The organism is Psychrobacillus psychrodurans (assembly GCF_050209195.1).
GTDB classification, from domain to species: domain Bacteria; phylum Bacillota; class Bacilli; order Bacillales_A; family Planococcaceae; genus Psychrobacillus; species Psychrobacillus psychrodurans.
The window spans coordinates 2,765,765-2,823,435 of the sequence record NZ_CP189791.1 but is presented as its reverse complement, the minus strand read 5'-3'; the positions used below and the strand labels follow the sequence as shown (position 1 = coordinate 2,823,435).

55 protein-coding genes and 1 riboswitch (1 of these 56 cut by a window edge) are annotated in these 57,671 nt (G+C 36.0%); of the genes, 47 read left to right on the top strand and 8 right to left on the bottom strand.

Features of this window, described 5'->3' with window-relative positions; genetic code table 11:
- Window positions 1-14: 14 nt before the first annotated feature.
- From ACQCPR_RS13830 to ACQCPR_RS13790, 9 genes are all read left to right on the top strand, one after another.
- On the top strand, window positions 15-395 hold the full coding sequence (locus ACQCPR_RS13830) for a gamma-type small acid-soluble spore protein (RefSeq protein ID WP_090566928.1): 381 nt from the start codon (window positions 15-17) through the stop codon (window positions 393-395).
- A 223-nt stretch (window positions 396-618) separates the two neighbouring features.
- Complete coding sequence (gene sstT, locus ACQCPR_RS13825) at window positions 619-1,851, top strand: serine/threonine transporter SstT (RefSeq protein WP_427137280.1); 1,233 nt, start codon at window positions 619-621, stop codon at window positions 1,849-1,851.
- A 402-nt stretch (window positions 1,852-2,253) separates the two neighbouring features.
- Complete coding sequence (locus ACQCPR_RS13820) at window positions 2,254-3,048, top strand: ABC transporter ATP-binding protein (protein ID WP_427137279.1); 795 nt, start codon at window positions 2,254-2,256, stop codon at window positions 3,046-3,048.
- Window positions 3,049-3,130: 82 nt separating this feature from the next.
- A complete protein-coding gene (locus ACQCPR_RS13815; protein ID WP_427137278.1) occupies window positions 3,131-4,186 on the top strand; it encodes a FecCD family ABC transporter permease in 1,056 nt (351 codons plus the stop codon).
- Between the two features lie 38 nt (window positions 4,187-4,224).
- Window positions 4,225-5,220, top strand: coding sequence for a FecCD family ABC transporter permease (locus ACQCPR_RS13810; RefSeq protein ID WP_427138951.1), 996 nt, complete (start codon window positions 4,225-4,227; stop codon window positions 5,218-5,220).
- 364 nt (window positions 5,221-5,584) lie between these two features.
- Window positions 5,585-7,300 carry an ABC transporter ATP-binding protein gene (locus ACQCPR_RS13805; protein WP_427137277.1) on the top strand — a complete coding sequence of 572 codons (1,716 nt, stop codon included), beginning with the start codon at window positions 5,585-5,587 and terminating at the stop codon, window positions 7,298-7,300.
- Window positions 7,301-7,537: 237 nt separating this feature from the next.
- On the top strand, window positions 7,538-9,133 hold the full coding sequence (locus ACQCPR_RS13800) for an ABC transporter substrate-binding protein (protein ID WP_427137276.1): 1,596 nt from the start codon (window positions 7,538-7,540) through the stop codon (window positions 9,131-9,133).
- A gap of 104 nt (window positions 9,134-9,237) precedes the next feature.
- Window positions 9,238-10,221, top strand: coding sequence for an ABC transporter substrate-binding protein (locus ACQCPR_RS13795; protein ID WP_427137275.1), 984 nt, complete (start codon window positions 9,238-9,240; stop codon window positions 10,219-10,221).
- A 427-nt stretch (window positions 10,222-10,648) separates the two neighbouring features.
- Window positions 10,649-10,858, top strand: coding sequence for a hypothetical protein (locus tag ACQCPR_RS13790; protein WP_090566947.1), 210 nt, complete (start codon window positions 10,649-10,651; stop codon window positions 10,856-10,858).
- An 85-nt stretch (window positions 10,859-10,943) separates the two neighbouring features.
- Here the strand turns inward: ACQCPR_RS13790 and ACQCPR_RS13785 are convergent, their stop codons facing one another.
- From ACQCPR_RS13785 to ACQCPR_RS13775, 3 genes are all read right to left on the bottom strand, one after another.
- Window positions 10,944-11,237 (bottom strand): spore coat protein, encoded by a 294-nt coding sequence (locus ACQCPR_RS13785; protein WP_340930259.1) that lies wholly within the window; start codon window positions 11,235-11,237, stop codon window positions 10,944-10,946.
- A gap of 20 nt (window positions 11,238-11,257) precedes the next feature.
- Window positions 11,258-11,461, bottom strand: a complete 204-nt coding sequence (locus ACQCPR_RS13780) for a hypothetical protein (RefSeq protein WP_340930258.1) — start codon at window positions 11,459-11,461, stop codon at window positions 11,258-11,260.
- Window positions 11,462-11,559: 98 nt separating this feature from the next.
- Window positions 11,560-11,835, bottom strand: a complete 276-nt coding sequence (locus tag ACQCPR_RS13775; protein WP_340930256.1) for a hypothetical protein — start codon at window positions 11,833-11,835, stop codon at window positions 11,560-11,562.
- Between the two features lie 564 nt (window positions 11,836-12,399).
- Between ACQCPR_RS13775 and ACQCPR_RS13770 the strand changes: the two genes are divergently transcribed.
- The 5 genes from ACQCPR_RS13770 (at window position 12,400) to ACQCPR_RS13750 (ending at window position 17,986) form a co-directional block, all read left to right on the top strand.
- Window positions 12,400-13,692 carry an ABC transporter substrate-binding protein gene (locus ACQCPR_RS13770; RefSeq protein WP_090566958.1) on the top strand — a complete coding sequence of 431 codons (1,293 nt, stop codon included), beginning with the start codon at window positions 12,400-12,402 and terminating at the stop codon, window positions 13,690-13,692.
- A gap of 76 nt (window positions 13,693-13,768) precedes the next feature.
- A complete protein-coding gene (locus tag ACQCPR_RS13765) occupies window positions 13,769-14,716 on the top strand; it encodes a carbohydrate ABC transporter permease (protein WP_093494941.1) in 948 nt (315 codons plus the stop codon).
- 44 nt (window positions 14,717-14,760) lie between these two features.
- Window positions 14,761-15,555, top strand: a complete 795-nt coding sequence (locus ACQCPR_RS13760) for a carbohydrate ABC transporter permease (protein ID WP_090567268.1) — start codon at window positions 14,761-14,763, stop codon at window positions 15,553-15,555.
- Window positions 15,556-15,589: 34 nt separating this feature from the next.
- The gene (locus tag ACQCPR_RS13755; RefSeq protein ID WP_093494940.1) at window positions 15,590-16,624 is read left to right on the top strand and encodes a LacI family DNA-binding transcriptional regulator; all 1,035 of its coding nucleotides are present in this window, start codon (window positions 15,590-15,592) and stop codon (window positions 16,622-16,624) included.
- 18 nt (window positions 16,625-16,642) lie between these two features.
- Window positions 16,643-17,986, top strand: a complete 1,344-nt coding sequence (locus ACQCPR_RS13750) for a GH1 family beta-glucosidase (RefSeq protein ID WP_427137274.1) — start codon at window positions 16,643-16,645, stop codon at window positions 17,984-17,986.
- An 816-nt stretch (window positions 17,987-18,802) separates the two neighbouring features.
- On the opposite strand, the gene ACQCPR_RS13745 is transcribed toward ACQCPR_RS13750, so the two are convergent.
- Window positions 18,803-19,132, bottom strand: coding sequence for a hypothetical protein (locus tag ACQCPR_RS13745; RefSeq protein WP_427137273.1), 330 nt, complete (start codon window positions 19,130-19,132; stop codon window positions 18,803-18,805).
- Between the two features lie 148 nt (window positions 19,133-19,280).
- Here ACQCPR_RS13745 and ACQCPR_RS13740 point away from each other — a divergent pair, with 148 nt between their 5' ends.
- From ACQCPR_RS13740 to ACQCPR_RS13665, 16 genes are all read left to right on the top strand, one after another.
- Window positions 19,281-19,757, top strand: a complete 477-nt coding sequence (locus ACQCPR_RS13740; protein WP_090566971.1) for an MgtC/SapB family protein — start codon at window positions 19,281-19,283, stop codon at window positions 19,755-19,757.
- Between the two features lie 261 nt (window positions 19,758-20,018).
- Complete coding sequence (locus ACQCPR_RS13735; RefSeq protein WP_427137272.1) at window positions 20,019-21,287, top strand: ammonium transporter; 1,269 nt, start codon at window positions 20,019-20,021, stop codon at window positions 21,285-21,287.
- Between the two features lie 53 nt (window positions 21,288-21,340).
- The gene (locus ACQCPR_RS13730) at window positions 21,341-22,309 is read left to right on the top strand and encodes a DUF294 nucleotidyltransferase-like domain-containing protein (protein ID WP_427137271.1); all 969 of its coding nucleotides are present in this window, start codon (window positions 21,341-21,343) and stop codon (window positions 22,307-22,309) included.
- Window positions 22,299-23,021 carry an exonuclease domain-containing protein gene (locus ACQCPR_RS13725; RefSeq protein ID WP_427137270.1) on the top strand — a complete coding sequence of 241 codons (723 nt, stop codon included), beginning with the start codon at window positions 22,299-22,301 and terminating at the stop codon, window positions 23,019-23,021. The genes ACQCPR_RS13730 and ACQCPR_RS13725 overlap by 11 nt, the downstream gene beginning before the upstream one ends.
- 199 nt (window positions 23,022-23,220) lie before the next feature.
- On the top strand, window positions 23,221-23,913 hold the full coding sequence (locus ACQCPR_RS13720; RefSeq protein ID WP_427137269.1) for a sugar transferase: 693 nt from the start codon (window positions 23,221-23,223) through the stop codon (window positions 23,911-23,913).
- Window positions 23,914-23,941: 28 nt separating this feature from the next.
- Window positions 23,942-24,703, top strand: a complete 762-nt coding sequence (locus ACQCPR_RS13715; protein ID WP_427137268.1) for a tyrosine-protein phosphatase — start codon at window positions 23,942-23,944, stop codon at window positions 24,701-24,703.
- A 33-nt stretch (window positions 24,704-24,736) separates the two neighbouring features.
- A complete protein-coding gene (locus ACQCPR_RS13710) occupies window positions 24,737-25,468 on the top strand; it encodes a YveK family protein (protein ID WP_427137267.1) in 732 nt (243 codons plus the stop codon).
- Window positions 25,461-26,156, top strand: a complete 696-nt coding sequence (locus ACQCPR_RS13705; protein ID WP_427137266.1) for a CpsD/CapB family tyrosine-protein kinase — start codon at window positions 25,461-25,463, stop codon at window positions 26,154-26,156. The genes ACQCPR_RS13710 and ACQCPR_RS13705 overlap by 8 nt, the downstream gene beginning before the upstream one ends.
- 26 nt (window positions 26,157-26,182) lie before the next feature.
- Window positions 26,183-27,223 carry a glycosyltransferase gene (locus tag ACQCPR_RS13700; RefSeq protein ID WP_427137265.1) on the top strand — a complete coding sequence of 347 codons (1,041 nt, stop codon included), beginning with the start codon at window positions 26,183-26,185 and terminating at the stop codon, window positions 27,221-27,223.
- On the top strand, window positions 27,210-28,550 hold the full coding sequence (locus ACQCPR_RS13695) for an O-antigen ligase family protein (protein ID WP_427137264.1): 1,341 nt from the start codon (window positions 27,210-27,212) through the stop codon (window positions 28,548-28,550). The genes ACQCPR_RS13700 and ACQCPR_RS13695 overlap by 14 nt, the downstream gene beginning before the upstream one ends.
- Before the next feature lie 61 nt (window positions 28,551-28,611).
- The gene (gene murJ / locus ACQCPR_RS13690; protein ID WP_427138950.1) at window positions 28,612-30,135 is read left to right on the top strand and encodes a murein biosynthesis integral membrane protein MurJ; all 1,524 of its coding nucleotides are present in this window, start codon (window positions 28,612-28,614) and stop codon (window positions 30,133-30,135) included.
- Window positions 30,136-30,160: 25 nt separating this feature from the next.
- Window positions 30,161-31,261: a glycosyltransferase family 4 protein gene (locus tag ACQCPR_RS13685; RefSeq protein ID WP_427137263.1), complete on the top strand. Its 1,101-nt coding sequence runs from the start codon at window positions 30,161-30,163 to the stop codon at window positions 31,259-31,261.
- Window positions 31,262-31,263: 2 nt separating this feature from the next.
- Window positions 31,264-32,166, top strand: a complete 903-nt coding sequence (locus ACQCPR_RS13680) for an NAD-dependent epimerase/dehydratase family protein (RefSeq protein WP_427138949.1) — start codon at window positions 31,264-31,266, stop codon at window positions 32,164-32,166.
- Window positions 32,167-32,182: 16 nt separating this feature from the next.
- Window positions 32,183-33,817 (top strand): GNAT family N-acetyltransferase, encoded by a 1,635-nt coding sequence (locus ACQCPR_RS13675; protein ID WP_427137262.1) that lies wholly within the window; start codon window positions 32,183-32,185, stop codon window positions 33,815-33,817.
- A gap of 49 nt (window positions 33,818-33,866) precedes the next feature.
- On the top strand, window positions 33,867-34,589 hold the full coding sequence (locus ACQCPR_RS13670) for a hypothetical protein (protein WP_427137261.1): 723 nt from the start codon (window positions 33,867-33,869) through the stop codon (window positions 34,587-34,589).
- A gap of 202 nt (window positions 34,590-34,791) precedes the next feature.
- Window positions 34,792-35,601: a polysaccharide deacetylase family protein gene (locus ACQCPR_RS13665; RefSeq protein ID WP_427137260.1), complete on the top strand. Its 810-nt coding sequence runs from the start codon at window positions 34,792-34,794 to the stop codon at window positions 35,599-35,601.
- 144 nt (window positions 35,602-35,745) lie between these two features.
- On the opposite strand, the gene ACQCPR_RS13660 is transcribed toward ACQCPR_RS13665, so the two are convergent.
- Window positions 35,746-36,960: an NAD(P)/FAD-dependent oxidoreductase gene (locus tag ACQCPR_RS13660; protein ID WP_427137259.1), complete on the bottom strand. Its 1,215-nt coding sequence runs from the start codon at window positions 36,958-36,960 to the stop codon at window positions 35,746-35,748.
- 105 nt (window positions 36,961-37,065) lie between these two features.
- Between ACQCPR_RS13660 and ACQCPR_RS13655 the strand changes: the two genes are divergently transcribed.
- Window positions 37,066-37,941, top strand: a complete 876-nt coding sequence (locus ACQCPR_RS13655; protein ID WP_427137258.1) for a 5'-3' exonuclease — start codon at window positions 37,066-37,068, stop codon at window positions 37,939-37,941.
- Here the strand turns inward: ACQCPR_RS13655 and ACQCPR_RS13650 are convergent, their stop codons facing one another.
- Window positions 37,942-38,457: a C39 family peptidase gene (locus tag ACQCPR_RS13650; RefSeq protein ID WP_427137257.1), complete on the bottom strand. Its 516-nt coding sequence runs from the start codon at window positions 38,455-38,457 to the stop codon at window positions 37,942-37,944.
- Window positions 38,458-38,606: 149 nt separating this feature from the next.
- Between ACQCPR_RS13650 and ACQCPR_RS13645 the strand changes: the two genes are divergently transcribed.
- Window positions 38,607-39,863 (top strand): GNAT family N-acetyltransferase, encoded by a 1,257-nt coding sequence (locus tag ACQCPR_RS13645; RefSeq protein WP_427137256.1) that lies wholly within the window; start codon window positions 38,607-38,609, stop codon window positions 39,861-39,863.
- A 63-nt stretch (window positions 39,864-39,926) separates the two neighbouring features.
- Here the strand turns inward: ACQCPR_RS13645 and ACQCPR_RS13640 are convergent, their stop codons facing one another.
- Window positions 39,927-40,391, bottom strand: a complete 465-nt coding sequence (locus ACQCPR_RS13640) for an STAS domain-containing protein (protein ID WP_090567021.1) — start codon at window positions 40,389-40,391, stop codon at window positions 39,927-39,929.
- 396 nt (window positions 40,392-40,787) lie between these two features.
- Complete coding sequence (locus tag ACQCPR_RS13635; RefSeq protein ID WP_090567024.1) at window positions 40,788-41,105, bottom strand: thioredoxin family protein; 318 nt, start codon at window positions 41,103-41,105, stop codon at window positions 40,788-40,790.
- Window positions 41,106-41,347: 242 nt separating this feature from the next.
- Here ACQCPR_RS13635 and ACQCPR_RS13630 point away from each other — a divergent pair, with 242 nt between their 5' ends.
- The 15 genes from ACQCPR_RS13630 to ACQCPR_RS13560 form a co-directional block, all read left to right on the top strand.
- The gene (locus tag ACQCPR_RS13630) at window positions 41,348-43,687 is read left to right on the top strand and encodes a 3-hydroxyacyl-CoA dehydrogenase NAD-binding domain-containing protein (protein WP_427138948.1); all 2,340 of its coding nucleotides are present in this window, start codon (window positions 41,348-41,350) and stop codon (window positions 43,685-43,687) included.
- 29 nt (window positions 43,688-43,716) lie between these two features.
- Window positions 43,717-44,892 carry an acetyl-CoA C-acetyltransferase gene (locus ACQCPR_RS13625; protein WP_241599468.1) on the top strand — a complete coding sequence of 392 codons (1,176 nt, stop codon included), beginning with the start codon at window positions 43,717-43,719 and terminating at the stop codon, window positions 44,890-44,892.
- A gap of 27 nt (window positions 44,893-44,919) precedes the next feature.
- Window positions 44,920-46,701 (top strand): acyl-CoA dehydrogenase family protein, encoded by a 1,782-nt coding sequence (locus ACQCPR_RS13620; protein ID WP_427137255.1) that lies wholly within the window; start codon window positions 44,920-44,922, stop codon window positions 46,699-46,701.
- A gap of 877 nt (window positions 46,702-47,578) precedes the next feature.
- On the top strand, window positions 47,579-47,941 hold the full coding sequence (locus tag ACQCPR_RS13615) for an arsenate reductase family protein (RefSeq protein ID WP_090567034.1): 363 nt from the start codon (window positions 47,579-47,581) through the stop codon (window positions 47,939-47,941).
- A 73-nt stretch (window positions 47,942-48,014) separates the two neighbouring features.
- On the top strand, window positions 48,015-48,395 hold the full coding sequence (gene gcvH, locus ACQCPR_RS13610; RefSeq protein WP_090567037.1) for a glycine cleavage system protein GcvH: 381 nt from the start codon (window positions 48,015-48,017) through the stop codon (window positions 48,393-48,395).
- 74 nt (window positions 48,396-48,469) lie between these two features.
- Complete coding sequence (locus tag ACQCPR_RS13605) at window positions 48,470-48,820, top strand: toprim domain-containing protein (RefSeq protein ID WP_090567040.1); 351 nt, start codon at window positions 48,470-48,472, stop codon at window positions 48,818-48,820.
- A gap of 11 nt (window positions 48,821-48,831) precedes the next feature.
- Entirely contained in the window at window positions 48,832-49,152 is a 321-nt protein-coding gene (locus tag ACQCPR_RS13600) for a thioredoxin family protein (protein ID WP_427137254.1), read from the top strand.
- A 35-nt stretch (window positions 49,153-49,187) separates the two neighbouring features.
- Window positions 49,188-49,292, top strand: a riboswitch (SAM riboswitch).
- Window positions 49,293-49,501: 209 nt separating this feature from the next.
- On the top strand, window positions 49,502-50,527 hold the full coding sequence (locus tag ACQCPR_RS13595) for a methionine ABC transporter ATP-binding protein (RefSeq protein ID WP_093494919.1): 1,026 nt from the start codon (window positions 49,502-49,504) through the stop codon (window positions 50,525-50,527).
- Window positions 50,520-51,188, top strand: coding sequence for a methionine ABC transporter permease (locus tag ACQCPR_RS13590; RefSeq protein WP_090567049.1), 669 nt, complete (start codon window positions 50,520-50,522; stop codon window positions 51,186-51,188). Before ACQCPR_RS13595 ends, ACQCPR_RS13590 begins: the two co-directional genes overlap by 8 nt.
- A 62-nt stretch (window positions 51,189-51,250) precedes the next feature.
- Complete coding sequence (locus ACQCPR_RS13585; RefSeq protein ID WP_427137253.1) at window positions 51,251-52,054, top strand: MetQ/NlpA family ABC transporter substrate-binding protein; 804 nt, start codon at window positions 51,251-51,253, stop codon at window positions 52,052-52,054.
- Window positions 52,055-52,562: 508 nt separating this feature from the next.
- Window positions 52,563-53,522, top strand: a complete 960-nt coding sequence (locus ACQCPR_RS13580) for a nuclease-related domain-containing protein (protein WP_427137252.1) — start codon at window positions 52,563-52,565, stop codon at window positions 53,520-53,522.
- A 105-nt stretch (window positions 53,523-53,627) separates the two neighbouring features.
- Entirely contained in the window at window positions 53,628-54,785 is a 1,158-nt protein-coding gene (locus ACQCPR_RS13575; RefSeq protein ID WP_427137251.1) for a dicarboxylate/amino acid:cation symporter, read from the top strand.
- A gap of 556 nt (window positions 54,786-55,341) precedes the next feature.
- On the top strand, window positions 55,342-56,121 hold the full coding sequence (sufC, locus tag ACQCPR_RS13570; protein WP_090567061.1) for a Fe-S cluster assembly ATPase SufC: 780 nt from the start codon (window positions 55,342-55,344) through the stop codon (window positions 56,119-56,121).
- A gap of 18 nt (window positions 56,122-56,139) precedes the next feature.
- Window positions 56,140-57,447: a Fe-S cluster assembly protein SufD gene (gene sufD / locus ACQCPR_RS13565; RefSeq protein ID WP_090567064.1), complete on the top strand. Its 1,308-nt coding sequence runs from the start codon at window positions 56,140-56,142 to the stop codon at window positions 57,445-57,447.
- Window positions 57,447-57,671: the 5' portion of a cysteine desulfurase gene (locus ACQCPR_RS13560; protein ID WP_269923232.1), read on the top strand. 1,008 nt of this gene lie beyond the right edge of the window; 225 of the gene's 1,233 nt are visible here — the first part of the coding sequence; the start codon lies at window positions 57,447-57,449; its stop codon lies beyond the right edge, outside the window. The genes sufD and ACQCPR_RS13560 overlap by 1 nt, the downstream gene beginning before the upstream one ends.

Below are 57,671 nucleotides of genomic sequence, written 5' to 3'. Positions count from 1 at the left end.
GGAGGTGAAGGAAAATGGCAAATAACAATAACAACAAGCTTCCAAATGAAGCTCAAACAAATGCACAAGAAGTTAGAAAACAAAACGCACAATCTGCTCAAAAAGCTCAACAAAACGGACAAGGTGCATCGCAAAACATGTTTAATGAATTTGGTTCGGAATTTGGCGTATCAATTGAACGTCAAACAAATGTCCAAGAAGTTAAACAACAAAATGCTCAAGCAAATCAAAAAGCACAACAAAATGGACAAGGTGCATCTCAAAACTTGTCTAGTGAATTTGGTTCAGAATTTGGCGTATCAATTGAACGTCAAACAAATGCTCAAGAAGTGAAACAACAAAATGCTCAAGCTAATCGTAAAGCACAACAAAACGCTAACAACTTTAAGAAATAACAATTAGAGTTTAAAAACGCTGGGAGTTAAAATCCCCAGTGTTTTTTATTTGGACTGGTAATAAGAATGCTAAATTATTTCTAACAAAAAATAACAATGCAAAATTCTAAAAATTTGTGCTAAAATAAAATATCAGTTTAATTAAAGTTAAAATAAGTATATATTATTTGACTGGGAGAAATTGATATTTTCATTTTTTATCAAAAATTTGGGGGAAAGTATCATGAAAAACTTATTAGTTAAATGGAATCAAGTAAGCCTTGTAAAAAGGATTGTTATCGGTATTATTATCGGTGCGATCTTAGCTTTAACTGTTCCAAGTGGTGCAAGTTGGATTTCCATTTTGGGGTCTTTGTTTGTAGGTGCATTAAAGGCAGTTGCGCCAGTATTAGTATTATTTATAGTAATGCATGCGATTGCTGTACATAAGAGTGGTAAGAAGACGAATATGAAATCTATTCTTGGGCTGTATGCTCTTGGGACATTCCTAGCTGGGGCTGTCGCTGTAGTTGCAAGTTTTCTGTTTCCAATTACTCTAACACTGACAGCTGGCGTAGAAGATCTAACTCCACCTGAAGGTATTGCTGAAGTTATTGAAACGCTGCTATTTAATCTAGTTGCGAATCCAATTGATGCAATAGTTAATGCTAATTATCTAGGGATATTAATATGGGCAGTCGTTCTTGGACTTGCGTTAAAAAATGCAAATCAACAGACAAAAGACATGTTGGGTAATTTTTCAGATGCAATCACAAAAGTGGTACAATGGGTGATTAATTTAGCGCCGCTTGGTATTATGGGGCTTGTATTCGATGCTATTGTAACTAGCGGTCTATCTGCTTTGCTTGATTATGGTAGGTTAATATTAATATTAGTAGGGTGTATGCTGTTTATCGCACTTGTAGTGAATCCATTAATCGTATTCTTCTATACACGAAAAAATCCTTATCCAATTGTTTTTATGGTTTTAAGAGAAAGTGGTATTACGGCATTCTTTACACGCAGTTCCGCTGCAAACATCCCAGTAAATATGAAAATATGTGAAAAACTTGGCTTAGATGAGGATACTTATGGAGTTTCAATTCCTCTTGGTGCTACTATTAATATGGCTGGTGCAGCAGTTACTATTGCAGTGCTGACTCTTGCAACAGTAAACACGCTAGGTATTGAAGTTGACTTCTTTACTTCACTGATTCTTGTAGTTGTTGCAGCTGTCTCAGCAGCAGGTGCATCGGGTGTTGCAGGTGGATCACTTTTACTTATCCCATTAGCATGTAATTTATTTGGTGTTCCAAATGATATTGCGATGCAGGTAGTTGGTGTTGGTTTTATCATTGGTGTAATTCAAGATTCTTGTGAAACTGCATTGAATTCATCTTCTGACGTATTGTTCACGGCTACCGCGGAGTATGCTAAAGAGCGTAAAGAAGGTAAAGTAGTTACGATGAATTCTTAGGATCTACGAAACTAGTAGGAAAACGATAAAATCTAATTATTTGTCCTAATGTCCATAAAACTATTAATTTGATTGATTGTGATCATTAAATTTTAAAGCCACGATTACCGAAGATGATTCGGTAATCGTGGCTTTTTTGGTGTAATAATATATCCGTCTGGTTGATGACGTTATTTAATGAAATATATTCTTATATTGACATTTCCTCCTAAAATATCTAGTATTATAAAGTGAAATTGATAATCATTATCAATTATTGCTAATTTTTTTTTTTCTATTTCCTGATACATATTATTTTTATTTAACAGGATATATACGAATAGAAATTATTGAGTAGAGGATAGTAAGTTCCAGATATAACTAAAAATTAGTTGAGAAAGTCAGAGAAAGGAAGATCTATATATGACAGTGTTGAATATAGACCATGTAGCTATTGGTTATTCAAACTCACTTATTGTTGAGGATTTAAGTGTAACTATTCCTAAAGGAAAAATAACAACTATTATTGGACCAAATGGATGTGGCAAATCCACATTATTAAAAGCTATTTCCAGGTTGTTAAAAACTCAAGGCGGTAATGTATACCTTGATGGGCGAGCAATTCATCAGCTTCCAACGAAGGAGGTGGCAAAACGAATGGCGATTTTGCCACAATCCGCTAATGCACCAGGTGGTTTAACAGTATTTGAATTGGTTTCATACGGTAGGTTCCCACATCAAAACGGCTTTGGCAATTTAAAAAAAGAAGACTATGAGCATATTCATTGGGCAATAGGTGTAACGGGGTTGGATGAGTTTAAGGATCGTCCTGTTGAAGCATTATCAGGTGGACAAAGGCAGCGAGTTTGGATTGCGATGGCCCTTGCACAGGGGACTGAAATACTCATTCTTGATGAGCCGACAACCTATTTGGACTTAGCACATCAGCTAGATGTTTTGTTGCTTTTACAAAAACTAAATGAAGAGGAGGGCCGAACAATTGTAATGGTCCTTCATGACTTAAATCACGCTTCACGTTTCTCAGACTATATGATTGCAATGAAGAAAGGCTCATTAATAGAGGAGGGAAGTCCTGAAGAAGTCATGACTCGCCTAAATTTACAGCGTGTGTTTAATATCGATGCAAGCATGGCGACATGTCCTTTTAGTAATAATCCTATATGTCTATCCTACCAACTCTATCAGAAGAGTGAATGATTGCTTATTCCGCTAAGAGGAATAGAAGAAGGTATGATGGCATAAAACAAAAAGTTATATTTTAGGATAAAGGAGGGAAAGTATGACTACTTTAACTGAAGGATCTGCAGATATAGAAAAATTAGAAGAAATTAAAAAACATTCACATCCCCTAATAGCAATTTTTATTTTATTTGGAGGTATGGCTGCTTTAATAATTGCAATTGCCCTATCTATATCTTTTGGTGCAGCTGATATTAAATTAGTTACTGTCTGGACGGCCGTGTTTAATTTCAATCCAGAAATTACGGCACATCAAATTATAAGAGATATACGTATGCCACGTGTTCTAGGTGCTGCGATAGTTGGATCGTCCTTTGCGGTAGCAGGTGCCTTAATGCAAGGAATGACGAGAAATCCACTAGCTGACTCGGGTCTTTTAGGTTTAAATGCAGGAGCTTCATTTATGCTTGCTTTGTGTTTTGCATTTCTTCCGGGTCTTCCTTATATGTATTTAATCATGTACTCCTTTTTAGGTGCTGGTCTCGGTGTTATCATTGTTTACGGTGTAGGTTCCTTGTCACGTGGAGGTTTAACACCTATGCGCCTGGTACTTGCTGGTGCAGCTGTTAGCGCATTGTTAGGTGCTCTTAGTGAAGGTATTGCTCTGCATTTTAAAATAGGTCAAGATCTAGCATTTTGGTATGCAGGAGGGGTATCAGGAACTAAGTGGATTAATCTTCAAATTATGTCCCCATGGATTATTGTTGCGATGCTCGGTGCTGTGATGTTATCTCGATCTATTACTTTGTTAAGTCTTGGCGAAGAGGTGGCTATAGGTCTCGGTCAGCGAATAAAAACTATTAAGGTGCTTGGTATGATTATAGTTTTAGTTTTGGCGGGAGCTGCTGTATCAGTAGTAGGTGCAGTAGGTTTTGTAGGGTTAATAGTACCTCACCTTACCCGATTTTTAATAGGACATGATTACCGCTGGATTATTCCTTGCTCGATTGTCCTTGGAGGTCTTTTAGTTGTATTAGCAGATTTAGCAGCAAGAATGATTAATCCTCCTTATGAGACACCGATTGGTGCATTGATAGCATTAATCGGAGTTCCATTCTTCCTTTATCTTGCTAGAAAAGGAGGTAAAGAACTTTGAAAGAACGGACATATATGACAGATAGCCAGCGGAAAACAATGAAGAAAAACCTTTTTATAATCAGTCTTCTTTTTATGCTTATAGTTATAGCTTTTATAATTAGTATGAATACAGGGTTTATAAGATTATCCCCAATTGAAGTCATCCAAACTTTGTTTGGATATGGAAATGAGAAACAGCATCTTATTCTTTTTGAATTTCGATTGCCGAGAATAATAATTTCTGTACTGGTTGGTATGGGACTAGCTGTATCTGGATGTGTTTTACAAGGGATCTCTCGTAATTCCTTGGCTGATCCTGGAATACTAGGGATTAATGCAGGGGCGGGGCTAACTGTTATACTTTTTATCTCTTTTTTTCCATCTACTGCTGCTGCACCAGTATTTTTACTTCCAGTCTTGGCATTCTTGGGTGCAGGAATAACAGCAACCATAATTTATACACTAGCATATAAACGTAATGAAGGAATTTCTCCTATGAGGCTAATACTCACTGGAGTAGCGGTTGCCGCAGGTATAAGTTCTGCAATGATAGTTTTAACACTTCGTCTAAGCCCAGAGAATTATCATTTTGTAGCTACTTGGTTAGCTGGCAGTATCTGGGGGTCAAATTGGATGTATGTCCTTTCTGTGCTGCCATGGATTATAGTTTTAATCCCATTTGTATTTTCAAAGGCAAGAGTACTAAATATATTGAATTTAGGAGATTTAGCTGCTACTGGGCTAGGAGCATCCATTGAAAAAGAGCGACGTATATTGCTAGCTTCAGCAGTTGGATTAGCAGGAGCAAGTGTATCCATCAGTGGGGGAATAGGTTTCGTCGGATTAATAGGACCGCATCTGGCCCGTCAATTAGTTGGATCTAGACATCAATATTTAATACCAGCTTCAGCGTTGACTGGAGGTCTTTTGGTTCTTATTGCTGATACTATAGGACGTTGGATATTGCAACCTTCCGAGATTCCAGCAGGAATTATAGTTGCAGTTATAGGGGCACCTTATTTCCTTTATTTACTCTCCAAATTAAAAGACTAAAGAACAGAATAGAATAACTTAGTTTTATTTTTTGTTATAAACAGATTGGAATTATTTGTATTGACTTCCGCTATCACAGTTGATAATATTGAAAATGAAAATCATTATCAATTAGAGGGAGATATATAATAAAATATAGTAATTGTTGAATGCTCGTGATACTATCTGCCATTTTATTATTGAGCGAAAAACCTGTCGGTGCTACGAAGGTCGACCTCTAGAATATACATAATTATTAATTTAAAACTTAAATTAGAGGCTGACTCTGCGTCTACATAGATGTCAGAAATAGTCTCTTTTTTTGTAGACTGACTTATCAAAATATCAATTTCAAAATAAATATCATAGAGGAATGTGATAGGCATTGTTAAAACGTTTTTTTTCTTACTATCAACCATATAAAAGTCTATTCATTCTAGACTTTTCCTGTGCAATCATCGCTGCTGTTTTGGAGCTTGCTTTTCCGCTTGCTGTTAACCGCGTAGTGGATGATCTATTGCCAAGTTCAAATTGGAATTGGATTCTGTGGGGGTGTATTTCGTTATTTGGGATATATATTATTAGTGCGGTACTTCATTATGTTGTCACTTTTTGGGGACACAAACTGGGGATTAATATTGAGACTGATATGCGTAAAGAGCTATTCACACATGTCCAGAGATTGTCGTTCGGTTTTTTTGATAACAATAAAACAGGTCATTTAGTTTCTAGAATGACGAATGATTTAATGGATATCGGTGAAATTGCGCACCATGGACCTGAAGATTTATTTATCGCAATTATGACACTTACGGGTGCATTTGCTTTAATGTTCTCCATAAACTCGCAATTAGCCGTCCTTACCTTCGTTATTGTTCCACTAATTATTTGTTTATCCTTGTATTTCAGTAAAAAGATGACTGTAGCATTCAAACGCTTTTTTGCGGATATAGCTAATTTTAATGCACGTGTAGAAAATAATGTTAGTGGAATGCGAGTTGTTCAAGCCTTTGCTAATGAAGAGCATGAAATTGCTCAGTTTAATGAAAGCAATAGTCGTTTTCGTAAGTCTAAATTAGTAGCCTATAGAATTATGGCATGGAATTCATCCGTTAGCTATATTCTTATGAAAGTTGTCACTTTGTTCGTTTTACTATGTGGGACTTGGTTCGTTATTAATAAGCAAATGACATACGGAGAGTTTATTGCATTTGTTCTCTTATCAAATGTATTTTTAGGACCTATTCAACAAATTAATGCTGTAATTGAAATGTATCCAAAAGGAATTGCTGGATTTAAGCGTTATGTTGAAATGCTTGAAACAGAACCAGATGTAGCGGATGCCCCTGATGCAAGTGATGTTAAGCATTTAAAAGGAAATATAAAGTACAGAGATGTGTCGTTTAGCTATGAAGGGAAAGAGAATGTCTTAGATAACATCAACTTAACGATTCGTGCAGGTGAAACAATAGCTCTTGTTGGACCGTCTGGTGCAGGAAAAACTACTATTTGTAGCTTGTTACCCCGCTTTTATGATATTAACAGCGGTTCGTTAACAATTGATGGTATTGAAATTAAACAAATGACACTTAAATCTCTTCGGTCTCAAATTGGAATTGTGCAACAGGATGTTTATCTATTTGATGGAACCATTCGAGAAAATATTGCTTATGGTAATTTGGATGCTTCTGAAGATGAGATATGGGAAGCAGCAAAAAGAGCCCAGTTAGAAGACATTATTCTTTCTCAAACAGAGGGGATGAATACATTGATCGGAGAGCGCGGAGTTAAACTGTCTGGAGGACAAAAACAACGCCTTTCAATTGCTCGTATGTTTCTTAAAAATCCATCTATTCTTATTTTAGATGAAGCGACATCTGCACTTGATACTGAAACAGAGGTAGCGATTCAACATGCTTTATCTGAATTATCTCAAGGGCGTACAACACTTGTTATAGCACATCGTTTAGCAACGATTAAAAATGCAGATCGCATAGTGGTTGTAACTGAGAATGGGATTGTGGAACAAGGGAATCATGATGAGTTATTAGCAGTGAAAGGAGCTTATAAAAGACTTCACCTAGCTCAGTTTGGGGTTTAATAGGAAAAAGAAATAGAGAGTAAGGGAAAAATACAATGGAAGAGCATGACGTAATGTTTGTTGGACTCTTTAGTGTGGCTAGTGGGAGATATAAGGCACAGGAACGATACATTATTAACTCGCTATAGTAATAATCCAAATTAAAAAATAGGTCACTATCCATATGTTAGTGGTAGTGACCTATTTTATACTTTTAAATTCCTAATAATCTATTGCAAAGCTGAGAGGAGTATAACCTTGATCAATAACACATTAGAAAAAATACAATTACTACCCCATACATTTTATATACCTATAAGTTTAAACAGTATAAATGAATTCATGGACAGCAATTTGGAAGAAATCGATCCTCTCCCTAAAATTCTAATCGTATTTGGTGGGAGCGGAATAGTTAGTCTAAATGAAAAACAACATGCAGTATCACGTGGTAGTATATTACTTTGTGATTCCTTCTCGGTACTAGAGTATCAACAAAAGTCCTGTACTACATCTCCTCTTCAGGCTATTTTAATAGGTTATCGTTGCATAACTACAGATGGTTCCCAGCCTCAGACAATAGAGAGTTATCAGCCAATTAAACAGACAGCCAAAATCATTAGGCTGGCAAAAGAATTTGAAAACGCCTGGAAGTACCGAAGTAGTAGAGGACCATTCTATATACAACAGATGTTCATTGAACTCTTAACCGAAATACATGGAGAGTTAATAGAAAATAAACAGTCCATTAGTACATGGATGGATCAAGTAATAAGTTACATCGATACTCACTATGAAGAGGATTTGAGTCGAGAAGAGATGGCTACCCTTGTACAGGTAAGCCCAGAGCATTTATCCCGTGCTTTTCGTAAGAGCACAGGTCGAACGTTTAGTGAATATCTCTCCTTAATAAGAATTCGGGAATCTCAAAAAAGACTATTATATGAGATGCCTAAATTAGATGATTTAGCACAGCAGGTCGGCTACAAAGAAGGCACCTATTTAAGTAGAAAATTCAAGCAAGTGGTCGGTCTTTCTCCGACTTCTTATCACAAAAAGCGCAAGAGAGTAGTAACGCTTAATACCAATCATACTGCAAGTTTATTAGCGTTAGGTATTACACCTGAACTTGGTGTGTACTCCACCTGGATGGAGAGTGTTAATCCAGTGAAAACGGAGCAAAAGTTAAATATATGGAAAAATAGTGAAGCATTAATATATGAGAAAATCGCTGCTGTTAATCCTGATTTAATTCTCGATTATAAAACAACAAAAGAAAACAAATCTTTGTTATCATTGGCTCCAATGGTTACCCTTCCTTTTATGGAAATGAGCTGGCGAGAACAATTTCGGCTTATAGCTGATATTGTGGAAAGACAGCAGCAAGCGGAGGAATGGCTTAGGGATTACGATAGAATGGTATGGAATTTTAATCAGAAACTAGATTGTCAGCTTGGAGAACGAGGGACAGCTGTTGTATGGGAAATTGGGACAAACTCGGCTTTCTGTATTAATAGTAGCCATGGTAGAGGTAGTCAAATCATATATGAAGATTTAGGATTTAGTTTACCGATCACACTACTAAATCACGGTATAGGAAATCGGGGCTACATTGAGGTGGAAATCGAAGCTATTAAAGATTATCCCGCTGATTACGTTTTTATCACAGGAATGCCTCTAAATATAGAGGGAATAGAGCGTATGAACCGCCTATTTCAGTCATACTCATGGATGAGCATGGAAGCATTCAAACAAAATCATGTTTATTTGATAGATAAATCAGATATATTCTTCGGCTATGACCCGTTATCCTCCCGTGCACAGATACACGAATTGATGAGATTATTGACATCATAAAAATGTATGGCAAGAGATTACTTTAGTGCATAGACACTATTGTAAAGACAACTTACAATTATGTATGAGAATGATTATCAATAATAGATGTGGAGGTTTTGAAGTTGAGTTTAAATAAAGACGTTTATAAAAAGAAAAAGATAGGGTTAATTTCTATTTTTCTACTTTTAGTATTACTTCTTTCCGCTTGCGGAAAGACGACAACAGCTGTAGATATTAATAAAGAAGAAACTACCGAAAATACAGGTATTACCAAGGATGACAAAATGAAAAAGATTTCCACAGTAAATGGAGAGATTGAAATTCCTGTTAATCCCCAACGTATAGTAGCAGAAGAATACTTAGGTAGTCTAATTGCATTAGATGTTATTCCGGTGGGTGCACCTGAACTTACGATCAACAATTATTATTTCAAAGATGATCTTACAGGTGTTTCGGATACTGGGGTGTATGGAAAACCATCCGTTGAAAATATCCTTGCCCTTAGTCCAGACCTTATTATTACAGCAAATGGTGACAACTACGAAATGCTAAGTAAAATAGCACCTACTATAGTTATTCCATATGGTGATTTAAAAGGAGTTCATGAAGAGCTAACTTATTTCGGAAACTTATTCGACAAACAAGAGGAAGCGGAAGCATGGCTACTAGATTACGATGACCAAATAGCGGATGCCAAGGCAAAAGTTGATGCTGCAATACCAGTAGATGCAAGCTTTTCTATTATGGAGGATGGCGGTAAGACAACATGGGTATATGGTGATAACTTCGGACGGGGTGGACAGCCAGTATATCAGGCTCTAGGACGTAAGCCACCTGCTAAGGTTGCGGATGAAATAATGGAGAAACAGTGGGCGGAAATTTCGGAGGAAATTATACCAGATTACTCTGGTGATTATATTATTATGACTTCTAACAATCGTACAGTTGAAGACTTTAAGGCAGATCCTGTCTGGGGAAGTCTTCCAGCAATTAAAAATAATCATTTCTATGTTTGGCCAGAAGAACGTTCATGGTATTATGATCCAATTGCAGTCCTTGCTCAGTTGGAAGAACTAACTACTTGGCTTACAAATCTTGAGAAATAGAGATGTAACTCTTGCATAGTAGCAAAAGCTTTTTACTATTCCTGCTACTGATAGTAAATCTCTGTGTGTGCGAGTAAGATATAATGAAATCAAATTCATATAAAAAAGCATTATCTCCAAAGAGATAATGCTTTTTTTCTAAAGAATTCTTTGTTCCTAAAGAACTCTTGCGGGTTTGGCACCCATTGATGTCGACTAATATAGTAATCAATAGTATGGATGTCAAATCGTATTTGTTGTTAGTAATCTAGTATAGCACAGATATTTACTATAAACAATATTTCTTTGGAAAGATTGTACAAGGATACTCCAAGTGGTGGTATAATAACACATTAAGGTGGATTTAAAATTCATAAATCTAATTGAACGGGAAGACTCTTAATGTTTCTTCCAGTACTTAAATAATTACACCATCGGAGGTGTCGAGTTGAATAAAAAATGGACGATAGATCAAATACGAGACTATGTTAGTAAAAATTCAGAATGTACTTTGCTTTCAAAAGAATATGTAGGGTATTCACAAAAGCTGCTATTCAAATGTTCATGTGGAACTAATTTTGAAAAAACATTAACGAAGTTTAAAGGCAGCAATCAGAAAAAATGTTCTAATTGTTTAGAACCAAGACCATCCCGTTAAATTTTGTGAGGGATAAAAAAGTCGCTCCACATTTGAGAAATCAGAGGTGGGGCGACTTTATATTTTCTGCGCTTTTAGGTAATTTCTATAACTGGTTATCGGGATGTAAGTTATTTTGCATAAGTTCCTGTACTTTGCCAACCTGTTCTTTAGAGGCAAGTTCGGTCTTGTACCATCCTTTATTTTCCATTATCTCAAAAAGTAGATAATGGTTTGAGCTCGCATTATCAAAAACTTGCTTATAAATTTCCCTTAGCTGCGGATGTTTAGTCTCTAATAAGGTGTTGCTGATGCTTCGGCAGCGTCCCTTCTCTAACTCCAAACAGAGCTGGAGCATTTCTCGGTCTGTTAAACCGCGTTCTGCGATATTATTTGGCATACTATATCCACCTTTTGCAATTATTGAATGTTGTTTGTTCGGTTAAAGTATTGGGATAGGTCCGCTATTTTTAACTGGTGTTTTTCTGCTATTTCTTCGAGTGTTGTTCTTAACTCCTGGTCTGTACATTGTGCTGCACACCAGTTCAACGTTTTTGCGGTTATCACCTCTGAACGGATTTCATCCTCCATAAATGCCAATTCTTTCATCGTTAGAACGGTCATCTTAATTCACCTCCAACCAGCATAATGTAAAGTTAGTATTGTTTGTATTGAGTTATTTTAACCTTTTACTATTCTGTTATTAGGAAAAAATAGAGAGATTAAGTTAGTCCATCCCTACATTGAAACTCATCATACTTCTTCATTTCAGCAATCGTTCCTTCCATTTCATCTAAATAATCAGCAAATTGCTGATCCTTATCCACTTCAATGAAACTTTGTTTATCAATAGAGTTAAGTAAAGCAATAATTGCTTTAAATTTTAGGTCATCTAAAGATGGTATTTCTGGTTTTCCTTGAATTTGACCGCTGACGACTAGCTCTTTATTGTCATTTTCCAAAATAAATCTAAATGTTTCTATAGGGTTCATCTCCAACTCAAATCCCTCCTTATATTATTAATATTTCCAAAATAGCTTTTTTTTACTCAAATAATGTTCTATTACTACTAGAGGTGGCACAGCTATTCAATCAAAAGGAGGTAGTTAAAATAGGTGCACAACTAGCATAGGAAAATAGTTTTTCACAAGAGTATAAAAAACAATGGACTTGGTTGTACATCTTCAAATTAGAAAATGCTTCAAGCACAGTGTCGAGTAGTTGGGGAAATAGGTTAACAATAATTGGTCTTATGGAATACAACATTACATATAGTAAAATAATATAGAAACCGGTTTATAAGAATTTTCTAAAAATTAATTGATTTTATTTTTAAAACGATTATAATGATAATTGAAAGCGCTTCATATTTTGGAAAACCTGGTTTATTAATTATTTTTTTTACTTTTATGGAAACCGGTTTCTATAGAAATATGAAGCAATACGACACCGAAGATGCAGATACTTGATGGACTAAATTAAAGATTGGAGGGCGTTTGGAGATAGGGTGGTTTTACTGGTATAAAAACTATTAAACTATTAAATTTCAGGGGGAAATCATAATGAAATTAAAAAAACTGCTAATCGCTTCACTATCCATTTTGTTCATATTTATCGTTGCAGCGTGTTCTTCTGATAATTCATCTGATGATTCAGATGAAGCGGGAGGAGATGGAGAAAAAATCACTTTAGATTTTTGGCTGTTTGGTGCTACCGGGTATGAGGAACTTGTCAAAGAGTATGAGAAACAAAATGAAAATATAAAAATTAAAATAAAAACTTCAGAAACAGCAGATCACCATAACAATTTATTTACAGCACTTTCTGCTGGTAGTGGTGCGCCGGATATAGCTGCACTTGAGCTTGACCAACTCGATCGCTTCCGCGATGCACAAGACCGCTTTGTCAATCTATATGATATGGGCGCGGATGATGTAAAAGGTGAATATTTGGACTGGAAATGGGAAATTGCAGAGAATGATGATGGCAAGTTCCTAATGGGTCTTCCAACTGATATCGGTCCTAAGGGTCTTTACTACAGACTAGATGTATTTGAAGAAGCAGGTTTACCAACAACTCCCGAAGAGGTTTCTGCTTTAATCGCAACTCCTGAAGATTTTAAGGAAGCTGCTATTCAAATTAAAGAAAAAACTGGTAAACCTATGGTTGCTAGTATGGAAATGATGTACCGAGCGCAGTTAGATGCGTTAGAGGAAAGTTATTTTGATAAGGAAGGTAACCTATTGATAGAAGAAAGTGGTAATGGAGTTAAAGAAGCGTATGACTTAGCTATCGAAATGAACGAACTTGGTTTGGTCGGAAATTATGCAATGTGGTCCGCTGAATGGGCAAGTGGAGTTGACAATGGAGACTTTGCAGTGGAATTAGGAGCTGCTTGGTTCAAAGGGTGGATGGAATCGAATGCTCCTGAAGCTACTGGAGAATTTAATATAGCTACATTACCGACTGAGTACAGCGGAAACTGGGGTGGCTCTTACATTTCTATCCCTAAAGAAACAAAACATGCAGAAGAAGCATATGAGTTTGTAAAATGGTTGGTTTCACCTGAAAACCAATTGGAATCCTTTAAGAGTAATGGTCTTTTCCCTTCTGCACCTGCTGTATATGATATGGCTGAATTTAAAGAAGCAAGCGATGATTATTTTGGTGGGCAGTCGACACAAACAGTATTTGCTGAATCTGCACAAAAGATTGGAAAGGTATACAAAGGGAAGGATTATACAAGCGTACACGATGAAATTCTTGCTGCTTTAGTTAACTCACAGGACGGAGCAGATGCAGAGAAAGAATGGACTGAAGCTATCAAACGTATTAAAACCAAACTAGATCGCTAAAGTTGAGAAAGTGAATGACATATTCGGCGGTTTTACCCGCCGAATATACTCTGTATGTAGGTAGGAGGACGAGTGTATGGTTTCTTTAGATGAAAAACATCAAAAAAGACGAAGGAAAGGTTTTTCATCGCAAGAGATGAAGGAGATGCTTTCGGGGTATTTATATATATCACCTTTTTTTATCATATTTGCGATTATTGGTCTCTATCCGGCAATATTTAGTTTAATCCTAGCATTTCAAAAATGGAATGGTATGGGAGAAATGGAGTTTGTCGGGTTAAGTAATTTTCAGGTAATACTAAGTGATCCGTTATTTTGGAAATCTGTTTACAATACAATTATTCTTGGATTAATGGGGACTGCTCCTCAACTTGTCATTGGGCTAATCTTGGCTTTTTTATTGAATCTGTCTTACTTACGTTTCAAAGCTTTTTTTAGAGTAACTATCTTTATGCCATATATTACTTCAATGGTAGCGGTTGCTTTAGTATTTAGTGTATTTTTTAGTAACAATGAAACGGCTTTAGTGAACTATATTATTGGTCTATTTGGATTTGACCCGGTCAGCTGGAAGACCTCTGAATGGGGAGCTAAAATAGCGATTTCGACAATGGTTTTTTGGCGCTGGCTTGGTTACAACACGATCATTTATTTAGCCGGTATGCAAAGCATTCCGAACGAACTATATGAAGCATCTAGAATTGATGGAGCGAGTATTTTCCAACAGCTTCGATATATTACGATTCCGTTACTGAAACCATTTATTATACTGACGGTATTCTTTTCGACAGTTGGAGCGATGCAATTATTTACGGAGCCAACTGTGTTTCTAGGTAATACTGCTTTTGCAAGAGATGAAGCAATGACAGTTGTTATGTATTTATATCGCGATGCGTTTAGGTTATCTTCCTTCGGGACGGCATCTGCAGCTGCTATTGTTCTGCTGTTATTCATCGTAGTTGCCTCTGCTTTTAATATGATGCTCACTAAAAGACTCGGTAAGGATGGGGGGAAACATGTGTGAAAAGTGATGTAGGAAGTAAAAAGTGGGGCATTGGACGTATTGGAATGTACTTGTTTTTAACGGTAATATCGCTCTTTTCGTTATTCCCTTTTTACTGGATGTTCGTTATGTCCACGAGTCATAGCTCTGCATACAATTCAATTCCCCCGGCGATGGTTCCAGGTGATCAGTTGAAAGAGAACTTCCAAAAAGTATTGGATATGATTCCGTTTTTTCAGTCCATGTTTAATACATTGATCGTCTGTCTTACTGTAACTATTGTTGTATTATTTATAAGTTCGTTAGCTGGATTTGCATTTTCAAAATTAAAGTTTCCAGGGAAGAATATTCTTTTCTTCGCTATATTATTCACTATTATAATTCCGCCTCAATTAGGATTAATACCGCAGTATTTATTAGTTGCGAAAGCGGGATTATTGGATCATTTATTTGCAGCGATGGTCTTGTTTTTCTTAAATCCTTTAGGAATATTTTTAATGAGACAATATGTAAGTGAATCTGTACCGGAAGAATTGATAGAAGCAGCAAGACTTGATGGTTGTTCTATATTCAGGATATATCGCAGTATTGTACTGCCTATCATTTTACCTGCTTTTGCAACGCTTGGAATTATTGTGTTTACCTCTGTTTGGGGAGAGTTCTTATGGCAATTTACGGTGCTTCGAGATCCTGAATCCTACACAATACAAGTTGCATTAGCATCATTGAATAATACATTTAAAGTAGATTTTGGTATGCTGCTGTCCGGTGTGTTCTGGGCTACGATACCATTGCTTATAGTGTTCTTACTGTTCAACAAACTGTTTATATCGAGTATTGCCGAGGGATCGGTTAAATAATAGTAATCAGCACATGGAATATGAGGGATGTAAAATGACTTTAACTATACGTGATATTGCTCAAATGGCGGGTGTCTCAAGAGGCACTGTCTCTAAGGTAATCAACAACTATGATGGTGTAAGTGAACAAACAAAGCGTAAAGTACTAGAAGTTATCGACAAAACTAATTATCAACCAACTTTTTCCGCAAAGTCCCTAGCGACGAAGAAATCTAGTCTAATTGGGCTGATATATGCGGGGAAGATAAACGTAGAGTTTAACCATCCCTTTTTCAATGAGGTTATATCATCTTTTCAAAAAACACTTGGTGCAATGGGTTATGATATTATCATTTTCTCCAATGAGATGTTTGATAAAGAAAATGTCGATTACTTAGCGAGAACAAGACATTTTCGTTTAGATGGCTGTCTAATAATCGCGGGTGAAGAAGTAGAGGATGCAGTGTCGAAGTTGGATGAAAGTGATGTCCCTTGTATGGGGATTGACCTTGAACTGACCGGGCAAAATTCTAGCTACGTTATGACAGATAACTATAAGGTGTCTCAGCTTGCAGTAGAATACTTGTACTTAAACTCCGTTAGAGATGTTGGTTATATTGCGGGGAAAGAAAGTTCTGAAATATCAAATCAACGATTAGAGGGATTCCTACAGACGATGAATCAATTCGGTATGCCGGCTAACCCTATATGGATTAAGCATGGGAACTTTTTTGAATCGAGTGGATACGAAGCAATGGAAGAAATTTTGCAGGGTGAATCTTTACCAAAAGCAATAATAGCTGCTTCTGATATGATGGCGCTAGGTGCAATGAGAGCTATAAAGGACTATGGACTTCGAATTCCACAAGATATTCAAGTGATAGGATGTGATGATGTTGAGGCTTGTCGATATATGGAGCCTGCTCTCACAACTATTAAACAAGATAAACAGAAAATTGGTAGATTGGCAGCCATTAAGTTAAACGATTTGATAAATGGAGTAACTGGCTTAAGGCCGTCACTCGTTGATCCGGAGTTGGTATTGAGAAATTCTTCCGGTGTTATAGGCGAAGCGTCGAAAGAACGATAAATGAAGGGTGGATTACAAATGGCGATTATAAAGTTTCCAAAGGATTTTAAATGGGGGGCGGCAACAGCATCTTATCAAATTGAAGGTGCAGCAAACGAAGATGGCAGAGGTGTCTCGATATGGGATACTTTTTCTAAAACACCGGGGAAGGTACATAATGGAGATACTGGTGATATTGCCTGTGATAGCTACCACCGATATGAAGAGGATGTAGATTTAATACATGACCTAGGTGCTGATGTGTACCGCTTTTCAGTTGCTTGGCCAAGGATCTTTCCAACTGGTACAGGAGAAGTGAATCAAAAAGGAGTCGACTATTATCACAAATTAGTAGACTCGATGTTAGCTAAAGGCATTGAACCGATGTGTACGTTGTATCATTGGGATTTACCACAGGTGTTACAGGATAAAGGTGGTTGGGATAATCGGGAAACAATCGAGGCATTTGTCCAATATGCGGACTTTATGTTTAAGGAATTTAATGGGAAGATAAAAAAGTGGATAACTATTAACGAGCCTTGGTGCTCATCTTTCCTATCCAATTATATTGGAGAACATGCTCCTGGCAATCAGGATCTACAGCTAGCTACCGATGTTGGCCATCACTTATTAGTTGCACACGGTCTTGCAGTGAAACGTTTTAGAGAAAGTAACGTAGAGGGTGAAATTGGATACGCTCCAAATGTTACATGGTTTGAACCATACAGTACAAAAGAGCAAGACATAGATGCGTGTAATCGAGGAAACGCTTGGAATTTAGAGTGGTTCTTTGATCCAGTGTTTAAAGGGAGCTACCCTCAATTCATGTTAGATTGGTTTAAAGAAAAAGGTGCTGTTCCAACTATTTTAAATGGGGATCTAGAAATAATATCGCAACCAATTGATTTTTTAGGGGTAAATTATTACACCGGCAATGTAGGGCGCTACAAGGAAAATGAAGGATTATTCGATTTAGAAAGTATAGATATGGGATATGATAAAACAGATATTGACTGGTTTATCTATCCAGAAGGTTTCTATAAAGTTCTAGTTAAAATTAAAGATCTTTATGGTAGTGTGCCAATCTATATTACAGAGAATGGTGCTTGCTATAATGATGAACCAGAGAATGGTAAAGTCGCCGATCATAAACGAATTGACTATATAAAGACACACCTGACAGCTTTAAAACGGAGTATGGATTCTGGTGTTAATATAAAAGGGTTCTTATACTGGTCCCTATTAGATAACTTTGAATGGGCATTAGGGTATAGTATGCGTTTCGGTATTGTACATGTGAATTACGAAACATTAGAAAGAACAAAAAAGGATAGCTATCATTGGTTTAATGAAACGATTAAAAAAGGTGAATTTGAATTATAATCTTATAATGAAGAGGCAAACACTAGGCAGACTAGATGTTTGCCTTTTTTGGTGAGAGCAAGTAAAAGAAGAAGAGACCGCAAGTAAATGTGGACTTAGAGCAAGTAAATCCTTTGCGTCCGCAAGTAAATCCCGGATGGAAGCGAGTAAACGATAGTTGAGAGCAAGTGAAAGAAGCGACCGCAAGAAAATATGGACCTAGAGCAAGTAAATCCTTTGCGCCCGCAAGTAAATCCCGGATGGAAGCAAGTAAACGATGGGTGAGAGCAAGTAATTGAAGCGACCGCAAGTAAGTATGGACCAAGAGCAAGTAAATCCATTTCGTCCGCAAGTAAATCTCGGTTGGAAGCAAGTAAACGATGGGTAAGAGAAAGTGGAAGAAGCGACCGCAAGTAAGTATGGAGCTTGAGCAAGTAAATCCATTTCGTCCGCAAGTAAATTCCGGTTAAAAGCAAGTAAACGATGGTTGAGAGCAAGTAAAAGAAGCAACCGCAAGTAAATATGGACCAAGAGCAAGTAAATCCTTTGCGTCCGCAAGTAAATCTCAGTTGGGAGCAAGTAAACGATGGGTGAGAGCAAGTAAAAGAAGTGTCCGCAAGTAAGTATGGAGCTAGAGCAAGTAAATCCATTTCGTCCGCAAGTAAATCTCGGTTGGAAGCAAGTAAACGATGGGTAAGAGCAAGTAAAAGAAGCGACCGCAAGAAAATATGGACCTAGAGCAAGTAAATCCCTTTCGTCCGCAAGTAAATCCCGGTTAGAAGCAAGTAAACGATAGGTGAGAGTAATTAAAAGAAGCGACCGCAAGTAAGTATGGAGCTAGAGCAAGTAAATCCATTTCGTCCGCAAGTAAATTCCTGATGGAAGCAAGTAAACGATAGGCGAGAGCAAGTAAAAGAAGAAACCGCAAGTAAATATGGACCAAGAGCAAGTAAATCCTTTGCGTCCGCAAGTAAATCTCAGTTGGGAGCAAGTAAACGATAGGTGAGAGCAAGTAAAAGAAGAGACCGCAAGTAAAAATGGACCTAGAGCAAGTAAATCCTTTGCACCCGCAAGTAAATCTCGGTTAGAAGCAAGTAAACGATAAACGACAACAAGTAAAAAAAGATGCAAGTCTGTGTCCGAAGGCACTTCACACATGATAGTCATAGGTTTTACTTCTAAAAGTCTTCCTGCACGTTCCATATGAGAATTGTATTTAATTAAGTTTCCAGTGTATGATAGCAATTACCGTTGAAGGATTTTAGGAAGTTTTATAGAATGTTATCGGAATAGGAATTTAAGGAGGTTTTACAAAATGGATTTCATCGCTACATTATTTAATTCGCATTATGACTTATACATTCGTTTAGGTGTAGCAACTTTTATAGGATTTTTTATTGGTCTAGAGCGAGCGATAAAAAATAAACCAGCTGGTATTAGAACGCATATTTTAGTATGTTTAGGGTCCACCTTAGCTATGGCATTGTCGTCACTAAATCAAGGGGCGTATATGGATCCGATGCGTTTAGCTGCACAAGTAATCAGCGGTATTGGTTTTCTTGGAGCAGGTGTAATATGGTTAGATAAGGATAATGTAAAACGAGGACTTACAACGGCAGCGAACCTTTGGATTACTGCTTGTGTAGGATTAACCATTGGGTATGGTGCGTACGATTTAGCACTCATAACGGTTGTATTAATGTTCATTGCGATGAACTTACCAAAAGTAGCGGTTAAAATGGGCATTCTTCCTGTTCGAGGAACAGAAGAAGAGGATAGCGATGGGGAATGAAATTAGATAAATACATGATAGAAAAACTGTCATCACGCTGAAGAGCTGTGTAGGCAGTTTTTTTATGTGTAAATATAATTTTTTTAAGAAAAGTGCTTTAAATAAGGTGAAGTGAAGACTATTAAACTAAAAATAAAATATATTCAGAAAATTGTGTTGACAAATCTGCGAATTTGAATAGAATAAATAATATAAACGATGTTACTTTTTCTGACATAGAAAGATAGAAAATGTAACATATAATAAAAAGGAGAGATGACAATGGAGGATGTAATGTATTTAATGAACAGCTTGTGGACAATGATAGCTGCAATTTTAGTTATATTTATGATTGGTGGATTTATATTACTGGAAGCTGGTTCGACTAGAATGAAAAATGCTGGTCATGTTGCCGGTAAAACGATATTCACATTTGGTTTAGCATCAATGGTGTTCTGGGCAGTAGGTTATGGGTTTATCTTCGGGGGAGATGCGAACTTCTTCGTAGGTATGACAGATTTTTTCTATAGTGGAGAAATTATCGAGGGAGCAGGTCTTGCGACAACCGTTTTCTTTGTTTTCCAACTAGCATTTGCTGGTATTGCTGTAACGATCGCATTAGGTGGATTTGCTGAACGTGCAAAATTATCGGCATACGTAATTTTTACAATACTTTTTGGAATAATTGTTTACCCTGTAATTGCCCACTGGATTTGGGGTGGAGGTTGGTTAGCTGAACATGGCAAACAGGATTTTGCAGGATCAACGGTAGTTCATTTAACTGGTGCGATGGCTGCACTTGCTGCAACAATAATTCTTAAACCAAGAATTGGGAAGTTCAATAAAGACGGTTCGTCAAATAATCTTGCTGGACATAACCAAGTTTATACAGCTTTAGGAGTACTCATCCTTTGGGTAGGTTGGTTTGGGTTTAATGCTGGAAGTACGGTATCTGTAGATGCTGCTTTTTTTGGATTTGTAGCATTAAATACAACACTTGCCGCTGGAGCAGGAGCTGTTGCAGCCACCCTTATTTCATGGGTTGTATTAGGTAAATCAGATATCCCAACGATTTTAAATGGAGCTTTAGCTGGATTGGTTGCCATTACTGCTTCCTGTGCATTCGTAGACGTTTGGGCATCTGTTGTCATTGGTTTAATCGCTGGAGTATTAGTTTTCTATAGCGCTAGATTTTTTGAAAAGAGAAAAGTCGATGATCCAATTTATGCGTTATCTGTTCATGGAGCTGCTGGAGTATGGGGAACATTATCTACTGGTTTCTTTGCTACACCAGAGCTTGCATCCGTTGGTAAAGCAGGATTATTTTATGGAGGCGGACTAGATCAATTAGGTGTTCAGCTAATGGGTGTTGTGTCTTGTGGTTTATTTGCTTTCGTAGTTTCCTATGTTATCCTTTTTACAATGAAAAAAGCGATGGGTGGTATTCGTGTAACGGAAGAAGAGGAACTAATGGGTCTAGATATGAGTGAACACGGCAACTATGGTTATCCCGAACAAATGGTTTTAGAGGAATCAAAATCACTTAATTAAATCAAAAAAGCCTCTGAAATTGAGAGGCTTTTTACATAAAAGGGCGTGTACTTGTGGAAACGTATGAATCTATTCGGAACTGGAAGGAACTAAATATTACAAACTTCCTAGATGACATCGTTTCTCTCAATGATTTTCATGATCAGGTGATGATTAAAGTTTTGGAAGTAGCGATTAAGAAAATAGGTTCACCTCCATGTGACTTTTCTTGGTTTATAACAGGCAGTGGGGGGCGATTAGAACAAGGATTAATAAGTGATCAAGATCATGGAATTGCCTATGAAATAGCTAATGATGAAAATGATGTGTATTTTCAGGTGTTTGGAACAGAAATTTCTAATGGTCTTTATGAAGTGGGCTATCCTTATTGCGAAGGTAAAGTTATGAGTTCTAATCCAGAGTGGTGTAAATCCTATGAAGGTTGGAACAAACAACTTCATGATTGGATGGTTGAAGAAAGCTGGGAGTCCATGCGTTTTCTTCAAATCTTTTATGATGCCAGGGTGCTTCATGGAAAGGTAGGAATTATCCATCAGTTGAAAACATCCATATATGATTACCAATTACAACATCAAATTTTGCTAAGTCGATTTACTGCTAATGTAGAACATATAAAAAATGTAATTGGTCCAGTTGGTCAGTTATTGTTGGAAAGACATGGTTTATACCAAGGTTGCGTAAACTTAAAATACTCTGGATTCCTACCATATGTAAATGCTGTTCGACTCCTTTCAATAAGAGAGGGAATAGTAGAAAATTCAACTCTAGTTCGGATGAGTTATCTGATTCAAATGGAAGAGTATACATGCTTACTAAAAAATAGTGAAAGAAATTTTTCGGATCTATTAAAATATCGTTTGTCATTATCTCAAGTGAAAAGCTACTCAGATACTCATTATTTACAGTTTGATAAACTGAGCAAAATCGAACAGAAAGATATTAAACGTATTATTAAAGGCGGAATTAACTTACATCGTGAAGTGATTGCTTTGATGAAAAAAGGTGTTCGCCATGGGATTTGAACCTTTCATGCAAATACTCAGAGGCATTCAAGGAAAACGTACGAATGTTGGCATAGGTGATATTCAAAGTGCCCAACAAATGGCTTTTTTAAGAAACCTGCAAAAAGAATTGAAAAAAGAGGATTCACTAGAAATTCCATTAGATGAGCTTAAAATTGTCGTGTTCGATATTGAGACAACTGGCTTTAATCCAGAGCAAGGAGATGAAATTATCTCCATTGGTGCCATTAAAATGCATGGCTCTTCTATACGAGAGGACGATACTTTCTACTCGCTTATATACTCAGAGAAAGAAATTCCTTTGGATATTGTCGAACTGACAGGCATTACAAATGAACAATTGGAGGATGCTAGTCTAGTTGGGGATGTACTAATTGAATTTCTTCAATATACAAAAGACTGTACACTTGTAGCACATCACGCTAATCACGAAAGAAATTTTATGCAATTCACTAGCAACAAAGTATTCCGCACACCTTTTAAAAATCGGATAGTTGATACTTCTTTTCTTTATAAAATTGCTGAGCCCAAAATACAACTAAGTTCGTTAGAAGACTTGTGTGAACATAACAGCATTCCAATAGTTGGCCGACATAATGCATTAGAGGACGCAAGAATGGCAGCTAAGCTTTGGAGTATTTATACAGAAAAAGTTAAAATGCTTGGCTGTGAAACATTGCAGGATGTATACGAAAAGTTTGCAAGAATTTAAAAAGCACTACAGGTTAAATTATCCTGTAGTGTTTTTTTGTTTGTGGAGAATTTTTTCTGTAGTTAATATACTAGCGCACAATCTTCATGAATAATATGCTCTACCCCATAAACTATAAAAAACAGTTAGAATAACTTGTCCTAAGTACATAAAATTTAGTTCTTTTTTAAGGGGGATACTGAATATACTTTTTAGTAGCTTGCTTTCTACAATATTATTAAAAGGAGAACAGCCCCTGGAGAGTATAGATCATACATTAACTCAATTACATGACACGCCTTTTTTCTATCGACGTTTTGCCAAACGAGCTTTAGACGTATTAGCTAGTTCCTTATTACTTTTTTTATTGTTTCCAGCTCTTATTTGTTTGTCCATAATTTTATTCATCTTTACGGGTGGTCCCGTTTTCTACAAGCAAAACAGGGCAGGGTTATATGATCGACCTTTTATCATCTGGAAGTTTCGAACAATGCAGACAGAGGATATGGAGTCAAGCTCACACCAATACGAATGGAAAGACGAAGTCCCGCAAGATTTTTCCTTTATAACACCGCCAACTTTAACGATTACTAAGCTTGGGAAAATATATCGAAAATATAGTATAGATGAGATCCCACAGCTTTGGAATGTCTTAAAAGGTGAGATGAGTTTTGTAGGTCCAAGGCCAGAAATGATTGAAATTACTAATCATTATTCTCCTATCCAAAAGAAGCGTTTATTAGTAAAGCCTGGCATCACGGGGTATGCCCAGGTGCATGGTCGATCAGCAATCACCCATGGGGAAAAAGTTAACTATGATTTATATTATGTTAAGCATTGCTCCTTGCTACTTGACCTAAAGATTGTAATACGAACAATATTTATAGTGATTATGGGAAAAGGGGCTTGGTGAACGAGTTATAACAGAAAGGATGAGGGGGTTGCTGGTTGATATTCATAATCATATTTTACCAGGATTAGATGATGGTCCTGAGTCTCTAGAAGAAGCACTACTACTTGCAGCAACCGCTGTTGCTAATGGTATAACGCATGTTATCGCAACCCCTCATCATCGAAATAGAAAGTACGATAATCCTGCTTTGGCCGTAAAACTAGCTGCAAAAAGCCTGAATGAGGAGCTCTTGAAACAATCTATCCCGCTTCATATTTTATGTGGACAAGAAACCTATTTTTATAACGAAATGCTACAAGATTTAGAGGGTAATCTTATGACTTTAGGAGAGAGTGGTAAGTATTTATTGTTGGAATTACCTACTAACTATTTTCCAACATTTATTTTCGATATTTTGCTTGAACTTCAATTTTCAGGTTACATCCCAATTATAGTTCATCCCGAAAGGTGTGAATTTTTTAAAAGGGATAAGCAGCTATGTTATGAGATTGTGAGAAGAGGGGCGCTTTTACAAGTAAATGCATCAACAATTGTAGGAGAGAATGGATTAACGATGCAAAGATTCGTTAAGCAACTAATAAAACATAACTTAGTGCACTTCATCGCTTCCGATGCCCATCATTATAAGAATAGACCTTTTTTAATAAAAGGCGCATATAAATATATTCAAAAGAAATTCTCTTCACAATACGTCACTTATTTTATGGAAAACGCAAAACATGTGCTAGAGGGTTCTGTTCTACAACCAATACCACCTATCAGTTTTAAAAAAAATAGTACAAAACACTAAATTAGATCTAGTTATATAGAGGGGATGATTTGGTTGGAGGGTAAAATTAGCCTATACGAAATAGTAAAAATTGTAAAGAAAAGAATGTTTCTAATTTTAAGTTGTTTACTTTTAGTCGTGGCAGTTACTTGGGCTATAAGTTATTTTTTTATAACCCCACAATATGATGCCAATGCACAAATTTTAATTAACCAGAAAGTGGTACAAGATCAACAATTGAGTACACAAGATATACAGACAAATCTGCAATTGATAAATACGTATACGGTCATAATAAAAAGTCCAGTCATTCTATCAATAGTAATTGAACGTCTAAAGTTAAATATCACTCCAGATTTGCTCATGGAGAAGATAGCAATGTCGAGTGAGCAAAATTCGCAAGTACTCAATATTTCCGTAAAGGACATTAGTCAAAAAAAAGCAGTTAGTATTGCGAATATGACTGCAGAGGTCTTTCAAGAGAAGATAAGTGAATTAATGAATGTGGATAATGTCACAATACTTTCTCCAGCAACAGTAAAGAATAAGGAAAAACCAATCATACCAAACATTCCTTTGAACCTAGCAATTGCTACATTTCTTGGATTTATAATAGGGGTCAGTATATCACTCTTAATAGAGTTTTTAGATACAACGGTTAAAACTGAAAAGGATGTACAAGATATTATGAACTTTCCATTGTTAGGTCTTATAAGTCCGATTTCTACTAAAAGAGTTAAGAAAAACAAAGGACAAACAGTGAAAGGGGAGAGGGAGGTTGTTTAAAAAGAAAAGAATGCATCATGCTAGAAAACTTGTAATATCTACAGATAGAAAATCTATTGTAGCAGAACAAATAAGAACTGTACGAGCAAATATTAAATTTGCAATGAAAGATAAAGAATGTAGGACTCTCCTAGTTACATCAACCTCTATTGGAGAGGGTAAATCTACTATAGCTTCGAATATTGCAATCTCTTTTGCTCAGGAGGGGCAGAAAGTTCTTTTAGTAGATGCAGACCTTAGAAAACCTACTATGCATTATACATTCAATAAGCCTGTTTCTCCGGGGTTAACAAATTTCTTAATGAGTAATTGGTGTTTATCTAACGTTCTAAAGGATTCAGGGGTAATTGGACTTGACCTGATAACATGTGGACCCATGCCATCTAATCCAGCAGAGTTACTTGGTTCATCTACCATGAACATATTTTTAGAAGAGACAATTTCGTTATATGACCTAATCATTTTCGATGCACCACCTTTACTATCCGTTGCTGATGCACAAATATTATCAGCCAAATGCGATGGCACAATCTTAGTAACCAGTTCTGGTACAACAGAAAAAAGAAATTTATATAAAGTTAAAGAGGTGTTGGAGGTATCAAATGCTCATGTTCTAGGGATAATATTAAACCATTTCAAACTTGAAAAAAATCATTATTATTATGAATATTACGGTGAGAAAGATTAATAGATTTAAAAGGGAGGGGGGATAGTTTGAAAAAAAGAATATTGCATATTCTAAGTTCAAATGAATTAGCAGGTGCTGAAAATGTTGCGATAAATATTATCAATAATCTTTCAAATACTTATGAATGTGCATATGCCTCTCCAGAAGGTGGAATAAAGGAAATACTTAAAGTAAGTGGGATCCATTATCTTCCTCTTGAAAAATTTAATGTTTTACAAATAAAAAGAGCTATTGATTTATGGAAACCAGATATAATACATGCGCACGATTTTAAAGCAACTGTGAAATGTCTGGCCGCTTCTTTTTTTATACCGGTAGTTTCTCACATTCATCAAAACCCAAAGTGGCTCAAACGGGTAAATCCCTATTCAATATTGTTTTTTCTCGCTTGTTTCAAAATAAAACAAATAGTTGTTGTTAGCCCTGGTATAAAAAAATCAACTCTTTTATCAACTTTTTTTAAAAGAAAGACAACTGTAATTAAGAATATAGTGGATATCAAGCAAATTAAAGAAAAGTCAGATGGAACACTAGAGGAAGCGTATGATATTGCTTTTATAGGAAGGTTAAATAGGGTAAAAAACCCTTTAAGATTTATATCTATTGTAGAAAAAGTTAAAGAAGTTATACCTAATTTGAGGGTTGTTATGCTAGGGGAGGGACCCCTAGAGACAGAATGTAAAGAGTATATTAAAAAAAATGATTTAGAAGATATCATTGATTTGAAAGGGTTTTTACCTAATCCTTATCCACTGTTATCTAGAAGCAAGCTTCTGGTAATGACTAGTCTTTCGGAGGGGTTACCAATTGTAGCGATAGAAGCACTCGCATTAGAGAAACCGATTATTGTTCCTCGTTTGGAGGGAATGGAATATATAGTGGACAAGAGTTGTGGGTATATTTGCAATAGTGAGGACGAGTTTGTATCTAGAATAATTTATCTATTAAATTCGGAGCAAACTTACATGGACATGTCTATTGCTGCTGCAAAACAAGCTGCAGAACTATGTGATATGAATTTATATAGAAGAAACTTGGATCAGGTATATCAAAGTGTTATTTACTAACGATACTTTAATAATGTCTCACCCTATAAAGACAAATGCATCTATGTTTTTCTTCTTAGATATAGTAATAATTGGGGGATGTATTTTAGGCAAATTGTTTAGTCCTAGTAACCTAATTATATATGCTTTACTCTGCTACTTAATAATGCGGTTGCTCTTTACTTCTTTGACTAGTAACTTTGCGCTCCTCCTGTTATTAGTTCCCAATCTTGGCAGTACTTTTATCTATGTAGGTAGCAGTTCAATCCCCATTTTAAATTTATTAATATGTGTGGCTTTATTAAAGCTTTGTTTAACTTCTCTACACCATTTCGTGAATAAAAAACTACTTCTTGTTGCTATTATTTTTGTGCTGTATGAGTGGATTCATATTTTTTATTATGATGTTAAAGGTATCGCTTTACTAGTAAGTTGGAGTGCTGCAGTTTTATATGTATTTCTCATAGCGATATATAGTCGTTCCACCTATAATCATGAAACAGTCCTAAAGTATTTCCTCGCAGGTGTAGGTATTTCTATAATATATGGATTATTGAATTTCTATAATATGTATGGCACTCTACTGGCTAATAATCCTACGATTCGATTTAAAGGAGCTGCTGGTGACTCCAATTATTTTTCCATGTATATTATGATCTCAATGTTCGGATTGCTTTACCTTATAAATAAAAATAATAGTAGATGGAGACAAAGTATTTATCCAATACTTTTCATTGTTTATGGAGCTTTTGGTGTATTAAGCCTATCGAGAATGTTTTTACTGGTAGTTAGTTTTTTAATGTTATTAATGGTAATAAAAGTGTTTACTAGTCTTAAGGGTAATAGAAAAATTCTTTGGTTTATGATTATTACATTTCTTTTTATAGCAAGCTTCTTTTTATACTTTAGTGAGGAAGTTCATTCGGTATTTAGTTTATTCTTTTCTCGTTTTACAGACTTTTTAGAAGATCCAAGTGGACTAACAAGTAATAGAAATATAATAGCTGAGAAATATTTTGATTTTATCGTAGCTGATTTTTGGTCAATGTTGGTGGGTATTGGTATACAAGAATATTATATTAGATCAGGTGTTTTTTTAGAGACTCACAATATATTACTAGAGTTATTGGTAGTCTGGGGATTGGTAGGCTTTATAATTTTCGTGCTATTTATATGCGTAATATTTAAAATTAGCGCTTCCAAGAGAAAAATTAGTGAGACGAGTATTTTGGGATGGTTACCTATTATTTGTATGGCAGTTAGCTATATGTCTATAAATGCTATGTCTAACGAAAGTTTTTTTATATTAGTATTCTTTGCAATAAATCATATATATGAATTTGACTAATAGTTGTACGGGAGATCATGTAACAAGGACTATTAAATAACTTAGCGAAGAAGGACAAGCTATAGAAACGATAAAAAAGACAGCGATTGTCATTATGATTATTACGATTCTATCAAAGGTAACGGGATTTTTAAGAGACATTACACTTTCCTATTTTTATGGTGCTTCTTCCATTAGTGATGCCTATATTGTCTCTATAACAATTTCATCAGTGCTCTTTAGTTTGATAATTGCAGGCATATCTACTGCTTATATACCTTTATATAAAAATATTGAATATAATGTAAGTCGGTTTGCTGCGGTTAAATTTACAAATAATCTAATCAATATCGTTCTTATTATTACTACTATAATTATCATTATTGGACTTGCCTTCTCGAATCTTCTAGTCAAAGTATTTGCATTTGGTTTTGATGGAGATACTTTAGAAGTTGCTGTTTTGTTTACTCGAATTGGGATAGTGGGCATCTATTTTACTAGTTTAACCCAACTATTAGTGAACTATCTCCAGCTAAATGGGAAATTTGTGATACCCGCGATGATTGGTTTTCCATTTAATCTAATAATCATTCTGTCTATTTATATTAGTACCCACACAGATATTATCGTACTAGCTATTGGCAGTGTACTTGCGGCACTTTTTCAATTAATTTTTTTATTTCCTTCTTTATTGAAAGCAAAGTTTAGATATTCAACAACTGTGCAATTTAATGATCCTCATATTAAGAAAATGTCCTTTATTGTTTTTCCAATAATGATTGGTATTTCAATTGATCAAATAAATTTAATGATTGATAAAACGCTTGCTTCCACAATTGTGGAGGGAGGTATATCGGCCTTGACCTATGCCAGTAGACTAAATGATTTTGTACAAGGTATTTTCGTCCTTTCATTTGTAACTGTAATGTTTCCCGTTATTTCCAATTTAGTTGCTCAAAAAAATATAGCAGATTTTAAAAATTCAATTAGTGGGGTAATCTCCAGTGTTGTTCTAGTTGTTGTGCCAGCTAGTGTAGGTATTATGGTATTATCGCAACCCATTATAAGATTGCTGTTCGGGCATGGAAATTTTGATGAACAGGCAATTCATATGACTTCACAAGCTCTTTTTTACTATTGTGTAGGTATGATCGGTTATGCGATACGAGAAGTATTAAATCGTACATTCTATTCTTTACAAGATTCGAAAACACCAATGTTTAATGCAGCACTCGCAGTCGTATTAAACATCGTGTTAAATTTTGTTTTATCCCACTATATGGGTCTTAAAGGCCTAGCATTGGCAACAAGTATTTCCGCATTGTTTTGTTCGTTTTTGCTAGCACTTAATTTACGTAAAAAAATTGGCCCATTTGGAATTAAAGATAACGTAATTACTTTTCTAAAAGTAATTTTTGCATCATGTGTGATGGGAATTGTTATCTATGCAATAGAAAAATATACGCTTATTAGCTGGAATCCCTTACTGAAAATGTCTGCAATCATAATCACTGGAGGTTTAATATATTTCCTACTGATAACCACTCTAAAAGTAAAGGAATCAAAACTGCTTATTCAATTTATAAGAAGGAAGATTCATCTTTAACTTCTAATAAAAAAGAGGGATGTTGATGAGAATTGTTCAACTAATCACACATATGTATGAGGTAGGGGGAGCTCAAGTTCATGTACTTGATATTTCGAAAAGACTAGAGGCAGATGGTCATCGAGTTTCAATCCTCTACGGAACTGAAAATCAACTAGCAGAAGAGCTGTTTGTAAAAGAAATTGAATATATACCAATGAAGCATTTAATAAGAAAGGTACATGTTATAAAGGATATTTTAGCTTTTTGGGAGATTAGAAAAACATTGAAACAAAAACAACCTGACATAGTTGCCATACATTCTTCCAAGGCAGGAATACTAGGTAGAGTCGCCTGTTGGTCATTACGCATTCCATTCGTATTTACAGCACACGGATGGGCATTTACAGAAGGTGTAGAAAAAAATAAACAGTTTTTTTATCGCATGATGGAAAAATGGATAGGTAAAATAACGGAAAAAGTGATTACCGTTTGTGACTATGACAGAATTTTAGCATTACATCATCAAGTGCTAACTTCCACCAAACTAGAGACTATTCATAACGGTGTGATTGATCAAAGGAATTTAATCAAACAAATAGCACCTGATGAGATAGTAAAAATATTAATGGTAGCTCGTTTTGATATACCAAAAAAGCACTTAGAACTTTTAGAGGCGTTGGCCCTTATAAAGGAATTAAATTGGCATATGATTTTTGCGGGTGATGGAAGACTGCGGGAGCAAGCTGCTCTATTTGTTCAGGAGCATAATTTAGGTCATAAAGTAACATTTTTAGGTAATCATTCTAACGTTTCGGACCTACTACATGATGCAGACATTTTTGTCCTGACATCTTCGTGGGAGGGGTTGCCACTATCAATATTAGAAGCGATGTCACACGGACTACCAATTATTGCTTCTAATGTAGGTGGAGTTAAGGAAGCAGTTAGGAATTCCGAAAATGGTTTTTTAATACATCATAATTTACCTGAATTACTTTCTACTTTAATCGAAGATCCTTTACTTCGAAAAAAGATGGGGAATAAGAGTCGTGAAATATATGAAACTAGCTTTACCTTTGAACGGATGTATAGTCAAACCATATTGTCGTATAAAAACTTAATAAAATTGGGGGAAAAAGGTTGAAGGTGTTAGTAACAGGAGCGGCAGGTTTTATAGGGTCAAATGTTGTACAGGAGCTCTTAGATCACCAATATTCCGTTGTTGCATTAGATAATTTATCGAAGGGCTATAAAAGTAGATTACCTAGAGATGTAACATTCTACGAAGCTGATATTACAAATTCTGAGACTCAACGTATTTTTCAACTAGAACAACCGGATTATGTTATTCATTTGGCTGCACAAACTTCCGTCTTAAATTCTATGGAGAACCCAGTAGAAGATTGCAGAGCAAATGTTTTAGGTACGCTCAATACGCTTAAATATTCCAATCAATTTAACGTGAAGAAATGTATTATTGCTTCTTCAGCGGCTGTTTATGGAAATCCTAGCGTTTTTCCTGTAGAAGAAGACTCTAAATTATGTCCACTTTCCTTTTATGGATTATCAAAAGTATCGGCTGAGAACTATGTCCACTTGTATGAAAAAATGTTCGGCCTTAAAAGCTGCATTTTAAGGTTTTCAAATGTTTATGGGTCTAATCAAGAAAGTGGAGTTATCTCCAGCTTTCTTAATAATCTTTATAAAGGAAAAGCTCCAATTATTCATAATGGTAGTCAAACGAGAGATTTCATTTATGTTAAGGATGTAGCTTCTGCTTGTCTTTCTGCAATGGTGAGTCATGAAACAGGCGTATTTCATATTAGTTCAGGCACTGAAATTACGATAAATGAAGTATATAAATTAATCTCTAAATCTACCAATATAGAAATAGAGCCGCTTTTAACAGAATTAGATGCTGCTGAGATAAAACGAAGTGTCCTCTCAAATGAAAAAGCTAGAAGACTTCTATATTGGGAGCCAGGTTATTCCATGGAAGAGGGCATAGGAGAAGTTATCCAATCTTATAACCTAGTCAAACATTTGTAAACGAAGGGAGGATTATTTGAAGCTTATAAGTATTAAATCTTATACACATTTAGAAATTTACAAACAGGACTGGAATAAGTTAACGGAGGACAATGAAAATACTAATCCATTTATAGAATACGAATTTGTATATAACTGGTGGAAAATCTTGGGCTCTCATGAGAACGTAGAGATTTTAGCTGTACAGGAGCATAACCGTATAATTGCCTTTTTACCTTTTCAATTTAAAAAAACTTGGTTTGGATATATGGCCCACTTTTTAGCTCTTGGAGTAGCAAATTATATGGATATTATAGTTAGGAAACCTGATGCAAATCGGGCTATTATGTTTGCGCTGGATGAGTTGATAAAATCAAAAAAAAGCATCGTATTTTATCTCCATGGTTTATTGGAAAGTACTAGTACCCCGTTTGTATTATCAAAGTATGTAAAAGCAAGAAATATGAAAGAACGGCATTTTTCTATTGTTACCCCGTTTATAAATCTCGAGAATCTTGATTTTGATGAATACATGAGAACTCGGAAAAAATTACACGGAATGGATCGGCGTGAGAAAAGGTTGAGGGCTCTAGGAGATGTATCTTTACAAGTTGTTGAAGCGAATGAAATGAGTGACATTGTAAGACTGCATAAACGTAGATGGGAAAGGAAAAATGATACGAGTGGTTTTTCAACAGCAAGAAAGCAGGAATTCTTTAAGTATTTAGCGGAATTACCATCTGGGAAATTTTCAGTTCGTTTGACAACATTACAGTTACAAGATGAAAAGATTGCTTTTACGTATGGATTTACATGTAGGACAAGGTACTTAGGGTATGTGTTAGGTCATGATTCAGATTTTGATTGTTATGGACCAGGTAGATTATTGATAAAAGAAAAAGTTAGCCAGTTAATTTCCGACGGCATTCAAAAATTGGATATGAGCATTGGCTACGAACCTTATAAGATGGAATGGAATACAGATGTAGACTATACAAGAAAATCTATATTTTCAACTAATACTATAAGGGCAAAAATTTTTAGAAATTTATTATGGCTAAAGGATATACTTATTTCTAAAGTAAAAAAATACAGAGCTGCAGTATTGTTTAGAAGAAATACTATTGGTAAACTTAAATATTTTCTGCGTCAAAAAGGTAGTTTTAGTTATTGGGTAAGAGGCATTAGTAACAAGTTATTCCCTTTTATCTATGATAAGAGGTCCTATCTAGTAGGAAGAAAACATAGGAGTTCAGTGGTAGATGGTAAAGAATATGAGTTTAGGAAACTACCAAATAATTTAGCTCTTTCATCTGGGGCTCAGCGAAAGGATATTTTACAGAAAATTTATAATGGATATGCAGGATACTATTCCGAGGACATTTTAAAAGCATTTTGGATAAATGAAAATGTCATTCGATTAGATGATGTTGAAGTAGTTATTAATCTTAAAAAAAGTAGTATTTATATTAGAGATTGGCACAATGGAAATATTCAACAGATTCTGAGGTTTGTAAATCACCATTATAAAGGAAAAGATGTATTTGTAAGTTTGCAAACAAAGGATAAGATAGGTGTTAAATTACTCACTCAACTTGGATTTGAATGGACCGAGAAGGTTACTTTTACTAGAGTCTTAGGAAATACAAAAACTAGTAGAGAAGAATATTAATAGAAAAGAGGGTGCCCAGATAATCCTTGTAAAGCGAAAAATTTTAAATTTGACCCTAGTAAATTGCTACTTTTTAAAAACGGGAGAAATTCCATTACCACCTGCGCACCTTATTGGTTATTCTCATTCCTATCGACCATTTAACCAATTAATAAAACAAACTACACTACTTATTGATTTAACAAAAAGCGAAGAGCAGTTATTAAAGGATCTTCATCGTACAAATAGAAAACAAATACGACAGGCTGTAAATTATGATTTTCAAATAGAGGTATTAGATCGCCCAACTATAGCAAATATCCGTGAGTTTCAACAATTTTATAATGAATTTGCCAAGCATACGAATACCTACAAATGTGGTGCATTCCATGTTAAAACAATGGAATTATTAATGGAATCTAATAATTTGATAATCACCAGGATATTTCGTTTGAGTAGTAGTGAAACCTTAGCTTATAGAATTTATATTGCTGATGAAGAGACTGCCTTTTCTTTGTATTCTGCATCTCATTTTAGATTAAAAGACAATCCATTTGACAAGAGAATGTTAAGTATAGCTAGCCGATATTTATTTTGGAGTAATATTCTTTATTATAAAAGGAGAAAAAATTTGGTGTACGACATGGGTGGTTTAACAAAAAATGATAATATTGACAGTTTCAAAATGGAGTTCGGCGGTGAAATAACGGAAGTATATTCTGGATATGAAACAGCATCTATTCTTGGGAAATTGGTACTCCTGGGAAGAACAATTAAACTGAGGAAAGGATGAGGAACTGGGAGCTCTTATTATTTCATTAGATTTTGAGCTTAATTGGGGAGTACATGATGTTTACACAATAGAAGAATACGGCGCGAATATACTGGGTGCTAGAGTAGCTATTCCTCAAATACTACAATTGTTCTTAAAATATGATATCCATGCAACGTGGGCAATTGTAGGAATGCTATATTGCAAGGATAAACAGGAACTTTTGTCATATTTAAATAAAATGGATATACCTTATGATAATACTGCATTTAACCCAGTAAAAAATCTTTCTAATGTAGGTGAGAATGAAATGGTGGATCCTTATCATTTCGGATTATCTCTAATCGAAATGATTCGAGAAACACCCAATCAAGAGGTAGGTACACATACATTTTCTCATTATTATTGCTTAGAAAATGGGCAAAGTAAGGAGCATTTTATAAAGGATTTGGAAGCTGATTCTTCCTTAGGAAAAACAGCATCTTTAGTTTTTCCAAGGAACCAAGTGAACCAACATTATCTGCATGAGTGTAAAAAATTTGGAGTGAAGGCTTACCGAGGAAATGAAAAAAATTGGATGTATAAAGCTTATACAAGTAAAACTAACTCGTGGCTGAAAAGATTGTGTCGCTTAATAGATGCATATGTGAATATATCAGGGGAACATACTTATCGCTTGAAGAATATCGAGACAGATCCAATTGTCAATCTTCCTTCTAGTCGTTTTTTAAGACCATACAGTAGCAAATTTTCTTTTTTAGAGAAACTTCGTCTTCGCCGAATTAAAAAGGGATTGACTAAGGCTGCAAAGAAAAATGAACTCTATCACTTATGGTGGCATCCACATAATTTTGGGAGAAATACAAAGGAAAATCTACAGTTTTTAGAGGAAATCTTAAAGCATGTAGACTTCCTAAAGCATAAGTATAACTTTCAAAGTATGCATATGAGGGATGTTACAGAAGTTTTAAAAATTATTGCGTCAAAAGTAGTTGAAAAAAGCTACTACTTCCCGTTTATTGTCGTTTTTTAAAATCTATATCTTTAGCTTTAAAACTAATAAAATTTAGGGGAATTATTCATTAGAGTCGATAATTTTATATCAAGATGAATAGAGGATCATGTGTGCAACGTGATCCTCTATAAGATTTCATATGATATATCTAAACAAAACAAATTACCTCACGCCATATTTCCGTTCAAGTTGAAAAAGATCGGCATCTTCGTTTCGTTTACCTGTTATTAAATCTTTTAAAATATGTGAACCTAGCATGCTATATACAGTACCATTTCCGCCATATCCAAGTAAGTAAAACTGATTTTTTTTAGTCGGGTGCTCACCAATGAATGGAATATTATCAATAGATTCGCCAAAGCTTGCGGCATATGCATAATCTATCTGAATATCATAGTCAGGGAAAAGCTCTTTGGCTTGCTGTAATAAATTTTCGGCTCGTTGCTGAATTAGTTCATCTGATTGAGGTGCTTCAGGCTTATCCTCATCTAACCCCCCAACAATTAACCTTCCGTCAACTGCTGTGCGAATATATAAATAAGGACGCTTTGTCTCCCATATTAACGCTTGTTCGTACCAATCACTAAATTCTGCGATTCGATTGCTGACAAATGCATAAGAGCGGTTAATATCAGCTCCAACCCGCTCACCCACGGGAGTAGTTTCATAACCAGTTGTGTATATGATATTGCTAGCATACAAAGGCTGTCTGTTAGTACGGATATCTAAAGAATCGTTATATTCAAATACATCTATTACCTCCGTGTATGGAAATAAATGTACACCTAACTCCTCTAATTTAGAAAGTATCCCGTGGACAAACTTGAGTGGATTAATCTCCGCATCACCATAGGTTACTAAGGCACCATGTTTGGTAAAAGGCATTTTTTCTGCCATTTCATTTCTTCCCCAATAATCACATGGAAACCCATAATTTATTAATGTATCATATTCAGCTTTTATTTTTTCTACATCGTTTTCGTCGCTCGCATAACATATACTTGGTCTTCGTATGAAGTCTACTTCAATTGGTAATTTCTTTGCAATTCGTTCAAGATCATCCATTGCTTCATAACAGAGCTGATAAAAGCGAACAGCATCTTTTTCTCCGATTTGGCCGATGAGTTCGTGCAGCATAATATCATTGGAGTATTGTAGAAGGCCAGTATTCGCACTTGAACTTCCTGTTGCCAACTCACGCTTATCGACTATAGCAACCTTAAGTCCACTTTCTGCTAATGCAAGTGCAGTAAGCGTTCCAGACATTCCTGAACCAACTATTACAACATCGTATATATCTAGTTTTTCATAAGTATTTTTAGGGGTGAAGGGTATTGTAGTAGTTGGCCAATAAAGAGAACCATTATGTATATTCATCTATTCATACTCCATTCTATTAGTTTGCAATTTATATACCCGCTATTTAATAGATTGAATCTACTCATGTTATAATAAGTTAACTTTAAAAAAAGGGTGTTTAAAATGACGCAGGAAAAACCACATGTATTAGTTATAGATGGAATGGCATTATTATTTAGATCGTTTTTTGCAACAGCAATGTCTGGCAATTTTTTTAAAAATGACAAAGGAATTCCAACAAATGCCGTGCAAGGGTTTGCTCGCCATGTATTGGCAGCACAAACTTTAATGCAACCGACCCATATGGCAGTTTGCTGGGATAAAGGGATGCTTACATTTAGAAATGAGCTATATGATGGCTATAAAGCAAACCGTCCCAAGCCAGCCGAAGAGCTTATTCCTCAATTTGATATGGCGCAGGAATTATCAGAGCACTTGGGATGGATGAACTTTGGGATAGCTGGAATGGAAGCGGATGATACGATTGCTTCCATTACGCATAAATGGAAGGAAGACGCGAGGTTTACAATAGTTAGTGGAGATAAGGATCTTCTGCAATTACTAGAGCCTTCTACGGAAATTGCATTCACTAAAAAAGGGTTCACCATATATGATGTATACAATGAAGCTCGTTTTCTTGAAGAATACGGCATTTCTCCATTACTTTTCCCAGATGTGAAGGCATTTATGGGAGATTCTAGTGATGGCTATGCAGGTGTGAAAGGAATAGGTCCGAAAACCGCACTACAGCTTGTCCAAACTTATGGAACAGTCGATAAAGTATTGGAGGCACTGCCACTTTTGAAAGCAGGTCAGCGAACGAAAATCGAGACCGATTTGGAGATGCTAAAACTCTCCAAAGAGCTAGCTACGATTCGAAGAGATGTACCGATTGGAGCAGAGCTAGAACATTTAGTAATTAAAGATATACCATCGGCGAAACATGATTATTTATATGAACATGGTTACACTATCTTAGCAAGACAGCTTCAAAAATAGTTATTCTCCGATCGGAGTAATTTGAACAAAAGTAAGAATCGAAGCATTTTCTGAATAGTGAACTCTTCTAATTTGACTGGGACGGTTTCTACCTCCATTGTCATGGAGGATTAGCACCAGTTCACTATTTACGATTTCATAGCCAATAAGCGGGACCCAGTGGTAGGAGAAAGTGAAACTTTTATTCCACTGTAGCGAAAAGTATTTGTCAAACTTTAATGCAACGGGTCTTCCATTTTTCAACTCGTTTAATGTTACTTGGAGTGTGCATTTATTTACTTTCCAATTTGGTCCGAGCAATTTACGCATGTTACAAATAAAACGGTAGGTAAATAACCCAATGCGTGTTCCTCCCAATTTTTTATATAATTCATTAGGCTGATAAGGACTTGCATTAGTGAACAAATAATTTAACAAAACATAAGCAGTAACTGGGCCACAAGCAGAAGCTCGATAGTTTGCTTGAATCGACGTGTCATATTGAGAGTAACCTTGAACTGGCAGTTGTGTTTTCATATCAGACCTCCGGGTACAAAGAGTTTTTCCTATTAAATATGGGGAAAACTTTTTTGATTTTTTGGAAAGAATTTGTATTTGTATTTTCAAAATTGTTTACCTAATCTATAATACAATTTATCACAATCGTTAAAAAAAGGGGAAATCGTATGATTCGTTTACTTCAAATAGAAGACTTGAAACAGGCGGCAGATATAGCAGCACTTGCATATCCAGGGATGCTAATACAGTCAGATGAAAAGAAAAGAGAATTCATAGAGCGATTAGCAACTGAACAAAAAGAAGATAATGGTATAGAGTTTTTTGGCTGTTTTGATGAACAGGGTGAGCTTCTAGGGATATTTCGAGTAAATGATTTTGAATGTAATATAAATGGAAAGTTTCAACGCATATTTGGTATTGGAATGGTTGCTGTCCACTTATTACATAAAAAAGAAAAAGTGGCGTTTCAACTCTTATCTTATTTTCATAACTACGCTAGACAAGAAAATGTGGCGCTTGTCTCACTCTATCCCTTTAATCCTAGTTTCTATCGGAAAATGGGCTATGGCTACGGACCATTAAGATATGAATTTAAGTTTAAACCAGGCGAAATGATTGCTGACGGCAATAAAAGTAAGGTGAAATTTTTAACACCATCGGATGAAGATGCCATCGTTTCTTTATACAATGAATACGCTCAAAATAATCATGGAATGTTAAAAAGAACTTGGAAGGAAAAGGAGTATATTAAAACAAGAAAAACATATTATGTTGGTGTAGAAGAGGAAAACTGTTTAGTTGGGGCACTAGCTTTCACTTTGGATCCAGTAAAGGACAGTCACTTTCTACATCAACATATGATTATCCACGAATGGATTTGGAGTAATCCAAGTGCCTATAAGCAACTTGCTTCTTGGGTAAGTTCACAACAGGATCAAGTAGATCGAGTTATTTTCCGTACGAATGATCAATCATTTGTATACAGTCTTTTTAATCCATTAAATGATTCAAATCATGTAATTCCGAGCGTTTATCATGAAGTGGCTACTACCGGTTCAGGGATTATGTATCGAATAACAAATATAGAGTCATTTGTTAATGGAACTAATTTTAATGGACTAGGAAGACCTCAAGAAAATACACAGGTTTTGTTGGAAATAGAGGATTCATTTATTACTGAGCAGCACGGGTTATATAAATTATCATACAGTAGAGAACAATGGGAAATTCAAAAAGTTGAAAAAACCCATGAACAAGTGGATATTACAATTGGAATACATGATTTAAGTTCATGGTGGATGGGTTCTGTAACCTTAGAGTCACTATATAACTATGGGGAAGCAAAAGTGCATCAATTGGACCCTAAAATGTTAGATGAGTGGTTTAAACCGAGGAATGGACCTATTTGTTTTACAGCTTTTTGAGCTATTCATAATGGTTAAGGGATAACGGAGAGTCGCTATTGTATATGCGGCTCTCCGTTGTATTTATTTAATACCGATGAACTGATTTGATTCAACTAAAATTTTGTTTAATGCCTCACGGAAGCTTTTATATGTCTCAATATCCACTTGAATACTAGCATGAACAATTTCACGGATAAAACGCGGATTAAAACCAACATAAATTGGTCGAATTCCCATTAATCGAAGTGAGCTATTCAAATTGGTAATAGATATGGCAAGTTCATTGTAATCGAAAGCTTCTACATCTTCTACATTAACCCCAGTAAAATCAAATACTGCTTGTTCAATTTCTTTATGATCTCCTATGTACTGGAGTGTTTTCGTCTGAATATTTTCAAAGCGCTCCCTAAACATATAGCCTGCAATAGGAATTAAGATCGTTTTAGGAACGATAGACGGAATAATAGGAGTAGAAATTGTCTTAATAATTCGCTCATAATAAGCGATTTTTTCTTTTAATGCAATCATTTCTTGTTCGTGTGACATATAAATAAGCACCTCTGTTTTTTTCTTATTATAACGATTACACATACTTTGCCCCAATTAAAAAAGAAAAGGCTGCTTCCGAAAGAAACAGCCATTCTATACTATTAGTTTTGTGCATCTAAAAAATTCAGTTACAGTGCTCCTGCGCACAGCTCGTCGCAGTATAACACTTAGATGCTTTGACTAATATATACTATCTTACTTAGTTTTGTGCATCTAAAAATTCTGTTACAGTGCTCCTGCGCACAGCTCGTCGCAGTATAACATTTAGATACTTTGACTAATAGACACTTTCTTACTTAGTTTTGTGCATCTAAAAATTCTGTAAAAGTGCTCCTGCGCACAGCTCGTCGCAGTATAACACTTAGATGCTTTGACTTCTATATACTATCTTACTTAGTTTTGTGCATCTAAAAATTCAGTTACCTGCTCAGGAGATTTTGCATTTGCACTATGAAGGTGAGCTTTTTTCTCACCGTTTTGGTAAATAAGAAGACTTGGAATTCCCATTACCTCATATTTTTCTGCAACTTCCGGAAGTTCATCACGGTTTACTTCGTACCAAGTATATTGGTTATATTTTTCGACTATTGGATCAATGAACATTTCCATACGACGGCAATCAGGGCACCAACCAGCTTCAAATTTTACTAATACTTCTTTGTCCCCAGAAATAATCTCGTTGAATTGTTCAGTAGTTGTAATTTTTTGCATGTTTTTTTACCTCCTATGACTTTGTTTACAGTTTACACTGTTTCTTATGTTGGAGAAAGAAAAAAGAATTATTTATTCATTTTATTATTGCGAAAATTTAAATATTGTTCTAAACTAATAGACATAGAGATTGCTTCTATTTTTTTTGTTATCAAAATGAATGAGTATTCATTCAAGACGAAGGGGAGGCTGTGCACGTGACATATCAAATTAAAAAGGCAGCTGTTTTAGGTTCTGGGGTAATGGGCTCAGGAATTGCTGCTCACTTAGCGAATATTGGTATACCTACATTATTATTAGATATCGTACCTAAAGAAGTTAGTAAAGATGAAGAAGCAAAGGGAATAACTTTAGAGCATCCATCAGTAAGAAATAAATTTGCAGAGACAGCTATTCAAAAATTGTTGAAGCAAAAACCGGCACCACTTACTGCTAAGAAAAACCTACAGTTAATAACTGCTGGAAACTTAGAGGACGATCTTAAAAAATTAAAAGACGTGGACTGGATTATCGAAGTTGTTGTTGAAAACTTAGAAGTTAAAAAAAGCTTATATGAAAAAATAGATGCAGTTCGTAAGCCAGGAACAATCATTAGCTCTAATACATCTGGAATTAGTATTAATGCAATGGTGGAAGGGCGCTCAGAGGACTTTGGAAAGCATTTCTTAGGAACACATTTCTTCAATCCTCCACGTTATTTGAAGCTATTAGAAGTAATTCCTGCAACAACTACTGCTCCTGAAGTTGTAGAGTTCATGAAACAATTTGGTGAAGATGTGTTAGGAAAAGGTGTTGTAATTGCAAAGGATACTCCGAACTTCATAGCAAACCGTATAGGGACATATGGTTTACTTGTAACATTGCGTGAAATGCAAGCTAGAGGTTATTCCGTTGGAGAAGTAGATTCTGTTACAGGGCCACTAATCGGTCGACCGAAGTCAGCTACGTTCCGTACATTAGATGTCGTTGGTTTAGACACATTTGCACATGTTGCGAAAAACGTATATGACCAAACATCCGGTGAGGAACAAAAAGTATTTGAAGTGCCTGCATTTATGCAAAAAATGCTTGAAAACAAATGGCTAGGAGCTAAATCCGGACAAGGTTTCTTCTTAAAAGAAGGAAAAGAAATCAAAGAACTAAATCCTGAAACACTTGAATATGAAGCAATGAAGAAGTTGAAAACGCCTTCAATGGAAATGGCGAAGCAACAAAAAGGTCTTGCAGCAAAAGTGAAAACATTAACTTATGCAAAAGATAGAACTGGTGAATTACTTTGGAGTATTTTAAGTCCTACATTAATCTATTCAGCTCAGCTTCATGGAGAAATTGCAGATGATATAGTTGCGATCGACCAAGCGATGAAATGGGGATTCGGTTGGCAACAAGGTCCATTTGAAATATGGGATGCAATCGGGGTAAATGAATCAGTTGAAAAAATGACAGCAGAAGGCTTGGAAGTTCCTGCATTCGTCCAATCATTATTGGATAAAGGATTTATATCTTTCTATAAAGAAGAAAATGGTGATCAATACTATTTCGATGGATCTGATTATTCATTAGTTTCCGTAAACGAAAAGGTAATTGACTTAAAAAGGTATAAGAAGAAACATGGTGTTATTAAATCTAATTCTGGTGCAAGCTTAATAGATTTAGGTGATGGAGTTGCATTGCTTGAATTCCATTCGAAATCGAACTCTATTGGTTTAGATATCCTTCAAATGATTAGCTTTGCCGTAGATGAAGTAGAAAAGAACTTCAAGGGCCTCGTCATAGGTAACCAAGGTAAAAACTTCAGTGTTGGGGCAAACCTAGGAATGATTTTAATGGAAGCACAGGACGATAATATTTTCGAATTAGATTTTGTTGTTCGTCAATTCCAAAATGCAATGTTGAAGATTAAATACTCTGCTAAACCAGTAGTAGTTGCTCCATTTGGAATGACATTAGGTGGTGGAGCAGAAACTTGCTTACCTGCTGCTCATATCCAAGCATCTTCTGAGACATATATGGGCTTAGTAGAAGCTGGGGTTGGTCTTATCCCTGGTGGTGGAGGTAACAAAGAGCTTTATATTAAGCACTTGAAGGGACTTCCAAACGGTGTTGAGATAGATTATCTTACTGTTGCAAGCAAAGTATTTGAAACAATTGCAATGGCAAAAGTTTCAACCTCGGGTGAAGAAGCGCGTGAAAATAACTTCTTGAATTTTGCAGATGGAATTAGTGTAAATCCTGATCATTTAATATACGATGCGAAACAAGTGGTATTAGCTCTTGCAGAAGGCGGATATAAAGCACCTATTCGTGAAAAAGTACCGGTTTCTGGATCTCCAGGATATGCAGCACTTATTTTAGGAGCAGAAGGTATGCTTTTATCTGGATTTATTAGTGAGCATGATTTGAAAATTGCGAAAAAGCTCGCTTATGTTATTGCAGGTGGAGAAGTTCCATACGGTACTTTAGTCGACGAGCAATATTTACTGAACTTGGAACGAGAAGCTTTCTTAAGCTTAGTTGCTGATCCAAAATCTCAAGCAAGAATGCAACACATGCTAGTGAAAGGCAAACCATTACGCAACTAATCTTGCATAAAGGTAAAGGAGGAAAACTCATGCGTGAAGCAGTCATAGTAGCAGGGGCAAGAACGCCAGTAGGTAAAGCGAAAAAAGGATCTCTAGCAACAGTGCGTCCAGATGATTTTGGGGCACTAGTTGTAAAAGAAACATTACTAAGAGCGGGCGGTTATGATGGTCCGATAGATGATTTTATATTAGGATGTGCAATGCCAGAAGCAGAGCAAGGGATGAACGTTGCTCGTAATATTGGTGCATTAGCAGGTCTACCAGATACAACACCAGCGATTACAGTAAACCGTTTCTGTTCATCTGGTCTACAATCAATTGCATACGGAGCAGAGCGTATTATGTTAGGTCATGCCGAAGCGATAATCGCTGGTGGGGTGGAGTCTATGAGTATGGTTCCAATGATGGGTAATACGATTCGTCCGAACGCACATCTAGCACAAACAGCCCCTCAATACTACATGGGAATGGGCCACACAGCTGAACAAGTGGCAACTAAGTATAGTATTAGTCGTGAAGATCAGGATGCATTTGCAGTAAGATCACATGAACGAGCAGCAGCCGCAATTGCAGCAGGAAAGTTCAATGATGATATTGTCCCAGTAGAAGTTATAAAGCATTTTGTAGACGAAAACAATAAAGCACAGCAGAAAAAATTCATGTTTGAAATGGATGAAGGTGTACGTGTAGGAACTACAGTAGAAACACTTGCTAAGTTACGTCCTGCATTCAATGTTCGCGGATCAGTAACAGCAGGTAATGCTTCACAAACTTCAGATGGAGCAGGTGCTGTATTAATCATGGATCGTGAAGTTGCAGAAGCACAAGGATTAAAGCCGCTAGCCAAATTCCGTTCATTTGCAGTTGGGGGAGTACCACCAGAGGTAATGGGAATCGGACCAATTGTAGCGGTACCAAAAGCATTAAAACTTGCAGGATTATCAATCGAAGACATTGATCTTTGGGAAATCAATGAAGCATTTGCTTCTCAATCTATTCAAGTTGTTCGTCACTTAGGTATAGATATGGAAAAGGTGAATGTAAACGGTGGAGCAATTGCATTAGGCCACCCACTTGGAGCTACGGGAACTATCTTATCATTGAAAATGATGAGTGAATTGAGACGTCAAGGAAAGCAATTTGGAGTTGTTACAATGTGTATCGGTGGTGGAATGGGAGCTGCTGGAGTGTTCGAATTACTTTAAAAAAAATATAAACTAGGGGGAATATACATGAACGAATTAAAAGATGCAATTAAAGGCGGAGCATTTTTAGTTGAAGACTTAGACGCAAGTCGCATATTTACACCAGAGGATTTTAATGATGAGCAAAAGATGATTGCGAAAACGACGGAAGAGTATGTAAAAAATTCGGTACTTCCAGTAGTAGAAAACTTGGAACATCATGAATTTGACCACTCTGTACGTTTATTAAAAGAAGCGGGAGACCTTGGCTTACTTGCAGCTGATATTCCTGAAGAGTACGGCGGAATTGGCTTAGACAAAGTTTCCTCTGCACTTATTGCAGAAAAAATGTCTGTAGCTGGTGGTTTTTCTATAACACACGGTGCTCATGTAGGAATTGGTACATTACCAATCGTTCTTTTTGGTAATGAAGAGCAGAAACAAAAATATCTTCCAAACTCAGCATCAGGTGAAAAAATTTCTGCCTATGCATTAACTGAGCCAGGTTCAGGGTCAGATGCATTAGGAGCAAAAACTACTGCGAAATTAAATGCAGAAGGTACACACTATGTATTAAACGGTGAAAAACAATGGATTACAAATGCTGGATTTGCAGATGTATTTGTTGTTTACGCTAAAGTAGATGGAGACAAATTCACTGCATTTATCGTAGAAAAAACATTCCCTGGAGTTTCTGTTGGGGCAGAAGAGAAGAAAATGGGGATTAAGTCTTCTTCTACTCGTACACTAATCCTAGAGGACGCTCAAGTTCCTGTAGAAAACCTATTAGGGGAAGTCGGTCGCGGTCATATTATCGCATTCAATATCTTAAATATTGGTCGTTATAAATTAGGGGTAGGTACAATTGGTGGATCTAAACGCGCATTAGAATTAGCAATTTCTTATACAAATCAGCGTCAACAATTTAAGACACCAATCTCTTCCTTTAATTTAACGAAAAACAAACTGGCTACTATGGCATCTAAATTGTATGCAACTGAAAGTTTAATATACCGTACTGTTGGTTATTTTGAAGAGCGTATGAGTCAATTGAGTGCAGAAGAGCAAAAAGACGGCAAAGCAATTGCTGCTTCAATCGCTGAATATGCAATTGAATGTTCTATCAACAAAGTAGTAGGATCTGAGGTTCTAGATTATATCGTTGATGAAGCTGTTCAATTACATGGTGGTTATGGATTTATGCAAGAGTATGAAGTAGAGCGTATTTACCGTGATTCGCGTATTAACCGTATTTTCGAAGGAACAAATGAAATTAACCGCCTAATCGTTCCAGGAACATTCCTGAAAAAAGCGATGAAAGGTGAATTACCACTTCTTCAAAAGGCTCAAGGCTTACAAGAAGAGCTATTAATGATGATGCCAGAAGAGGTTGGTACGGAAGCTCTTGCACAAGAAAAAGTATTAGTAGCTAATGCGAAGAAAATTGGTATTCTAGTTGCTGGTCTTGCTGCACAACGTTTTGGTACAAAACTAGAGGCAGAACAAGAAGTACTAGTGAACATCGCTAACATAGCAAATAACTTATTTGCAATGGAATCAGCAGTTCTACGTACAGAAAAAGCAATTGGACGTGATGGAGAAGAAAAAGCAGCACAAAAACTTCTTTATACACAAATCTTCACACAAGAAGCTTTTATTGAAATCGAACAGGCAGCAAAAGAGACACTAATTGCATCTGTAGATGGGGATAATCAACGTATGATGATTTCCGCATTACGTAAATTAACACGCTACACACCATACAATGTTATTGAGAAAAAACGTGAAGCATCCGTTAAACTAATCGAAGCAGAAAAATACGTTCTTTAATGAAATACATGTAAAAGCCGGTTCTTAATGAATCGGCTTTTACATTTGCATGTATGATATGGATCTAGTATTCCTAACCTTTAAATAAGCATAACCAAATTTTTGAGTTTCACTATTTTAATATCCTTTTGAATCAATTTCATAAAAGCATTTTAAATAGTGAGAACTACTCTGATTTCCGTTCTAGGTGGACGCTTTCCGCGGGCACGGCTTCAATCTCCTCGTCACTACGTTTCTGAGGGGCTTTCAGCTCGCGCTATTCCCGCTGGAGTCGCCACCTTGCACTACAATCAAGCAGTGTGAAGTACTTCATTAGAAGATTGAGCACAGCTTATCTCTTAGATGATAAGATTGGTCAAATTTTAGAGATGGATCAAACTATTGTAATCGCATTTGCATTAGAAATGTGTGGATCCAATAATAGAGGAGGAAAGTAAAGTAGGTTTTCTTTTACACTAGTGGAAATAAAGAGAAATAGTGAGTATTTGCACTAGAAAGAAGTGAATAGCTCACAAAATTGCACCTCCGTGAGCTTACTTTAGGAATAGTTTGTAGCTTTTCTCTAGTGTTGACTTCCGCTTCGGGCGGCGACTGCGACTCCAGTGGGACAGCGCGAGCAGAAGACCCTGGACGGAGCGAAGCGAAGGTCAACTGCATATCTAGGTTTTTGTTGAAAGAGGACTTGGCGTCATTTTGCCAGGCTTTTCTTAATTTAGATGTGTGATATGGATCTAGTGGTCATAACCTAATGTTCAGATTTAATTATTTAATATCTTTTTATGAATTATAATTCATTGTATAAAAACATTTCACTGTTCAAAATGATTGCTCATCTCTTACACTATTATGTATGATAAAAAGAAAAAGGTGGTACAACATGACTATTCAATATTATGGCTATCCTAAATGTACAACGTGTAGAAAAGCGAGCAAATGGTTAAAGGACAATGATATAGAATACATAGACAACCATATAGCTGAAAATCCCCCAACTAAAGATTTGCTTCAAAAAATGTTCGAAGTAAGTGGCTTAGAACTCAAAAAATTCTTTAATACTTCTGGTATGAAATATCGTGAACTTGGTCTAAAAGACAAGCTTCCAACAATGTCAGAAGATGAGCAATTAGCCTTGCTTGCTTCTGATGGAATGCTTATTAAACGTCCAGTTGTTTTTGATGGTGAAAAATTAACGCTAGGCTTCAAGGAACAACAGTTTGAGGATGTTTGGAAGACTTCTTAAAGTCACTTGTTTTTACTATAAAAATATGTGAATATAGTAGATGAATGTATTATTAATGGAGAGGGGTATATATATGAACGCACCTAAAGATTTAAAATACTCAGCAGAGCACGAATGGGTAAAGACTGAAGGCGGAAATATCCGTATCGGTATTACTGAATTTGCACAATCAGAGCTTGGAGATATCGTGTTTGTCGAGCTTCCACAAGTCGGAGATGATATTAAAGCAGGAGATCCATTTGGTAGTGTAGAGTCTGTAAAAACTGTATCTGAACTGTATGCACCAATAAGCGGTAAAGTAGTAGATGTAAATACAGAATTAGAAGATAACCCTGAATATGTAAACGAATCCCCTTATGAAAATGCATGGATGATTGTTGTAGAGCCAGCTGATGTAACGGAAGTCGATGGTTTACTTTCTCCAGAAAAATACGAAGAATTAATTTCAGAATAATTATGAAAACGCCGCTTAATGTCGGCGTTTTTTTCATATAATATTGGAAAGGGCATAGTTGGGAGAGATGCTGAATGGCTATTGTCTTTAGTGAAAAAATAATTATAGTTGAGGGAAGATCAGATAAATTAAAGCTTTTAAAATTACTTGATGAATCAACAGAAATTATTTGTACAAACGGAACGATATCCAATGTAAAGCTAGAAGAGATTTTAAGTCCTTACGACGGTATTCCTATTTATGCGTTTTTAGATGCGGATAGATCAGGTGAGCAAATTCGCTCCATCGTCAGGAAAGAATACCCTGAAGCTATTCATCTATATACCAATCCAATGTATTGTGAAGTGGCGACTACACCGTTCAAAGTTTTGGCATCCATATTAAAAAGTGTTAATATAAAAGTGAAGAGACAATATTTACTTTAGGATGATGTAATGTGAATGAATGGACACTTGAACAGTGGAACGACCATAAGAACAGTGGTCAGCTTACAATGTTCTATATTTATACACCCTTATGTGGAACATGCCAAGTTGCAAGTAAAATGATGCAAGTTGTACAAGAGATGATGCCTTTTTCAATTGGCCAAGCAAATATTAACTATCTAGAGAATTTTGCAATGGATTATTATATTGAAAGCGTACCATGTCTGATAATCGCTAAAGGTGGAACTGTACATAAAAAGATATATGCATTTCAAGCAGTTCCATTTATATTAGAGACAATAAAAAGTATTGACGAGCAAGTAGTCGTGTGATAATATTCGATATACCAACAAATTAAATAGTGTTACTCTTATTAAGAGTGGTGGAGGGAAGTGCCCTATGAAGCCCGGCAACCGTCATGTAAATGAAATGGTGCCAAATCACGCAAAGCTATTGCTTTGGGAAATGAGAGAATGGATGAACGTTATTAAAATAAATAACTTAAAACCCTTCTGCTCTTTTGCAGGAGGGTTTTTTTAGATAGAAATGGGAAGTATATGTATTTACATAGTAACTGTTGACTCATTGAGTAGTTTTAAAATGCAGGATTAAAAATTCATACAATATTTCTTGAAGATAGATAGGCAATTGAGCATTTCGTAGAAAGGTGGCAAGGTTCCCATGATTAGTTTAAATAATGTTTCGAAAAAATTTAGCACGAAACAAGGTACAATCGTTGCAGTTGAAGAGGTGAATCTTGACATAAAGAAAGGTGAAATTTTCGGCATCATTGGATACAGTGGTGCAGGAAAGAGTACACTTATTCGATTATTGAATGGATTAGAAAAGCCAACTTCGGGTCAAATTATCGTCAACAATCAAGATATTACAAAGATAAATGAAGTGAAGCTTCGTCAAGTAAGACAAAAGGTAAGTATGATTTTCCAACACTTTAATCTGTTATGGTCAAGAACGGTTGCGGAAAATATTGCTTTTCCATTAGAAATTGCTGGTGTTCCACAAGCACAACGTTCTTCAAGAGTAGAGGAACTAATTGATTTAGTTGGTTTAGAAGGTCGCGGACATTATTATCCTTCACAGCTATCAGGAGGACAAAAACAACGTGTCGGAATTGCACGGGCATTAGCCAATCGTCCAGAAGTGCTTCTCTGCGATGAAGCGACCTCTGCGTTAGATCCAGAAACTACGGACTCAATTTTAGACTTATTAGTTAGTATCAATGAAAAATTAGGGCTGACAATTGTATTGATTACCCACGAGATGCAGGTTATTCAAAAGATTTGCGGTCGTGTTGCAGTAATGGAAAAAGGTCATGTGGTAGAAGAAGGAAAAGTACTAGATGTATTCCAAAACCCGCAACAACCTATTACGAAACGTTTTGTCTCGCAAGTCAGTGATTCCAATAAAGCAATACAAACAATACAGCATTTAAAAGAGCTATATCCAAATGGCAAGCTGATAAAGCTAGTATTTGTTGGAGAGCAAACAGAACAACCAATATTGTCTAGACTTATTAAGCAATTTGATTTAGAAGTCAATATTGTTCAAGGTAATATTTCGCATACACAAAATGGCGCATTTGGTACCTTAATCCTTCAACTAGAAGGAGATGCATTATTGGTGGATGAGGCCATCCGCTATATACATGAACAAAAAGTAAATACAGAGGTGATCAACAATGATTAATGATTTATTTCCTAATGTTGATTGGCCAAAAATGTGGGAAGCAACCGTTGAAACATTATATATGACTGCAGTATCTACTATACTGACAGCAATTATTGGGCTAGTGCTCGGTCTTTTACTTTTCTTAACTAGTCCTCATCAAGCATGGGCGAACAAGTTAGCAAACTGGTTAACAGGTGCTTTCGTTAATATATTCCGTTCCATTCCATTTATTATTTTGATTATTTTATTAATCCCATTAACGAAGTTTTTAGTTGGAACAATGCGTGGGCCAAATGCTGCATTCCCAGCTTTAGTTATTGGAGCTGCTCCATTTTACGCTCGTATGGTGTTGATAGCTCTACGAGAAATTGATAAAGGAGTACTAGAAGCAGCTAAATCGATGGGCGCTAAAACTTCTACTGTTATTTGGAAGGTTCTACTGCCAGAATCTATGCCCGCATTAGTATCAGGGATTACGGTTACGGGAATTTCACTAGTTGGTTATACAGCTATGGCCGGTATTATAGGTGCTGGGGGACTAGGAACGCTAGCATTCTTAGATGGATTCCAAAGAGGTAGAACAGATGTAACACTTGTTGCCACAATACTAATATTAATCATGGTATTTATAATTCAGTGGATAGGCGATTTAATTACTACAAAAATAGATAAACGATAATAGGTGTAAACGAGAGTACTCGATCACATAGAAATCATAGGTAAAAAGGGAGAGATTTGAAAATGAAGAAGTTATTAGCTGGAGCTTTATTATCAGTGAGTGCATTAACACTTGCAGCGTGCGGAGAAGAAGAGGGTAGTAAACTTGTAATAGGTGCATCGAACGTACCTCATGCAGTTATATTAGAAGAAGTTAAACCAATTCTTGAAGAACAAGGAATTGAACTTGTTGTAGAAACGTATCAAGATTATGTATTACCAAACAAAGATTTAGATTCAGGTGACTTGGATGCGAATTATTTCCAACATATCCCTTACTTTGAATCACAAAAAGCTGATTTTGGATATGACTTCGCTAATGCAGGCGGTATACATATCGAACCAATCGGTTTATATTCTAAAAAATACGGTTCTATTGAAGAGCTACCAGAAGGTGCAACAATTCTAATGAGTAACTCTGTTGCAGATCACGGACGTATTCTTGCTATGTTAGAAGCAAAAGGTCTTATTAAATTAGCAGATGGTGTTGACAAAACAAAAGCTGAAGTGAAAGACATCGTTGAAAATCCTAAAAATCTTGAATTTGACGCTAACTATGAATCTGCTCTGATGGTTCAGTTATATGAGAATGAAGAAGGCGATGCAGTATTAATCAACTCTAACTACGCAATAGACGCTGGTATCAATCCATTAGAAGACTCTATTGCAATTGAAGACTCTGAATCTCCATATGTGAATATCATTGCTGTAAACTCAGGTGATGAAGACAATAAAGAGATTAAAGCATTAGTAGAAGCATTGAAATCTGAAGAAATTCAAGACTTCATCCTAAGCGAGTGGGGCGGATCGGTAGTACCCGTAAAATAATAATATTATTTGAGGAAACAGACATCTTCGGGTGTCTGTTTTTTTGTGCGGGCGAATGGCTAAAGCCCAAGAGGAAGTCGCAACCGCCCGCTCGAGTATTTTAAGAGCCCGAGCCATCCTGCTATCCGCCCGGGTGAGGACGAACGCCCGAGAAGAAGTCGCAACCGCCCGCTTGAGTATATTAAGCGCCCGAACCATCCTACTATCCGCCCGGGGGTAGGACGAACGCCCAAGAGGAAGTCGCAACCGCCCGCTCGAGTATTTTAAGCGCTCGAGCCATCCTGCTATCCGCCCGGGGGTAGGACGAAAGCCCAAGAAGAAGTCGCAACCGCCCGCTCGAGTAGTCAAAGTGCTCGAGCCATTCTGGTATCCGTCCAGCAGAAAGTGAGCACTAAAAAGAGTCAATACCGCTTTTCAAGCATTCTTTATTCACCAATCTGCACAATAAAAAATTTAGTCTAGAAAAGACTAACTATTCGTGATATTGTGTTGAAGAGGTGATGATAATTTGATAATTAAACCGTATTCCCCTTCAAAATATGTAGCAAGAATGGCTGATTTAATAGAAAGACTTTCTCCACAACATCCACAATATACAAGAATTTCAAAAGAGATAGGTGCTATTAAAGCAGGAGATTATGGTGAAGAGGTTATTTACAAAGTGCTAGAGCAAATGAAAATTCCATATAAATGTTATATTTTTCACAAAGTGTTTCTCTTTGCGGAATTTGCATTTGAATTAGACTTCCTAATAATAACCCCATATGGAGTAGTAATTCTTGAAGTAAAAAACATCATTGGGGAATTAGAGTTTTCAACTAATCCATCACAACTTATCCAACGAAAAGAGGATGGAAGAATAACTAAATATCCTTGCCCCGCAAATCAGTTGAATGAATATAAATATCAACTTTCTCAGTTCTTCCTCCAGTATAATATTTCAGTCCCAATTCATGGTGTAGTAATCTTTGCGTCTCGTAATAGTTTTGTTAAACATTCAGTCAGCGGCGTTAAAATAATGTATAGGAATGAAATGCGTTCCTACCTACGACATTTCCCCGAAAATAGTTCAACCTTAAGTCAAGAAGAAATGGAGAAAATAAAAGAAGTTATTCTAAGAAGTACCTATTCGCCTCCATCCATTCCTCTTATCGAACATTTCTCAATTTCACTTAAAGATTTAAAGCTCGGAGTAAAATGTGAAAGCTGCGGATTTATTGGAATGCAGAAAATAGCCCGAACTTGGTATTGTCCTACTTGTAAAGAAAACAATTCATATGCACACAAAAAAGCAGTTTCCACTTATTTTTCGCTCTGTAAAGAAACTATTACTAATAAAGAATGTAGAGAGTTTCTCCTTTTAAACAACAGGTATGAAGCAAAAAGAATTCTATCAAGCTCTGACTTAGTAAAATACGGAAAAGGCTCTAATACTTACTACACGAACTACAGTTCAAAAAAATGTTAATAGAATATTATGTATACTACTAATCTTATTCACTTTAATAAGTGACTGTGCTAAAGTGTATAAATGTTATTAATAACACATTTGTGCATATGAGGAGGACATAGTATGAAGAGGTTTGGTTTATTGCCGCGAATAGTGATAGCGATAGTATCTGGTGTTTTATTGGGACTAGTTGTCCCTAAAATAGTGGTAGAGATAATGGCTACTTTTAATAGTATTTTTAGTGCCTTTTTAGGGTTTATTGTTCCTTTCATTATAATTGGGTTTATCGTTCCAGGGATAGCTAAGCTTGGAAAGGGTTCTGGTAGATTACTTGGTATTTCTACGGGAATTGCCTATTTATCTACCATTGTAGCAGGTCTGATAGCATTTTTTGTCGCTTCAAATTTACTGCCTAAGCTTATAGGTGGTAAAGAGAGTGTTAAGTTAGAGAATCCGGAAGAATTTTTAATTGGGGGCTTATTTGAAATGCCGATACCTCCGATGATGGATATAATGACAGCATTAGTTTTCTCATTCATTATGGGGATTGGGATTTCCAAACTAAAAGGAAACACGTTACAAAATGCATTTGAAGAGTTTAGCGAGATTATTGAGAAGGTAATCTCTTATGTTATTATCCCATTATTACCAATACATATTTTTGGAATCTTTATGAATATGGCGTACGGTGGACAAGTGGCTAAGGTTTTATCGGTTTTTGGAGTCGTGTTTGTCATGATTATTGCGCTGCATCTTGTCATGCTTTTATTACAATATACAGCAGCTGGTACGGTAACTGGGAAAAACCCTTTGAAACTCTTAAAAACAATGTCCCCAGCTTATTTTACAGCTTTAGGTACACAGTCATCAGCTGCAACTATTCCGGTGACCCTAAAGCAGGCTCAGCAAACTGGTGCTTCAGCTAAAGTGACAAACTTTACGATTCCTCTATTTGCAACAATCCACTTGTCAGGGAGTACGATTACACTTGTCTCTTGTTCAATCGGTGTATTGCTTATAAATGGACAAGATATTATGCTATCTTCATTTGCACCTTTTATATTTATGCTTGGTGTAACGATGATTGCAGCTCCTGGAGTTCCAGGTGGAGCAGTTATGGCGGCACTGGGATTATTGGAAACAATGCTTGGATTCAACGGGGCAATGATCGGATTAATGATTGCACTATACATTGCACAGGACAGCTTTGGAACGGCGACAAATGTAACTGGTGATGGAGCTCTTGCGATTATCGTAGACAAATTTTCAAAAACTGCATAAGTTATTAAAGAAATATGTTTAAGACCCAAATAGTTGGGTATATAAATGATGAACTTAAAAACAGAGAGGGATGATTCATTATCAGTTCGGAAGACTTACCTTATACAGAACAGATGGACCACGCATTTAGAGGAGTACATGGTTTTGGATATGATGAATTGAGACAAAGTCAAGAACTAAGATTGCAAGTTGAAAACAAACGGCAAGAGGATCATGAAAAATGTATGCAATTAGCGGCTAAACTTGATGCCCAAGCATTTAGGGGATAATATACAAGAATCCACGAAGAATTTCTTCGTGGATTCTTTTTGTTTTCACTAGCTTCATAGTGAAATCGATTCTCATTTAGACTATTCTTAATGAAAATAAAGAAAGATTACTATTTACCTAATAATATCGTAGTAAAGTCAAGAGAAAACAGGAAATCTGTATATTCTACAATATTAAATAGAATATGCTCCAAAAGATTTGCAAGGTACTTCAGTTTGGGTTAAGATTAGAATGATAATAAATTAGAATGGTTATACATTCATATTTACTTAATGGAGGTTATTAAATGTCGACTTTAGTTATTAAAGATTTACACGTTGAAATAGACGGTAAAGAGATTTTAAAAGGTGTTAATTTAACAATTAATACAAATGAAATTCACGCAGTAATGGGTCCTAATGGTACAGGTAAATCTACTTTAGCTTCTGCTATTATGGGTCATCCAAAATATGAAGTTACATCTGGTTCAATTGAATTGGACGGAGAAGATGTTTTAGCAATGGAAGTAGACGAACGTGCACAAGCGGGTCTATTCTTAGCAATGCAATATCCAAGTGAGATAACTGGAGTTACAAATGCGGATTTCCTACGTTCAGCGATTAATTCACGTCGCGAAGAAGGCGATGAAATCTCTTTAATGAAATTCATTCGCGAGCTTGATAGTAAAATGGAATTTTTAGAAATGGATTTAGATATGGCACAACGTTATTTAAATGAAGGATTCTCAGGCGGGGAGAAAAAACGTAATGAGATTCTTCAATTAATGATGTTGCAACCTAAATTTGCTATTTTAGATGAAATTGACTCTGGTCTTGATATCGATGCATTAAAAGTTGTTTCTAAAGGGATCAACGAAATGCGTGGAGAAGGTTTCGGAAGCTTAGTAATCACTCACTATCAACGTCTTCTTAACTACATCACGCCAGACCATGTACATGTAATGATGCAAGGACGTGTAGTTAAATCCGGTGGTCCTGAACTTGCTCAAAGATTAGAAGCAGAAGGATACGAATGGGTAAAAGAAGAGTTAGGAATTGAAGACGAAACAGTTGGACAAGAAGCATAAGAAAGGGGACGAATCAGCATGACGGTTGAAACAAAATTGGCATTAACCGAGCAAGATATTCGCTCCTTTTCAGAAGGTAAGCAAGAACCAAGCTGGATGACAGAACTTCGTCTGAAAGCATTTGGTGAACTTGAAACACTTCCGATGCCAACACCAGACAAAACAAAAATTACTAATTGGAATTTCACAGAGTTTCCAGTTCATACTGTAGATAGCAGTAAATTTACTTCTTTAAACGAACTACCTGACGAAGTGAAAGCAGTTGTAAATGCGGATGAACAAAAAAATATTTACATCCAACATAACAATACACCTGCATTTCTTTCATTATCAGAAGATCTAAAAGCTAAAGGTGTTATCTTAACTGATATATACACTGCAATTCGTGAGCATTCTGATCTTGTTCAACAATACTTTATGACCGACGGTGTCAAAGTAACAGAGCATAAATTAACTGCACTTCATGCTGCATTATTAAACGGTGGTGTATTCTTATACGTGCCTAAAAATGTTGTAGTAGAAGAACCAATTCAAGTTATTTATTTACATGACGATAAAGCAGCTTCACTTTTCAATCATACTTTACTAGTAGCGGATGAAAATAGCTCTGTAACTTATGTAGAGAACTATTTGTCCACTGTTGAACATGCAGAAGGTTTAGCTAATATCGTGACGGAAGTTATTGCTAAAGACAATTCAAAAGTTACATTTGGAACTGTTGATGTTCTAGCAGAAGGATTTACAACATACGTTAATCGTCGCGGTGTAACAAGTCGTGATGCGGTTCTTGAATGGGCACTTGGTATGATGAATGACAGTGATACTATTTCTGAAAATACAACACATTTAGTTGGAGATAACTCAGAAGGTCATGTGAAAATGGTTGTTGTAGGTCGCGGTAAACAAAAACAAAACTTTACAACAAAAGTAATTCATTGGGGCAAACATACAGAAGGTCAAATCCTTAAGCACGGAGTTATGAAAGATGAAGCATCATCTATATTCAATGGTATTGGTAAAATTGAATACGGTGCTACTAAGTCTAACGCTGAGCAAACATCTCGTGTATTAATGCTTAGCGAAAAAGCACGTGGAGATGCAAATCCAATTCTTTTAATCGATGAAGATGATGTAACAGCAGGTCACGCAGCATCAGTTGGCCGAGTAGATCCACTTCAGTTGTACTATTTAATGAGCCGTGGTATTTCTCAACATGAAGCAGAGCGTCTAGTAATTCATGGATTCCTTGCTCCTGTAGTAAACGAATTACCTATTGAAGGCGTGAAGAAACAGCTGACGGAGGTTATTGAAAGGAAAGTTCGCTAATGCTCAATACTAAAGAGATTCGAAGCTATTTTCCGATTTTAAATCAAGAGATCAATGGTCATCCATTAGTCTATTTAGATAATGGTGCTACTTCTCAAAAACCTATTCAAGTGATAGAGGCTATTAAAAAGTATTATGAATTTGAAAACTCTAACGTGCATCGTGGAGTTCATACGCTTGGTAACAGAGCAACGGACAGTTACGAAGGAGCACGTGAAAAGGTT

Excerpts from the sequence above, each read along its gene's own strand:
- ACQCPR_RS13575 (WP_427137251.1), top strand. The coding sequence starts at position 53,628 with ATGAAGAGGTTTGGTTTATTGCCGCGAATAGTGATAGCGATAGTATCT.
- ACQCPR_RS13630 (WP_427138948.1), top strand. The coding sequence starts at position 41,348 with ATGGGCTCAGGAATTGCTGCTCACTTAGCGAATATTGGTATACCTACA.
- ACQCPR_RS13625 (WP_241599468.1), top strand. The coding sequence starts at position 43,717 with ATGCGTGAAGCAGTCATAGTAGCAGGGGCAAGAACGCCAGTAGGTAAA.
- ACQCPR_RS13585 (WP_427137253.1), top strand. The coding sequence starts at position 51,251 with ATGAAGAAGTTATTAGCTGGAGCTTTATTATCAGTGAGTGCATTAACA.
- ACQCPR_RS13635 (WP_090567024.1), bottom strand. The coding sequence starts at position 41,105 with ATGCAAAAAATTACAACTACTGAACAATTCAACGAGATTATTTCTGGG.
- ACQCPR_RS13655 (WP_427137258.1), top strand. The coding sequence starts at position 37,066 with ATGACGCAGGAAAAACCACATGTATTAGTTATAGATGGAATGGCATTA.
- ACQCPR_RS13595 (WP_093494919.1), top strand. The coding sequence starts at position 49,502 with ATGATTAGTTTAAATAATGTTTCGAAAAAATTTAGCACGAAACAAGGT.
- ACQCPR_RS13755 (WP_093494940.1), top strand. The coding sequence starts at position 15,590 with ATGACTTTAACTATACGTGATATTGCTCAAATGGCGGGTGTCTCAAGA.
- ACQCPR_RS13785 (WP_340930259.1), bottom strand. The coding sequence starts at position 11,237 with ATGCCAAATAATATCGCAGAACGCGGTTTAACAGACCGAGAAATGCTC.
- ACQCPR_RS13685 (WP_427137263.1), top strand. The coding sequence starts at position 30,161 with ATGAGAATTGTTCAACTAATCACACATATGTATGAGGTAGGGGGAGCT.
- ACQCPR_RS13770 (WP_090566958.1), top strand. The coding sequence starts at position 12,400 with ATGAAATTAAAAAAACTGCTAATCGCTTCACTATCCATTTTGTTCATA.
- ACQCPR_RS13815 (WP_427137278.1), top strand. The coding sequence starts at position 3,131 with ATGACTACTTTAACTGAAGGATCTGCAGATATAGAAAAATTAGAAGAA.
- sufD (WP_090567064.1), top strand. The coding sequence starts at position 56,140 with ATGACGGTTGAAACAAAATTGGCATTAACCGAGCAAGATATTCGCTCC.
- ACQCPR_RS13740 (WP_090566971.1), top strand. The coding sequence starts at position 19,281 with ATGGATTTCATCGCTACATTATTTAATTCGCATTATGACTTATACATT.
- ACQCPR_RS13830 (WP_090566928.1), top strand. The coding sequence starts at position 15 with ATGGCAAATAACAATAACAACAAGCTTCCAAATGAAGCTCAAACAAAT.
- sufC (WP_090567061.1), top strand. The coding sequence starts at position 55,342 with ATGTCGACTTTAGTTATTAAAGATTTACACGTTGAAATAGACGGTAAA.
- gcvH (WP_090567037.1), top strand. The coding sequence starts at position 48,015 with ATGAACGCACCTAAAGATTTAAAATACTCAGCAGAGCACGAATGGGTA.
- ACQCPR_RS13780 (WP_340930258.1), bottom strand. The coding sequence starts at position 11,461 with ATGACCGTTCTAACGATGAAAGAATTGGCATTTATGGAGGATGAAATC.
- ACQCPR_RS13590 (WP_090567049.1), top strand. The coding sequence starts at position 50,520 with ATGATTAATGATTTATTTCCTAATGTTGATTGGCCAAAAATGTGGGAA.
- ACQCPR_RS13620 (WP_427137255.1), top strand. The coding sequence starts at position 44,920 with ATGAACGAATTAAAAGATGCAATTAAAGGCGGAGCATTTTTAGTTGAA.
- ACQCPR_RS13660 (WP_427137259.1), bottom strand. The coding sequence starts at position 36,960 with ATGAATATACATAATGGTTCTCTTTATTGGCCAACTACTACAATACCC.
- ACQCPR_RS13615 (WP_090567034.1), top strand. The coding sequence starts at position 47,579 with ATGACTATTCAATATTATGGCTATCCTAAATGTACAACGTGTAGAAAA.
- ACQCPR_RS13640 (WP_090567021.1), bottom strand. The coding sequence starts at position 40,391 with ATGTCACACGAACAAGAAATGATTGCATTAAAAGAAAAAATCGCTTAT.
- ACQCPR_RS13760 (WP_090567268.1), top strand. The coding sequence starts at position 14,761 with ATGTACTTGTTTTTAACGGTAATATCGCTCTTTTCGTTATTCCCTTTT.
- ACQCPR_RS13650 (WP_427137257.1), bottom strand. The coding sequence starts at position 38,457 with ATGAAAACACAACTGCCAGTTCAAGGTTACTCTCAATATGACACGTCG.
- ACQCPR_RS13735 (WP_427137272.1), top strand. The coding sequence starts at position 20,019 with ATGGAGGATGTAATGTATTTAATGAACAGCTTGTGGACAATGATAGCT.
- ACQCPR_RS13765 (WP_093494941.1), top strand. The coding sequence starts at position 13,769 with ATGGTTTCTTTAGATGAAAAACATCAAAAAAGACGAAGGAAAGGTTTT.
- ACQCPR_RS13745 (WP_427137273.1), bottom strand. The coding sequence starts at position 19,132 with ATGACTATCATGTGTGAAGTGCCTTCGGACACAGACTTGCATCTTTTT.
- sstT (WP_427137280.1), top strand. The coding sequence starts at position 619 with ATGAAAAACTTATTAGTTAAATGGAATCAAGTAAGCCTTGTAAAAAGG.
- ACQCPR_RS13820 (WP_427137279.1), top strand. The coding sequence starts at position 2,254 with ATGACAGTGTTGAATATAGACCATGTAGCTATTGGTTATTCAAACTCA.
- ACQCPR_RS13725 (WP_427137270.1), top strand. The coding sequence starts at position 22,299 with ATGGGATTTGAACCTTTCATGCAAATACTCAGAGGCATTCAAGGAAAA.
- ACQCPR_RS13750 (WP_427137274.1), top strand. The coding sequence starts at position 16,643 with ATGGCGATTATAAAGTTTCCAAAGGATTTTAAATGGGGGGCGGCAACA.
- ACQCPR_RS13605 (WP_090567040.1), top strand. The coding sequence starts at position 48,470 with ATGGCTATTGTCTTTAGTGAAAAAATAATTATAGTTGAGGGAAGATCA.
- ACQCPR_RS13810 (WP_427138951.1), top strand. The coding sequence starts at position 4,225 with ATGAAGAAAAACCTTTTTATAATCAGTCTTCTTTTTATGCTTATAGTT.
- ACQCPR_RS13645 (WP_427137256.1), top strand. The coding sequence starts at position 38,607 with ATGATTCGTTTACTTCAAATAGAAGACTTGAAACAGGCGGCAGATATA.